Source organism: Amycolatopsis halotolerans (assembly GCF_042647905.1).
Taxonomy (GTDB): Bacteria; Actinomycetota; Actinomycetes; order Mycobacteriales; family Pseudonocardiaceae; genus Amycolatopsis; species Amycolatopsis halotolerans.
In genome coordinates, this window is record NZ_JBHRWI010000028.1 from 1 (window position 1) to 53,828 (window position 53,828).

Consider the following 53,828-nt stretch of genomic DNA (forward strand, 5'->3'; position numbering starts at 1 on the left):
CCCAGGGCCTGAAGACCTTGGCCGACAAGGCCTACCACGCCGCCGGCACCGGCATCCTGACCCCGGTCAAGAAAACCACCGGCCGACCGCCGCTCACCCTCGACCAGCAGAGCTTCAGCCTGCTCCACACCCGGCTGCGCTGCCTCGGCGAACGCGCCGCCGCAATGCTCAAAACCCGCTGGGCAGCCCTGCGACACGTCACCCTCTGCCCGAAACGCATCGGCCACATCACCCAAGCAGCCCTCGTCCTCACCCACCACGAACACCACGGACGCTACTGAGAAAACCTCATTGGGTGCATCCGACGCACTCAACGCCCCATTGGGGCGCTTGCCACCATAGGCAGCCAGGCCGGCGACCGCTCTAACCGGCGGGAACACTCACGACTCGAGATCTCCGGGCAGCAGATGGGGGACCTCGCTCCGGCGGCGCAATGCGAGGTGCATCATCGCGCGGCCGCCGAGTTCGAGGTCGTCATCGAGCGCCTTCAAAGCCGACTCGCCGCCGACGCGGAGTTGGCCGACGAGATGCCGGTGCGTCGCCGCCAGGTGCTCCGCCGAGGACTCGGCCCGGATGGTCGCGAGCATGCAGTTCAGTTCGTTCGCACAGGCCCGGTGCGCGGCGACCACACGAGGGTTTCCGCTGGCCGCCACGATTTCCGTGTGCACCGCGCTGTGCGCCTCGATCACGTGCCGCCACGGCGTTTCGGCGGTCATCGATTCGAGGCGCCGCACGGCCTCGTCGACGGCGTCGAAGTCCGCGTTCTGGAGGAGCGCCAGGCGCAGCGCGCCCAGTTCCAGGATCGACCGGTACGAGCACATCGCGTCGATGCGGTCGGCGGTCACCGCGGGCACGACGATTCCCTTGTTGCGCTGGTGTTCGAGAAGCCCCTCGGACACCAGCGTCTGCAGCCCGGACCGCACCGAATGCCGTCCGGCGCCGAACCTCGCGCTCAGCGATTCCTCGGTGAGCCGCGTCCCGGGTTCGAGGACGCCGTCCAGGAGGTCGTCGCGGAGGGCTTGCGCGATGCCGCCTGGCGTACTGCCTGCCTGATCGCGCACGTCGCCACTCGTTTCAGCAGAACTTCCCACAGCCACTGCCGATCTTAGCCGAGCCCACCGTCAAATCCGGGCGGGCAGGCGAAGGGAGGCGTGTTCCGCGTTGATCTCGTCGGTGCGCACGACGCCGAGAAGCCGCAGCGTTCGCGTGTACTCCGCGCGGAGGATCTCGATCGCGCGCTCGACGCCTTGCTCGCCCGCCGCCATCAGGCCGTACAGGTAAGCCCGGCCCACCATCGCCGCCGACGCGCCCAGTGCCCGCGCGGCGACCAGGTCGGCACCGGTCCGGACGCCGGTGTCGAGGATGATCTCGCAGTCGCCCCCGACCGCATCGACGACGCGCGGCAGCAGTTCCAGCGGGGTCGGCGCGCGGTCGAGCTGGCGGCCGCCGTGGTTCGAGAGCACGAGCGCGTCGACGCCGGAACCGGCCATCTCCTTGGCGTCCGCGACGCTCTGGATTCCCTTGACGATCAGCTTTCCCGGCCACAATTCGCGCAGCCACCGCAGGTCGTCGACGGTCAGGGACGGGTCGAACATCGTGCCGATCAGCTCTTCGACCGTGCCGTCGAAGTTGCTGAGCGCGGCGAACTGCAGCGGTTCGGTCGTCAGCAGGTTCATCCACCAGGACGGCCGCACGGCGATCCCGGCGAGCGTGCGGACGGTCAGCGTGGGCGGGATGGTCAGTCCATTGCGGACGTCGCGCATCCGCGCCCCGCCGATCGGGGTGTCGACGGTCAGGACGAGCGCTTCGTACCCGGCCCGCGCCGCGCGGTCGATCAGCGCTTCGCTCGCGGCGCGGTCTTTCCAGAGGTAGAGCTGGAACCACTGCCGCGCGGACGGCGCGCACGCCCGGACGTCTTCGAGATCGGTGGTGCCCATCGTCGAGAGCACGTACGGGATTCCGGCGCGAGCGGCCGCGCGGGCGACGGCGATCTCGCCCTCGTGGTGCATCATGCGCGTGAAACCGGTGGGCGCGAGCACGAGCGGCAGAGCCGACTGTCCACCGAGGACGGACGTCGACGCGTCTACCTCGGTGACGTCCTGCAGCACGCGCGGATGCAACTCGACGTTCTCGAACGCCCGCCGCGCCCGGCCGATGCTGATCTCCTGCTCCGCCGCGCCGTCGACGTAGTCGAAAACCGGACGGGGAGTGCGGCGGCGCGCGATCGTGCGCAGGTCGCCGATGGTGTGCGCGCTGGCGAGGCGGCGCTCGCGGACGTCGAACCTCGGCTGCCGGAACTTGAGCAGCGGGCGGATCTCCGACGGCCGGGGCAGCCGCCGCTTGATCGGCCGCCGGGGCAGGTGCTCGGGTTCGAACGTGGTCATCCGCTGCCTCCTGGCCGCCGAGAAATCGGTACACAATGCGTGAGACGCAAAAGACTTACTGCGCCGCCATTTCCGGAACTTGTGGGCACGGCGAGTCAAGCATGGTCCCGTCATGATCGCAAGGATTGTGACACAATCTGCTCAGCGGTGCGCGGCCTCCAGCGCGCCGAGAGTGTCCAGATCGTGCTCGAGCGCGTGCCGGGCCAGTGCGGTCCGGTTCGGACAGTCGAGCTTCACCAGCGACGACTCGACGTGGCTGCGCACCGTCCGGATCGCGATCCCGAGCCCCGTCGAGATCCGCTCGTTCGACCATCCGCGCGCCACCAGCCCGACCACGTCCAGCTCCCGGCCGGTCAACGGCCCGGGCTCGGGCACGCGGGAGATCCGCAGCAGCACGCCGTCCGGCCGACGCACTCGCGCCAGCACTCGCCACCAGACACCGTCCGCGTCACGGTGGCGGAATCCGGTCCGCTCGGTCAACGCACACTGCGCGGCGAGCCGGAACTCGCGCTCGCTGAGCGGCAGCTGATCCACAGCGGCAGCGCGCACTTCGATCTGAGTCCGCGAGACGAGCAGTACGACGTCGGCCGCGGACTCGCCCGGTTCGGCGCCGGGGTCGGCCAGCGCGGCGAAATCGTGCGACAACATCGTGAGCGCGAGGACGGATCCGTCGTCCAGCGGGCGGTCGTGCGTCGAACTCAGCGCTACGAAACTCCGCTCCGGACCAGTGCCCGGCGCGAGCGGCAGCGTGACGCCCTCGCGGAAACCGTAGGGCTGAATGCCTTCCCGGTACGTCCTTGTCTCGTGGACCTCCGGGATGTCAACGAAACGCAGCGGCAGACCCAACCGGGCCGCGCGCGAGTGGATCGGGCATTTCCACCGGTAGGTCGTGGTCAGGTAGCCGAGCATGTCCGCCGGGTAGCCGAGGTTGACCGTCGCGGTGCGCTGTTTGCTGCCGCTCACCAACGCGACGCAGGCGAAACCGAGTTTGTCCCGCACCGCGCGGAGCGGGGTTTCGACGGGCAGTTCGCCGCGCCCCGCCGCGCGCACTTCCCGAGCGAGCCGAGCCCACCACTGCACATCCGCGGCCATGTTCCGAACCTCCGCTGCCGGACGGAGCATGAACGCCCGCCGTCCGGAATGTCAACGGGGCGCACATCGGCGGCGCGGGCGGAACGGCTTTTAGGCCGATGCGACGACCAACGCCCGCTCGTACCGTTCCGGATCCCGGCTGAAGGAGACTCGATGAACCTCGACGAATACGCCGCCCTCGACGCGACCGCGCTCGCCGCGGCAATCGCCTCCGGCGAGGTGACTGCCGAGGAGGTCGCCGCGCTGGCGGTCGAGGCCGTCGGCAAGGTGAATCCGGAGCTGAACGCGGTCGCCGACGGCCCGTTCGAGCGTCCGCTCGACTACTCGCCGGACGGCCGGTTCGCCGGGGTTCCCTTCGCGATCAAGGACCTCGTCCTGCACGCCGCCGGAGTGCCGACCCGGATGGGCACGCGGCTGCTCGGCAAGGGCGTCGTGCCGCCGGAGGACACGCACCTGATGGAGCGGTTCCGCGCGGCGGGCCTGGCGACGCTGGCCGTCACGACCACGCCGGAGCTGGGGTTCAACGGCAATTCCGAAGCGCTGGCCTACGGTTCGACGCGCAATCCGTGGAACACCGGGCACAGCGCCGGCGGATCCAGCGGCGGTTCGGCGGCGCTCGTCGCGGCCGGGGCGCTCCCGATCGCGCACGCCAACGACGGCGGCGGGTCGATCCGCGTGCCCGCCGCCTGCAACGGCCTGGTCGGGCTGAAACCGTCGCGCGGCCGGGTGCCCGCCGGGCCGGACTTCGCCGATCCGTTGTATGGCATGGGCGTCGAACTCGCGGTCTCCCGGACCGTCCGGGACACCGCGGCGCTGCTCGACGAGGTCGCGGTGAGCTATCCGGGCGACCCGTACGTTCTGGCGCCGCCCGCGCGCCCGTGGCTGGACGAAGTCGGCGCCGATCCGGGTCGGCTCAGGATCGCGGTGCACACCGAATCCTGGGCGGGCAGCTACGTCGACCCGGAGGTGGCGAGCGCCGTCGAGGCAGCCGCTGAGGTGCTCGAAGCAGCGGGCCACCACGTCGAACGCGCGACGCCGGTCTTCGAGTGGGAGCCGTTCCTGCATGCGAATCACGTGCTGTGGTGCGGATTCCTGGCCGGTGCGGTCGCCGGGATCGAAGAAATGACCGGGGTCGCGGCCAGCCCGGAGAACCTCGAACGCACCTCGTGGGCGTGCGTCGAGTACGGCCGCTCGGTCAGCGGAATGGAACTGACGGCGGCGCTGGGCGCGATGAACGTCGTTTCCCGTGCGGCAGGACGGTTCTTCACCGGATACGACCTGCTGCTGACCCCGACGACGAACACCCCGGCGCTGCCGCTGGGCCGCCTCGACGCGAACGCCGATCTCGCTGCCGCCGATTGGACCAGGCAGCTGTTCGACGCCTGCACGTTCACGCCGTTGTTCAACCAGACCGGCGCGCCCGCGATCAGCCTTCCGCTCGGGCAGTCCTCGCGGGGGCTGCCGATCGGTGTCCAGCTGGGCGGTCCGGTCTGTTCGGAATCGCTGCTGCTGCGGGTCGCGGCGTTCCTGGAAGAGGCGATGCCGTGGGCGGACCGGCGGCCCGCGGTGCACGCCGCCGGGTGACTCACTGGGCCCGGCAGGTCCGGAGGTAGCTGAGGAACGAGGACTGCAGGCCAGTCACGTGCGTTTCGCGCAGGACCGCGGTGGTGACGTTTCCGCCGCGCGCCTTGAGGCGGTGCAGGAAGGTCGCCGTGTGCTTCGCGAGGCTTTGGTACACGGCGAGGTCTCCGAACAGCTCCTGGTCGTTGACCGTCACGTGCAGCTTGGCGGCAGGCAAACTGTCGCCGAGCTCGGCAAGCTGGGCGAAAACCTGACTGTCCTCGCCGATGACGCCAGGGCTGCCCGCTCCGATGCTCTCGAAGAGCGGGCAGCCGCTGAGCCAGGCGTAGAGGCTGAAGAGCCCGCCGTAGGAATAGCCGAAGAGGCCGTGGCCGCTCGGGGCGGCGTGGTAGGCGCGTTCGATCCGCGGGTGCAGTTCGTCGGCGAGGAAGGCCAGGAACGCGTCGGCGCGGCTGTCGCGCAGTTCGGCGAGGTAGGCGTCGGCTTCCTCTCGGGTCATCCTGCCCGTTTGGACGCCCATCTCCACAGCATCGACGAACTCCGGGGCGATGGGTTCGCCGGGAGGAACGAGATCCCGGTTGCGCAGCCGCGTCCAGTCCTGCGCTTCCTCGCCCGCGTAGCCGACGCTGACCTGGAGGTAAGGCTGGATCTGCTGCATCGGATCCGCCTGGGTGACGATGAGCGGAGCCGTCATGCCCACGGCCCAGTTGCCGTCGAGCACGTACACGACCGGCACCCGCGTCTTGGTGTGGTCGTAGCCCGGCGGCGTGGTGACCCAGATGCCGTAGGTGTGCCCGCTGCGGGACCGCATTTCGAAGTAGTCGGTGTCGGCGAGGCAGCCTTGCCACAGAGTGCTCATCGGAGGTCCTTTACGACGCGTCCGGCTTGGACGACGACAACGGCGTTCGCGGGGTCGGCGAACAGGTTCGGATTTTCGAGCGGGTTTCCGTTCCACAACACGAGATCTGCCTGCAGGCCGGGCGCGATGACCCCCGCCTCGCCGGACAGGCCCAGGATCTCGGCGTTGGTCTTCGTGGCCGCGACGAGAGCTTCCATCGGCGTCTCCAGGTCTGCGCGCAACGTCAGCTCTTCCCCTCGGCGGTCCTGAGCCGGACCGATGAGATCAGATCCGAGCCCGATCCGCACCTCGGCTTCCTTGGCCGCGGCGAGCGCCTCGGCCATCCGCTCGCGAACGCCGAGCGCCCGATCGCGGATCGACTCGCCGAGACCGGCTTCGGCGGTGTCGCGCAGCAGGTGCTCGACGACGGCGAAAGTGGGCACCAGGGCAACGTCGTGGGCGGCCATCAGGGCGGCCGTGGACTCGTCGATGTCGGTGCCGTGCTCGACACAGCGCACCCCGGCCTCGACCGCGTTCCGGATGCCTTCGTTGTTGTGGGCGTGCACCGTGACGTAAGTGCCCCGGGCCGCGGCTTCCTGGACGGCGACGGCGATTTCTTCCACGGTGAACTGGGTGTCGGTCAGCTTGTCGTGCGCGCTGACCACGCCGCCGGTCACGCAGAGCTTCAGGAAGGACGCCCCGCGACGGAAGGCCTCGCGCACGTTGCCACGCAGCTCGTTCGCGTTGCCCGACATCATCGACAGGGCGGCCAGACCGGGAATGTGATGGCCGTTCCACAGTTCGGTGGGCTCCCATTCGGCGCCGTAGTAGCCGTGCCCGCCGGTCTGGCACTGGACCGGTCCGCACGACAGCACGCGCGGACCCCGGACCTTGCCCTTGGCGATCGTCGTGACCACGCCGCCGTCGATCCCGCCCGTGTCGCGGACGGTCGTGAATCCCGCGTCAAGGGTGGCGCTGGCGGTGGCGAAGATGTCCGCCGCGATCTCGGCGGCGCTGAGCTGGAACGAGAACTGCGGCTGGATCGGGCTCGACAGGCCCAGGTGAACGTGGGCGTCGATCAGGCCGGGCGTCATGGTCAGCCCGGTGGCGTCGAAGCGTTCGCCGGAGCCGCCGGGCTCGGTGATCAGCCCGTCCTCGACGGCGACGGTGACGTCCTCGGGATCACGACCCGATCCGTCGAGGACTGTCGCGCCGACTATCTGAAAACGTCCCACGAGCCGTTCCCTCCGCCGTTGCCGCTTTCTTTTCCAATGGATAAACTGTGCGAGTGAGCCTGTCAAGCACGGAAGGCAGAGGCGACGCCCGCGAACGTCTCCTGGCCCGGCTTCTCGATGCCTTCGACGGGACACTTCCGTCGCCGGAGGTGTCGCTTCGGGAGGTCGCCGCCAGGGCCGAGACCAGCCACGCCCTGCTGCGCTACCACTTCGGGTCGCTCCCGGGCGTCTTGGCGGTCATGCTCGGGGAGCAGCGGTCCCGGGACAACGAGGAGCTTTTCAAGACTGCCCGGCAGGGCACATTCGAGGATCTCGTCGTGGCGATCTGGCGGACCTACACGCGCCCGGAGCAGCTGTCGCGGGTGCGCGGGTTCTTTCACGTCACCGGGCTGGCCGCGTACCGGCCGGAGGACTTCCGCGAGTTCATCGATTCGCTCGACGACCTGACCAAGATGCTGGCCTCGCTCGCGGAACGCGAAGGGCTCGCCGCCGAGGAGGCGCTGACCAGGGCCGCTGTCACCGTCGCCGCGATGCGCGGGCTGCTCTTGCAGGAGGTCCTGACTCCCGGGGCTTATTCGGAGGAGGCCCTTGCCCTGATCCTGCGCCTGGGCAACGGGAAGTCCTGATCAGGTTTCGGAGACGGTCCGGGACAACGCCAGCGCCACCGTCCGGACCGCGGGCGCGACCCGTTCGGTCCGCATCCGGGTCGCCCATCCGGAGATCGACACCGCGGCCACGGCGAGCCCGTTCGCGTCGACGAGCGGGCTCGCCGCGCACACCACGCCCACCCCGGATTCCTCGCGCTCGAACGCAATTCCTTCTTCCCGGATGCGCGCCAGCTGCCGCCGCAGCAGCCCGGGCGCGGTGATCGTTCGAGGGCTGACCCGGGGGAGTCCGGCATCGATCACCCGGGTCACGACGTCGTCGGGGGAGCAGGACAGAATCGCCTTCCCGACGCCAGTCGCGTGCGCGGGAAACCGTCCTCCGGTCCGCGAAGGCAGATCCGGCGCGTCCGGCCCGCGCAGCACATCGAGGTAGACCACCTCGGTGCCTTCCAGCACCGCGAGATGCACCGTGTTCCGCGTGGCCTCCCGCAGATCCGCCAGGTACGGCCGAGCCGCTTCCACCAGGCCGCGGCGGCGCACCGCGAGCTGGCCGATCTCGAACAGCCGCAGCCCGAGCCGGACTGAGGTGCCGTCGCGTTCCAGCAGGCCGGTCTCAGCCAGATGCCCGGCCAGGCGGTGCACGGTCGTCTTCGCGAGGCCGGTCCGGCGGGCCAGTTCGGAGACGCCCAGTGCGTCGTCGCCGGGGCGGAAGGCTTCCAGCACGGCGGCGACGCGCGCGGTCACGAGCCCGTCGCCGTTCCGTCCAGTGGTACGCATGGGTTGAGTGTGCCCCATCCCGGCGAGCACCGTGGCGGCATGGCGGAACGCAAGGTGACGGCCGCGATCGTCGGCCCGGGCAACATCGGTACGGATTTGCTGGCAAAACTCCAGCGCAGCGAGCACGTGGAAGTGCGTTACATGGTGGGCGTCGACCCGGCGTCGGACGGGCTCGCCCGCGCCGCGAAGCTCGGGCTCGAGACGTCCGCCGAGGGCGTCGACTGGCTGCTGTCGCGCGCGGAACTGCCGGAGCTGGTGTTCGAGTCGACGTCGGCGAAGGCCCACAAAGCGAACGCGCCGCGGTACGCCGAGGCCGGCATCCGCGCGATCGACCTGACGCCCGCCGCGATCGGCCCGCTCACGTGCCCGGCGGTGAACCCGCCCGACCAGCTGACCGACCGCAACGTCAACATGATCACCTGCGGCGGCCAGGCGACCATCCCGATCGTGCACGCGGTTTCGCGGGTGACGCCGGTGTCGTACGCGGAGATCGTCGCGTCGGTGTCCTCGCGGTCGGCGGGTCCCGGCACGCGCGCGAACATCGACGAGTTCACCGAGACCACGTCGCACGCGATCGAGAAGGTCGGCGGCGCGGACAAGGGCCGCGCGATCATCATCATCAACCCGATGGACCCGCCGATGATCATGCGCGACACGGTGTTCTGCGCGGTCGACCCGGACGCCGACTTCGACGCGATCAGCGAATCCGTGCACCGCATGGTGAAAGACGTCCAGCAGTACGTGCCGGGCTACACGCTCAAGGCCGACCCGCAGTTCGACCCGCCGCGGCCGGACTGGAGCGGCAAGGCCCGCGTGGGCGTCTTCCTTGAGGTCGCGGGCAACGGCGACTACCTGCCCAAGTACGCGGGCAACCTCGACATCATGACCGCCGCCGCCGCGCGCGTCGGCGATCTCTTCGCCGCTCAGGAGGTGGCCGCGTGAACAACACCGACGTCCGGCTGGTCGACACCACTCTGCGCGACGGCAGCCACGCCATGGCGCACCAGTTCACCGAAAAGCAGGTCCGCGATACCGTCCGCGCGCTCGACGACGCGGGCGTCTCGCTGATCGAGGTGACCCACGGCGACGGCCTCGGCGGCTCGACCTTCAACTACGGCTTTTCCTTGGTGGACGAGCGAAAGCTCATCGCCGCCGCGGTCGACGAGGCGAAGCAGGCGAAGATCGCCGTGCTCCTGCTGCCCGGTCTCGGCACGGTCACCGACCTGCGCGCGGCGGCCGACCTCGGCGCGGGCGCGGTGCGGATCGCGACCCACTGCACCGAGGCCGACGTGTCCATCCAGCACTTCGGCGCGGCCCGCGATCTCGGCCTCGAAACCGTCGGATTCCTGATGCTGTCGCACATGTCGACGCCCGACGACCTGGCGAAGCAGGCCCGGATCATGGTCGACGCGGGCTGTCAGTGCGTGTACGTCGTGGACTCCGCGGGCGCACTGATCCTGGACGACGCCTCGGAACGCGTCGCCGCTCTCGTCGCGGAACTCGGCGACGAAGCTCAGGTCGGCTACCACGGGCACCAGAACCTGAGCTTCGGCGTCGCCAACTCGGTGCTCGCTTATCGCGCGGGGGCCCGGCAGATCGACGGTTCGCTGGCCGCGCTCGGCGCCGGTGCGGGCAACTCGCCGACGGAGGTCCTCGCGGCCACCTTCGAGCGGCTCGGCATCAAAACCGGCGTGGACAAAGACGTTCTGATGGAAGCCGCGGAGAACGTCGTGAAGAAGTACCTGACCCGGCTGCCGGTGATGGACCGGTCGTCGATCATCCAGGGCTACGCCGGCGTGTACTCGAGCTTCCTGCTGCACGCCGAACGCGCGGCCGAGCGCTACGGCGTCCCGGCGCACGAAATCCTGTACAAGGTCGGCGAAGAACGCTACGTCGGCGGCCAGGAGGACATGATCATCGACATCGCGCTGCGGCTGCGCGACGAGCGGGCAGCCGCTCAGTGAGCCCCCGAGTCGAAAGCGTCCGCGCCGAGCACGAGCTTCACGCAGTGCTCGACGAGACGCTCGCGGCTCACCTTCAACGTGCCGTCGAGGTAAGCGATGAACACGTTGCTGAGCGCGCCGACGAGACCGATCGCCACGAGCTGGCGACCGGTTTCGTCGCCGCGCGACAGCTGTTCGCCGACGAGCGTGGCGAACGCCGGGAGGAGGTGCAGCCCGCGGCTGGTCAGCGCGGGATCGGTCAGCGGCGCGAGCAGCAGCACCCGGCCCTTGCGCGGGTCGTCCAGCACGAGTTCCACGAACGCCGTGACCGCGCGTCCGGCCCGGCGGCCCGGATCGGCTTCGCCGGAAACGGCGTCGGCGAGCGCTTGCCGGGCTTGGTCCCCGACGTCCTCGTAAACAGCGGCGACCAGGCTCTCCCGGTCGGCGAAGCTTTCGTAGAAGTACCGCTCGGTCAGCTTCGCGGACCGGCACACCGCGCGGACGCTCACCGCCGCGCTGCCGTGGCTGCCGAGCAGGTCGAGCCCGGCGGCCAGCAGCTGCGCGCGGCGCTGGGCCTTGCGGTCGTCCAGCGTCGTGCCCGCCCACGTGCGGCCCGGCATACCCGCTCCCGTCCCGAGTTGACCACAGATGTTGTCACATCCTAACCTGACAACAGCTGTAGTCACTTCGCCGACCCGCCGAGGAGCCGCGATGAGCAGGGAAGCACCTGAGCCGCTGGGGCCGGACTCGCTGACCTGGAAGTACTTCGGCGACTGGCGCGGGCTGCTGATCGCGCTGTGGGCGGGGTCGATGCAGAACATGCACCCGGGACTCGGCGCGGGCGTCGAGGAGCATTCGCGGTTTTTCGAGGAACGGTGGCAGCGGCTCTTCCGCTCGCTGTACCCGATCGGCGGGGTGGTCTACGACGGCCCGCTCGCGTACCGCACGGCGCTGGAAGTGCGCGGCTACCACGACCGCATCAAGGGCGTGGACAAGAAGGGCCGCCGCTACCACGCGCTCGACCCGGACACGTATTACTGGGCGCATTCGACGTTCTTCGTCAGCACCATCCTGATCGCCGACAATTTCATGGGCGGCATCGGCGAGGAGGAAAAGCGCACGCTGTTCGACGAGCACGTGCGCTGGTGGCGGATGTACGACATGACGATGCGGCCGGTGCCGGAATCGTGGGAGGACTTCCAGCGGTACTGGAAGCACATGTGCACCGAGGTACTGGAAGACAACAAGGCCACCCGCGATGTCCTCGACCTCGACGGCATCGCGAAACCGCCGTTCCTGCCTTGGCTGCCGGATCCACTGTGGACGCCGGTCTCGAAGATCATCGCCAAACAGTTCGTGTGGCTGACTGTCGGCCTGTACGACCCGGAAGTGCGCGATCTGCTCGGCTTTCGCTGGTCCGCACGGGACGCCCGGCGGCACCGCCGCGTCGGCAAGCTGATCAACGCGGCGTTCGCGCTGCTTCCGCACGATCGCCGCTACCATCCGCGGGCACGGGCGGGCTGGCGGCGCGCCCGCGGCGCACTGGCCCCGGGGACGCCGCCGGTCGAAACCCCGCGCCGCAATCTTCCCCCGCTCGCCGAGCGCGGGAAACCGGAGCACTACTCGCCGGACGTGCCGTGAGGGGAACCCTGAGGGAATCAGAGTCCCTCAGGGTTCCCCTCACGGACTTCGGAGATCAGGAGGGCTTGATGAAGCTGGGCTTTCACCTCGGGTACTGGGGGAGCGGGCCGATCCCGGGCGCGCGGGAGACCGTGCTCGAAGCGGAACGGCTCGGGTTCGACTCGGTGTGGTCGGCCGAGGCGTACGGGTCGGACGCGTTCACGCCGCTCGCCTGGATCGGCGAGGCGACCAGCCGGATCAAGCTCGGCACGAACATCGTGCAGATGTCCGCGCGCACCCCGACCGCGACGGCGATGACCGCGCTGACCATGGACCACCTCTCCGGCGGCCGGTTCGTGCTCGGGCTCGGCGCGTCCGGGCCGCAGGTGGTGGAGGGCTGGTACGGCCAGCCGTATCCGAAGCCGCTGGCGCGCACGCGCGAGTACGTCGAGGTCGTGCGCAAGGTGCTGGCCCGCGAGGAACCGGTGACCCTCGACGGGCAGTTTTTCCAGCTGCCGCTGCAGGGCGGGACCGGACTGGGCAAGCCGCTCAAGCCGACCGTGCACCCGCTGCGCGCCGACCTGCCGATCTACCTCGCCGCCGAAGGCCCGAAGAACGTCGCGCTGGCCGCGGAAATCTGCGACGGCTGGCTGCCGCTGTTCTTCTCGCCCAAGTCGGACGCGTTCTACCGGACCGCGCTGGAGGAGGGTTTCGCCCGCCCCAGCGCGCGGCGGAGCGGCCTGGACGGTTTCGAGGTGGCCGCGTCGGTGCCGGTGATCGTGCACGACGACGTCGAGGAGGCGGCGAGCTTCATCAAGCCCGCGCTGGCGCTGTACATCGGCGGAATGGGCGCGAAGAGCGTGAACTTCCACCACGACGTCTTCGCCCGGCTCGGGTACGCGGACGTGGCGGACAAGGTGCAGGAGCTTTACCTGGCCGGGCGCAAGGAAGAGGCGGTCAAGGCGATTCCGACTTCGCTCGTCGAGGACACCTCGCTGATCGGGCCCGCAGAGAAGATCCGGGAGGAACTGTCCGCTTGGGAGGCGACGGTGGTGACGACGCTGCTGCTGCGCGGGGACGCGGGATCCTTGGCGAAGGCGGCGAAAGCGCTGTCCTGACCCCTCGACCCCTCGGGGCGACCCCGCGTATTTCGTCGGCACCGCGAGCACCCGGCGTGCGTCAAAGCGGCGGTCGCGACGCTGCCGCACGTGGTCAGTGTCGAGAGCAACTACCGGACGAATGTCGGCATGGGCCGGACCGGCAATGTGGTGATCGATGCCGACACCGACGACGAGGCGGTGCGGCGGACCGTGCTCGCGGCGGCGTTCCCGGCGATCGTCAAGGCCGCCGACGGGGACCCCGAGGCCAGTCTCGGCATCCAGGTCGTCTCGGCGTCGAGCGGCACCGCGGTCACGCCGGCGGACCTCGGCTACTCCGGGACCGGAACGCTCGGCAGCTACCGGGCCTTCCTCGCCGGACACCCTGAGCTGCACCCGTGAAAGGCCTGTCCGGAAAGCAAGGCGGTAGTCGGCCCGGTACGGCCGGTGCATCACGACGGTGGCACGATTCCTCCCGACCACTACCGGGAACCGGCGAAGATCCATTAGGCATGCGTTCGTCGTTCCGCCTTCGAGGAGGACCTTTGGCGTCGCTGTCCCGCCGCACGAGATTCCGCTACTCGCTCGGCTCCTTCGTCACCGGCGGGTTCGGCACGGTGCCGGGGCTGCTCCTGCTGCCGTACCTCACCGACACGATGGCCGTGCCCGCGGCGGCGGCCGGGGTGATCGTGTTCGTGCCCAAGGCGTGGGACGTGGTCTTCAACCCGATCGCCGGACGGCTGTCCGACGCCGACCTCGCGCGCACCGGCAGCAGGCGGCGGTTCCTGCTGCGCGGCGGGATCGGCGTCGCGATCCTGTTCGCCGCGCTCTTCGCGCATCCCGGCTTCGGCACGCCGGTGTGGGACGCGGCGTACGTCGTGGCGATGTTCTTCCTGTGCGCCACCGCGTACGCGTTCTTCCAGGTGCCGTTCAACGCGCTTCCGGCCGAGCTGACCGATTCCGCCGAGGAACGCACGAAACTCACCAGCGTCCGGATCGGCGTGCTGGCGGTCGCGGTGCTGGTGTCCGGCGGCGGCGCCCCGGCGATCACCGACCTGCTGCCCGGCGTGGCGGGCTACCGGGTGATGGGCCTGGTGATGGCGGTGATCATCCTGGCCGCCACGCTCGGCGTCTACTTCGGCCTGAAGGGCGCGCCGGTCGGCTCGCTGCGGCCCAACACGGTGCGGCTCAAGGAGTTGGCGCGCACCATCGCGCAGTGGCGTTCGTTCCGGTGGCTGCTGGGCGTCTACTTCATCCAGGCGCTCGGCATCGGCACCGTGCTGGCCGCGATCCCGTACTTCGCGCAGCACGTGCTCGGCGACCCGAGCTACCGCACCTACCTGTTCGTCGGCTTCGTCGGGCCCGCGCTCGTCACCATGCCGGTGTGGCCGCGCCTCGGCGCGCGCTGGGGCAAGCTCGTCGGATTCCGGATCGCCACCACGTCGTTCTTCGTCGGCCTGGTGGCGATGTACTTCGCCGACAAGCTCCCGTTCGCCGCGACGCTGGTGTTCGTCGCGCTCGCCGGCGTCGGCTACGCGGGCATTTCGGTGTTCCCGCTGGCGATCCTGCCGGACCTGATCAGCGCCGAGGAGGAACGGACCGGCGAGACCCGGGCGGGCGTCACCGCCGGGGTGTGGACCGCGTCCGAGACGCTCGGGCTCGCGCTCGGACCGGGACTGCTCGGCATCGTGCTGCAGGCCGGGAGCTACGTGTCGAGCACCGGCTCCACTGCCGTCCCCCAGCCGCCGTCGGCGATCACCGCGATAGTGATCGGCGCTTCGGTGCTGCCCGCGGTGCTGATCGCGCTCGGCATCCCGCTGCTGCGCCGTTCGGTGCTGGAGAAGCGGCCGTGAACGACGTCCTCGCGCGGCTGCGCGAACTCCGCTCCGGCGACCTGCCGACGCACGGCGGCCGCACGCTGGCTTACGTGTACGACAGCGGACTGTCCGAAGTGGACGAAATCGCCGCCGCCGCGCACGCGCTGGCCAGTTCGGCCAACGGACTCGACCCGACCGCGTTCCCCAGCCTCCTGCGCATGGAGAACGACCTGGTCGCCCGCGCGGCCGGACTGCTCGGCGGCACCCCGGACACGGTCGGCGCGGTGACGTCCGGCGGCACTGAATCGTGCCTGCTGGCGGTCCTCGCCGCCCGCGACTCCCGGCCGGACATCGAGGCGCCTTCGATCGTGCTGCCGGAAACCGCGCACGCCGCGTTCCACAAGGCGGCGCACCTGTTCGGCGTCCGGAAGGTCGTCGTGCCGGTCGATCCGGAGACCTTCCGCGCGGACCCGGCGGCGGTGGCCGAGGCGATCGACGACTCCACCGTGCTCGTCGTGGCGAGCGCGCCTTCGTACGCACACGGCGTCGTCGACCCGATCCCGGAAATCGCCGCTGCGGCTTCGGCGCGCGGAGTGCGCATGCACGTCGACGCGTGCATCGGCGGCTGGGTGCTGCCGTACTTCGCGAAGCTCGGCGCGGACCTGCCGCCGTTCGACTTCCGCGTCCCGGGCGTCACCAGCATTTCGGTGGACCTGCACAAATACGCCTACTGCGCCAAGGGTGTCTCGGTGCTGCTGCACGCTTCCGCGGAACTCCGCCGGACGCATTTCTTCGCGAGCGCGGCGTGGCCCGGCTACACGATGCTCAACCCGACGCTGCAAAGCACCCGTTCCGGCGGTCCGCTCGCCGCCGCGTGGGCCGTCGTGCACCACCTCGGCGAGGACGGCTATCTGAAGCTGGCCTCGCGCACGCGGGAAGCGGTGGACCGGATTCGCGCGGGCGTGGCTTCGATTCCGGGTCTGCGCGTGCTGGGCGACCCGGTGTCGACGCTGGTGGCGTTCACCGGCTCGGACGGCTTCGACCTGTTCACCGTCGCCGACGAGATGAAGGCGCGCGGCTGGTACGTGCAGCCGCAGTTCGCGCACGGGACTTCTCCGTTGAACCTGCACCTCACCGTCACCGCCGCCAACCACGGCAGCGAACCGGAATTCCTCGCTGATCTAACGGCTTCCGTCGAGGCGGCGCGCGCGGACGGTCCCGTGCGGGTCGATCCGGACGTCGCCGCGTTCGTGGCCGCGCTGGACCCGGGGACGCTGACGTCCGAGCAGTTCGGCGGGCTGCTCGCCGCGGCGGGCCTGACCGGTGCGGCCGGGCTGCCGGAGCGGATGGCGCCGGTCAACGCGCTGCTGGCGGTCGCGCCGGAACCGTTGCGGGAGCGGCTGCTGGTGGAGTTTTTGGGCGCGCTGTACACGCCGTCGCGGGACTAGCACAACCGAACGGCCGCTCGCCCGTCCAGTGATCATGGGGAGTGCTGAGGAAAACCGAAGGCCGGACCTGGTGCTGGCCGCGGTCGTGTTCCTGCTCGGCTGGCTGCTGGCCGCCGCCGTGAGCTACTTCGTCGTGCCGATCAGCGGCGTGATCCCAGTGCCGGTCATCGTGCTGACGGCGGGAGCGTGGCTGACCGCGGCGACGGCGACGGGCATCAGCGCGTGGCTGGTGTGGCGAGGGCTGCGCTGGCCGGGCCTCGCCGGATACGCGGTGCTCACCGCGGCGTGCGCGGTGCTGATGGCCAGCACCAACTGGGTGCACTTCTACGCCGCTACCTGGTACTCGATGCACCGGGCGGACTATGCCGACGTGCTGCGCTCCCTGAACGGGCTCAAGAGGGGCGAAAAGCCGCCGCCGGCGATTTCGCGGATCAACAACGACCCGGACCGGCCGGTGTGGTTCGTCCGCGCCTGGGCGGGGATTCCCGACTGCGCCGCCGGGTTCGCCCACTTCAGCGGTTCCCCGGAGAAGTACCTTCCCGGCCGTCCCGTCGACTCGTACGACTACCTCGACGGCCTGGGCTGTGCCGTCCGCCCGACGGTCGACCTGGGCGACGGCTGGTGGTGGGTCGAGTAGCCGTTTCGCAACCGGGCTGGCTGCGAAACGGCCCAGACCTCAGAGGGCCCGGCTGAGGAGCGGCAGCAGCCGTTCCCAGTGGCGTCGCAGGCCATCGGCGTCGAAAGAATCGGTGTCGGCCATGGTGAATCCGTGGATGGTGCCGGGGTAGATCTCTGATGTGTAGCTGACCCCTGCCGCATCAAGAGCTTCATTGAGTTCGCCGAGCGTCTCCGGCGTCAGGTCGGAAGCGGCGTGTCCGAAGTGCGCCTGCGCGGTGAGCCGAGCGAAACTCTCCGGCCCGGCAGCGCCGACCGGCGCGTGGAAGCCAGCGACAGCCGCCACCTGATCCGGGTGGGCCGCCGCGGTGCGGACTGCGTGGAGGCCGCCGACGCAATAGCCGGTGACCCCGACCGGTCCGGCGCTGACTTCCGGCTGAGCGGTGAGGAAGTCGAGGTACGCGCTGGCGTCGCGCAGCACCAGTTCAGGGGTGTGCGCTTCGATCAACGGCATCACCTGGGCGAAGACCCCGGGGCGCTCGTCCGCCCCGATGAACTCCGGAAGTTCGAGCACGGGCGCGGGGCCCTGCCGATAGAAATAGTTGGGTACGAGCACGTAGTAGCCGTGCGAGGCCAGGTGGAGGGCCAGTTCGCGCAGTGCGGGCCGGATGCCGAAACCGTCGGCGTACATCAGGACGCCTGGGTGCCGCTCGCCGTCGTCGGGGAACGCGGCGAAGGCGTCGGCTTGGCCGTCAGGGGCGGGGATCAGCAGAGTCTTGCTGGGCATGAATGTCTCCTGTCGTCGTTGAGGTGCCTGTGGTCACGACGAAGGAGGCGGGGCCCGCGCGGCGCTCAGAAGAGTGCCGGGTAGCCGATCCGTGAGTGGCGCGAAGCCGTCCCGGTAGTCATCGCTGATCAACCTAGCCCACCGGGCGGCGCCGGTCGAGCCGGTATCCCGGCGCTTGACGTCAAGTCCGCTTGATGTCGAACACTGGCGGCGATCGACACGAACGCTGGAGGCAGGCATGAGCAAGGCGATGGGGTTCCGCGAGCTGGGCGGGCCGGAAGTGCTGCGGCTGGAGGAGGTGCCGGAGCCGCATGCCGGACCGGGGGAGGTGCGGATCCGGATGGAGGCCGCGGGGCTGCAGGCGTTCGACGTCGCGGTGCTCGCCGGGCTCATCCCGGTGCCGGAACCGGGCGCGTTCACCGTGCCGGGCAACGAGTTCGCCGGGGTGATCGACGAAATCGGGGAAGGCGTCGAAGGGTTCGCGGCCGGCGACGAGGTGCTCGGCTTCGGCAGGCTGGGCGCGTATCAGGAACTGGTCGTCGCCGGGCGGGACCAGGTGGTGCCCAAGCCGCCGGAGATGCCGTGGGAGGTCGCGGGCGCGTTCACCGCGGCGGCGCAGACTGCGGACATCGCGGTCGAGGTGATCAACGTCGGCCCCGGTGACACGGTGCTGGTGCACGGCGCGGCAGGCTCTGTCGGGGCGATGGCGGTGCAACTGTCGCGGCTGCGCGGGGCGAAGGTGCTTGGGGTCGCGCGTCCGGCGTGGCACGAGCAGGTGCGGGCACTCGGCGCGATTCCCCTTGCCTACAGCGAGGATTTCGTCGAACGGGTGGCTCCGCACGGCGTCACGGCGTCGATCGACGGGGTCGGCGGTGCCGCACTGGAATACACCTTGGAGCTGATCAAGGACCGGTCCCGGATTCTCACCCTGGTCGAGCATGACCGCGCCGACGAACTGGGCGTCCGGCTCACGGTGAACGACCGCTCGGCGGCCCGCCTCGGGCGGCTGGCGGGCTTGTACGCGAAAGGCGAGCTGACGCACCGCATCATGGCGACCTTCCCGCTCGCCGAAGCCGCCGAAGCGATGCGGACCTACCAGGCGGGCAACATCCACGGCAAGATCGCGCTCACGATGGACTGACCTGGTCCTGGTGGAAGTACCGCTTCCCCCGTGACGCCGACGCCAGCGCGGCGACCAGCGCCATCGCCGCGGCCGCGACGAACACCGTGACCAGTCCGTCGTGGAACGGCCCGGAAATGAGGGTCGGGAAGAACTCCTTGCCGGTCAGCGCGGCGGAATCGGCGGGGGAGAGCTGGCCGAGCACGCCGGGGCCGACCAAGTGCGCCACCGGGTTGCTGCCCAGGAAAGCGGCGAAGAGGGTGCTCACCGGCGGCAGTTGGGCGATGTTCGCGGCGACGTCCGCGGGGACGCCGTGCGCCTGCAGCCCGCCGGTGAGCGTCGACGGCAGCGAGCCGGCCAGTCCGGCGATCATCAGCGAGAAGAACACGCCGATGGACAGCGACGTCCCGGAATTCTGGAACGTCGAGCGCATGCCGGACGCGACACCGCGCTGGTTGTCCGGCACGCTGCTCATGATCGCGGAGGTGTTGGGCGCGGAGAACATGCCCTGTCCGATCCCGCTCAGCACGAGCAGCGCCGCGAACGCCGGGTAGCTGAAGTCCACCGGCAGCGCGAGCAGGCCGAGGAAGGATCCGGCGACCAGCAGCAGCCCGCCGGTGGAGAACAGCCGCGCGCCGAAACGGTCGGAGAGGAATCCGGAGACCGGACCGGCGATCAGGAACCCGGCGGTGAGCGGCAGCAGGTAGATCCCGGCCCACAGCGGGGTCTGCTCGTAGTCGTAGCCGTGCAAGGGAAGCCAGATCCCCTGCAGCCAGATGATGAGCATGAACTGCATCCCGCCGCGCGCGATCGCGGTGAGCAGCGCGGCGAGGTTCCCGGCGGTGAACGCGCGGATGCGGAACAGCGACAGCTGGAACATCGGCGCCGGCACCCTGGTCTCGATCACGCAGAACGCCGCGAGCAGCGCGATCCCGGCGCCGAGCCCGCCGAGCACCCACGGGTTGCCCCAGCCGGTCGCCGCGCCGCCGTAGGGCTGGATGCCGTAGGTGATCGAGGCGAGGACGACCGCGGTGCCGAGCGCGAAAGTGACGTTGCCGCCCCAGTCGATCCGCGACCGCTGCGGACGGCTGATCTCGCGGAGGCTGCGGATCGACCAGACGGTGCCGAAAACGCCGAACGGCACGCTCACCCAGAACACCGCGCGCCAGTCGAGTTCGGCCAGCAGGCCGCCCGCGACGAGACCGAGGAACTGCCCGGCCAGCGCGGTGATCTGGTTGACGCCCAACGCCATTCCCCGCTGTTCGCGCGGGAACGCGTCGGTGAGGATCGCCGCGGAGTTCGCGGTGAGCATCGCGCCGCCGACGGCCTGCACCACCCGCCAGCCGATCAGCCAGAGCGCGCCGCCGCCCGCGTGGAACGGGTCGAACGACAGCGCCACCGAGGCGGCGCTGAAGATCACGAACCCGACGTTGTACATCCGGACGCGGCCGAACATGTCGCCGAGCCGCCCGAGCGTGACCACCAGGACCGCGGACACCAGCAGGTAGCCGAGGATCATCCACAGCAGGTAGCCGATGTTGGCCGGGGCCAGCGGGTCCAGGCCGATGCCGCGGAAGATCGCGGGCAGCGAGATGATCACGATCGAGCCGTCGAGCGCCGACATCAGCACGCCGAGAGTGGTGTTGGAGAGCGCCACCCACTTGTACCGCCCGCTGTGCCGCGTCTGGGTTTCGCTCGTCCGGTCCGCCACAATCGACAGTCTAGACTGATAAACCTAGCCTGTTCAACTGGTGCGAAACGGGTATCCCGGACGAACGGGCTCGTGAGCGGCTATGCCGGTTCTCACCGGGTGGTTCTCACCGGGATTGCCACTCACGAGCCCCTAGTGGACGTGCACCGGTTCCCAAACGGGGAACGGGTCGGCAGCGGCCGCCGTGTCAGTCAGGCAGCTCTCGAGCGCGTCGAGCAGCGCGGCGTGCTGAAGCCCGACGCCGATGAACACCAGTTCCTGCCGGGGTTCGTCGGCGACGCCCTGCGGTTCGAACCGTGCGACGCTGCCTGCCTGTGACCACAGCCCGAGCGTGCCCGGCCGGGTGCTGAGGCTGAAGAATCCCTTCGACCGCAGCACCGTGCCGAACTCGCCGGAATCGAGCCGCGAGGTCACGAACTCCCACAACCGCACCGGATCGAACGCCCGCGCGGAGCGGAACACGACGCTGGAAATGCCGTACTCCTCGGTCTCCGGCACGTGGTCGCCGTTCAGCTCCGCCACCCAGCCCGGCGCCTGCTGCGCGCGTTCAGCGTCGTACCGTCCGGTGCCGAAGACCCGTGCCAGCGGCACCCGGCCGAACTCCGCGGACACGACGTCGGCCGCGGGGTTGAGCCGTCGCAGCGAGGCGAGCAGGCGGTCCCTTTCGGGCGGCGTGACCAGGTCGGTCTTGTTGAGCAGCAGCACATCCGCGAACTCGACCTGGTCCATCAGCAGGTCGCTGACCGTCCGCTCGTCGCCGTCGTACTGGTCCAGCCGGCGCTCGGCCAGGCTGTCCCCCCGGGCCAGTTCGCGAGCGAAGTTCGCCGCGTCCACCACGGTGACCATCGTGTCCAGCCGCGCCGACGACAGCACCGGAGTGCCGTCGCCGGCGGGGAAGGAGAACGTCGCGGCCACCGGCATCGGCTCGGAGATCCCGCTGGACTCGATGAGCAGATGGTCGAACCGCCCGTCGTCGCACAGCCGCGCGACCTCCTCGAGCAGATCCTCGCGCAGGGTGCAGCAAATGCACCCGTTGGTCATCTCGACCAGCCGCTCGTCGGTCCGCGACACGCTGTCCCGCACGAGCGCGGCGTCGATGTTGACCTCGCTCATGTCGTTCACGATCACCGCGACGCGCAGGCCGTCGCGGTTGGCCAGGATCCGGTTGAGCAGCGTGGTTTTCCCGGCGCCCAGGAATCCGGAAAGGACAGTGACCGGGACGCTCACCGCTCAAGCCGCTGGAAGTGCTTGATCAGCTTGCGCGGCACCAGCTTCCGCTCGCCGTCGACGACGATCGGCACCAGGTCCGGCACGGCCGCCTTCCACTGCGAGCGCCGGGACCGGGTGTTGCTGCGCGACATTTTCCGCTTCGGGACGGCCATCAGCGCGCACCCCCGCTCCGGCGCTGCCCGTAGCGGCGGTGGAACTTCTCGACCTGGCCCGCCGAGTCGAGGATCCGCTGGGTGCCGGTCCAGAACGGATGCGACCACGCGCTGATGTCGACCACCACGAGCGGGTAGGTGTTGCCGTCGGACCAGTCGATCGTGCGGTCGGAGGTGGCGGTGGAGCGGGTCAGGAACGCGTCGCCGGTCGACGAGTCCTTGAAGACCACCGGGTGGTAGTCGGGGTGGATGCCGGGTTTCACAGGGTTTCGTCCTTCTGGTTGGCGGCGTTGGCGTGCCGGTCGGGTTCTTCGGTTTCTTCACAGGGGTCTTCGTGCCAGTCCCCGAACGGGTCGGGGTACGCGCGCCAGGCCGCTTCGCCCTCGGCCAGTTCGGCGTCGGTGAGCAGGGCTGCCCGCAACGCGCTCTCGATCTCCGCCGGCGCGGCCTGGTCGGCGACGATCACCAGTTCCTGCGCGCGGTCGCCGTGCACCGGGTCCCAGCGCAGCGAGGCGAGCGTGCGGCGTTCGGGGGAGACGTCGGCCCAGTCCGGTCCGTCCGGCGAGGCGAGCCACGGCCCGGCGTGCCCGATGCCGAGTCCGCCGCCCGCCGATTCGATCCAGAACGCGACGTCCGGCTGGCTCGCGACCCAGGCCCGGCCGCGGGTGCGGACCACGCCGTCGAGCAGCACGTCGATCGCCTCGTGCAGCCGCTCCGGGTGGAATGGGCGCCGCGCGGTGAACCGCAGCAGTTCGATGCCGCAGTCCGGGTGCAGCGGGGGCGCACCGCGCAACAACGCGCCGTGCAGGTCGGTGACCTCGCCGCGCCGGGCGTCGGCGGGGATCGCGGCGAACAGTCTGGCGGCGTCGGTGCGGGCCAGCTCGACACGGGGCACGGACGGCGCGACCCGGTCCAGCACTGCCGAGGATTTGGCTGCACACCAAGCATCCGGGGCGGCTCCGGCGAGCACGACCACGTCCGCGGATTCCACTTGGGACAGTGCGACCTGGGCGACCGTCCGCTCGTCCTCGGGGCTGCCGTGCAGGCCACGCTCGGCGAGCAGGTCGTCGCCGGTGACGTCGGCGAGCCAGGTTGCGCAGTCGAGCACGGTGAAGACCGCTTCGAGCTCGACGTCGTCGCTCACCGGGCGGTCGCCGACCAGGACGTTGCGGATCGCCCAGCTCACCGGTTCCGGCTCCATCGCCTCGTCGAGCCGCACCACGATGCGGTCGACCTGAGGCATCCGGGCCAGCCGGCGCAGCAGCGGCAGCAGGTCCTCGCGCAGCGTGCAGTTGACGCAGCCGTGCGCGAGTTCGAGCGGCGTCAGCTCGTCGCGGCCGCGCAGGCGGATCCGGCGGCGGACGACGCCGGACCCGATGTCGCGCAGGTCGTGGTGGACGACGGCGGTGCCGGGCCCGGCGCGGAGCAGGAGGGCGGCGAGCGCATCGTTCGGGGCCGGGGCGATCCCGCTGCAGAGCACGAGCGGGACACGCGGACGTGGGGGCACTGGATCTCCAGACGACGGGGCGGGTACGGTGACGAGCGTAGTTGAACATGAATGTCACTATCAACTTGGGAGGGTCCGTGTCAGCCGTGTGCCAGGTCACCGGCCGCAAGCCGGGCTACGGCAAGCAGGTCTCGCATTCGCACCGCCGCACCTCGCGGCGCTGGGAGCCGAACCTGCAGACGCGCCGTTACTACGTGCCGAGCCTCGGCCGCTCGGTGCGGCTCAAGGTGTCGGCGAAGGGCATGAAGACGATCGACAAACGCGGCATCGACGCCGTCGTCGCCGATCTCGTGGCGAAGGGAGTGAAGCTCTAGATGGCGAAAAGCACCGACATCCGGCCGATCGTCAAACTGCGGTCGACCGCGGGGACCGGCTACACGTACGTGACGAAGAAGAACCGCCGCAACAATCCGGACCGGATGGTGCTGCGCAAATACGACCCGGTGGCGCGCAAGCACGTCGAATTCAAGGAAGAGCGCTGATGGCGAAGAAGTCGAAAATCGCGAAGAACGAGCAGCGGAAAGTGATCGCCGCGCGGTATGTCGAACGCCGGCGCGCGCTCAAGGCGGTGATCGCGTCGCCGTCCGCGTCGCCGGAGGAGAAGGCCGACGCAGTCGTGGCGCTGCAACGCATGCCGCGTGACGCCAGTCGCACGCGCATCCGCAACCGCGACGCCGCAGACGGCCGCCCGCGCGGCTACCTGCGGAAGTTCGGGTTGTCCCGGGTGCGCATGCGGCAGATGGCGCACAACGGGGAGTTGCCCGGCGTCTCGAAGTCGAGCTGGTGAGCGCCATGCCTAAACCAGACCGTGCGCCGCGCCGCCGCCCGAACCCCTTCCACACGGCCGGAATCACCAGGGTTGACTGGAAAGACGTCGACCTGCTGCGGAAATTCATCTCCGACCGCGGCAAGATCCGGGCCCGCCGGGTCACCGGATTGACGCCGCAGCAACAGAAACAGGTGGCGACCGCGATCAAGAACGCGCGGGAGATGGCGCTGCTGCCGTACCCGACGGCGGCGCGGAGCTGAAAAACCGGATGCGGGCAGCGGGCACGGCGCGCGACCATGGCCGGGTGGAGTGGTGCCGGTGCCGGATCGACACCGCGGCAACGGAAACAGGCGGCGATCGTGGTCAAGAAGCACCGCCGCCGGATCCGGCAGCAGTGCAGGGCTGAACCCGCGGACGCGGCTGGGCGGACGCGGGGCCCGTCCAGCCGCGGCCTGCTCCTACCCGAGTTTCCAAGCCACCGCGTGCGTCTTGTAGCCAGTGGTGTCCGCGCTCCCGACCACGTACCCGCTGTCGGTGATCCACTCGCCCTTGCTGTAACTGCCGCCCGGCAGAATCCCGAACCGCACGGTGTTCCCGTTGTCGTACCAAACAGTCGCGCGGTTCTGCGAAGCCCCCACCGCGTTCCCGTTCGAGTCGACCCCGGCGACGTCCCCGTCGATGAGATACACATTCCCGTCCGGATCCCACAGCACCGAATCGCGGTCCGGCGGATAGAGATAGCCGCTCCCGGTCACGTACCCGGCGGGGCTGACCTGATTGAGCCAGACCGGATGCGGGCTCGGCCATTGCAGGCGCCGCACGACCCCGTCGCGGTCCCAGGTCACCGGCGCGGAGTTCCCGTGCTCGACGTCGGTCAGGTGCCCGGCGATGGTCCCGTTCCGGTTCATGACGTTGTTCGCGCTGGACCACGCCGTCGGGGCCAGGTCGGTGATCGGACCGCCGTTCACCCATCGCACCGAGTGCGCCTTCGCGGGGTTGGAATCCTGGCCCGAGACGATGGCGCCGTCGGCCGAGATGCCGGTGGCGATGGCCCACGTGTCGCCGGGCAGCGTGCCGAGGTCGGTGACCTGGCCGTTCGGGTCCCAGCGGAACGGGTGCTGCAGGCCGTCCGGCGTCTGCCATTCGCCGACGACCACGCCGGTGTCGCTGATCTTCTCGCCCATCGCGTTGTGGTAGCCGGGCGGAAGCGACATCAAGGTCACCTGACCGGCGGCGTCCCAGCGCGCGGGGATGGCGATGGTCGGCGTCAGCACGTACCCGGCGGCGACGCCCTGGCTGTTGATGGCGCGTGCCTGTCCCTGAGTGGCGCCCGGCGTCGGCAGCGCGGTCGGATGCCCGGCGGTGTCCCAGCGGACCGGGTGGTCGAGGCGCGGGTCGCGGCCCGCCGACGACGTGCCGACCGCCGTCCCCGCCTCGTTGACCGCCAGCGCCAAGCTTTGGTCGTCCCCGGGCAGCGGAGCGAGGTCCGTCGGCGCGAGCGGATCGGCCTGCGCGGTCCCGGTCGTCGCGCCCGCGAACACGAGCAGGGCGGCGGCGAGCGAGCACGCGCGTCTTCGTCTGGTCGCACTGTTCCTGGTCATCATGACTCCCCATCTGATCCGGCAGTGTTTGATCCGGCACTGTGCGACGAGAAGTCGTTTCCCCAGGGACCAGTGGTACGACCCGCGCGCGGAATTACTCCCGTGACGCCGGATTTGCCTGCGGACAGCCGACGCATTTTTGCCGTCGTGTTAACCCTGGCGGCCTAGCGGCGTGGCATGACCCACGCCCGGCGTGCGAACCGGTGCCCCGCCCATAACTCCGCCTTCCTCCCCTCCTCCGCCCTCAACGGAGGCGCCGTGCGCCGCTGTTAGATTCCTGGCATGGACGACCCGCACTACCTTTCCGGACTGAACCTGACCGGCCGCCGCGTCGTGGTCTTCGGCGGCGGTTCAGTCGCTCAGCGCCGGCTGCCCCGGCTGATCAGCGCGGGCGCCCGCGTCGAACTGGTGTCGCCGCACACGACGCCGTCGGTGCAGGGGATGGCGGACGCGGGGGAGCTGGTCTGGCATCAGCGTCGCTACACCGAGGGCGACCTGCGGGACGCCTGGTACGCGCTGGCGTGCACGAACAGCCCGGAGACCAACGCCGAGATCTGCGCCGAGGCGGAGCGCGAACGCGTCTTCTGCGTCCGCGCCGACGAGGGCGAGTCCGGTTCGGCGGTGACCCCGGCGACCGGACGGCACGGCGGCCTCCTGTTCGGCGTCCTGTCCGGCGGCGAGCCGCTCCGCTCGGCCGCGGTCCGCGATTCGATGCTGGACGGCCTGCACGCGGGCACGATCGAGGACGGCCGCCAGCCGCGTCCGGAAGGCACGCTGCCCGGTGTCGCGCTGGTCGGCGGCGGGCCCGGCGACCCGGACCTGATCACCGTCCGCGCCCGGCGGCTGCTGTCGCGCGCCGACGTCGTGGTCGTCGACCGGCTCGGCCCGCGCGATCTGCTGGACGAGCTCGCGCCGGAGGTCGAGGTCGTCGACGCGGCGAAGATCCCGTACGGCCGCGCGGCGAGCCAGGACGTGATCAACCGGACGCTCGTCGAGAAAGCCAAGGAAGGCAAGTTCGTCGTCCGGCTCAAGGGCGGCGACCCGTACCTGTTCGGCCGCGGCTTCGAAGAGGTCCAGGCGTGCGCCGAAGCGGGCGTTCCGGTGACCATGGTCCCGGGCATCACCTCGGCGTTCGCGGTGCCCGCGGTGGCGGACGTCCCGGTGACCCACCGCGGCGTCGCGCACGAGGTGGTCGTCGTGTCCGGGCACGTCGCGCCGGGCGACGAGCGGTCGCTCGTGGACTGGTCGCTGCTGGCCCGGATGCGCGGCACGATCGTGCTGATGATGGGCGTCGAACGGCTGCCGAAGTTCGCCGCCGCCCTGCTCGAAGGCGGCCGTCCGGGCGACACGCCGGTCGCGGTGATCGAGGACGGGACGATGCGGACCCAGCGAGTCCTGCGGTCGACGCTCGCCTCGGTGGCGGACGAAGCGGCCGCCGCGGGCGTGCGCCCGCCCGCGGTGATCGTGTTCGGCCCGGTCGCCGGACTTGACCGGAATGAGGCCGGATAACGCCAGGCAGCGTGCCATTCGCGCGCGAAGATGTCCGGCATGACCCTGCCTGCCTTGCCTGAGGAGTCCTTCCAGCGCGTGCTCTGCGTCGTGGCGCACCCCGACGACATGGAGTACGGCACGTCCGCGGCCGTCGCCCGCTGGACGGCGCGCGGCATCGAGGTCGGGTACCTCCTGCTCACCCGCGGCGAGGCAGGCATGCCGAACCCGCCCGAGGAGACAGCCCGGCTCCGCGTCGCCGAGCAGCGCGACGCCTGCGCGGCCGTCGGCGTCGAGCGGCTGACCGTCCTCGAACATCCGGACGGCGTGCTCGTCTACGGCCTCGACCTGCGCCGCGACATCAGCCGCGAGATCCGCCGGTTCAAGCCCGACGTCGTGCTCGGCTGCGGGTTCGACGTCGAAACGCCCTACGGCTTCGACCAGGCCGACCATCGCGCAGCCGGACTCGCGACGCTCGACGCGATCCGCGACGCGGGCAACCGGTGGGTCTTTCCGGAGCAGATCGACGACGAGGGCCTGGCTCCGCATTCAGCGCGCTGGTACCTCGTGCCGGGGCTCGCCGGTTCGGGCGCGACGCACGGCGTCGACGTCACCGGCGAGCCGTTGCGGCGCGGCATCGCTTCCCTGGAAGCGCACGCCGCGTACCTGGCCGCGCTGCCGGACCACCCCGCGCCCGCGGACTTCATCCCGCAGTTCGCGGCGATGAGCGGCAAGGACCTGGGTGTCGCGCACGCGGTCCTGTTCCGCGCCCACGACCTGCAAGCGCCGCCCGCGTTCCCCGACGCCGACCAGGAGTGACCCGCGACGTTCCGTGAAGGACTCCTTGAGGGAATCAGATTCCCCCAAGGAGTCCTTCACGGAACGTCGGGCTACGGGGCTAGGCGGGGTAGCGGCGGAAGGCGAAGTCCCGGATCGCCGCGCTGAGCCGCTTCGGGTCGAATCGCAGTTCGACCGGGCTGCGGGCCCGCACGAACTCGGCGTTCGGCAGGTCCTCGGCGAGGCTGCCCGCGTCGCCGAACGGGTGGATCGGGTCGCCCTCGTGGCCGATCACCAGCGTCGGCGTCGTGATCGTGCCGCGGATCGACTTGGGCGGCGCGATCCGGCCGAACAGCACGCCGTGCAGCAGCGCGGCCATCGGCGCCGGGTCCTGGCTCAGCGTGTCCGTGATGACGTCGACCCACTGATTCCCGTGCGGCACGAGATGGGCGGCCAGCGACACCCCGCGCACCGTCGCGGGCAGGAAGCGCGCGGCGAACAGCAGCGGCGCGAAAGTCAGCAGCCCGGCGACGATCGCGTTGTCCAGCACCGGCATCTCGACCACCAGTCCGCGCGCTCGCGACGGCGCGGCGACGGCCACTTCCAGCGCCACGTTCGCGCCCAGCGAGGTCCCGCCGACCACCGCGTCCTCGATCTCCAGATGGTCGAGGAGCGCGACGGCCTGCTCGCCGAACGCGGGCATCGAATAGCGCCACGACTGCGTCGGCCGGTCGGAATCGCCGTGGCCGAGCAGGTCGAGCGTGACCACGCGGAACCCGGCGCGCGCGAGGCGCCGGGCCAGCGGCGCGTGCATCCGCCGGGTGAACATGATCCCGTGCATCAGCACCACGACGCGGTCGCCGCTGCCGTATTCGGTGTAGCACAGGCGCTGGCCGTCGTGCCGGAACGAACCGGACAGCTCGATCGGCCGGGCCTTGCGGGCCGCCGCGGGTTCCGCCGGCGGGGCGTCGGCGACGGGCACGGGTGCCGGATCCATACGGGCGCCTCCCTCTCCACCTCGGGTCTCCAGGAAAGCATCCCGCAGCCGCGTTGGCACAGTGTCAACCGGATGAGCTGGGGTCGGCCCGATGAGTCAAGATGACCGCATGACCGAACCAGTAGCCGCCCTTCCCGAACTCGCCTCGCTCCGCGTCGACCTCGACGGCCCGGTCGCCGAGGTGACCCTGCTCGGCCCGGGCAAGGGCAACGCGATGGGCCCCGACTTCTGGCGCGAGCTGCCGCAGGTGTTCGCCGCCCTCGACGCCGACCCGCGCGTGCGTGCCGTGGTCCTCGCCGGAAGCGGCAAGCACTTCTCCTACGGCCTCGACCTGCCCGCGATGATGGGCAGCTGGGCTCCGCTGCTGGCCGGCGACGCGCTGGCCGGGCCGCGCACCGAGTTCCACCGCGAGGTCCAGCGGCTGCAGCAGGCGGTCAGCTCGATCGCCGAGTGCCGCAAGCCGGTGGTCGCCGCCGTGTCCGGCTGGTGCATCGGCGGCGGCGTGGACGTCATCACCGCCGCCGACATCCGCCTGGCCAGCGAGGACGCCAAGTTCAGCGTCCGCGAGGTGAAGGTCGCGATCGTCGCGGACATCGGCAGTCTGCAGCGCCTCGCGCCGATCATCGGCGAGGGCCACGTCCGCGAACTCGCCCTGACCGGCAAGGACATCGACGCCGCCCGCGCGGAGAAGATCGGCCTGGTCAACGACGTGTACCCGGACCAGGAGACGCTGCTGGCCAAGGCTCGCGAACTGGCCGCGGAGATCGCCGCGAACCCGCCGCTGGTCGTCCAGGGCACCAAGCAGGTGCTCTCGACCAACACCGAACGCCAGGTCGCCGAAGGCCTGCGCTACGTCGCCGCGTGGAACTCGGCGTTCCTGCCGAGCAAGGACCTCCAGGAAGCCGTCCAGGCCTTTATGGAGCGACGGGCGCCGGAGTTCAAGGGCGAGTAAAACAGGCACGGGAAAGCGAGCACGAGGAGTACGACGTGAGCAACGGCGCTGAGGTCACCGGCTACCAGGCATTCCGCGCGGCGCGGGACTATCTGCAGGCCCATCGCGAGGACTACGAAACTGCCTATCGCGAGTTCGCGTGGCCGCGGCTGGACGAGTTCAACTGGGCGACGGACTGGTTCGACGCCGTCGCGGCGGATCCGGCGAACGCGCAGCGGTACGCGCTGTGGATCGTGGAAGAAGACGGCTCCGAGAACCGCTGGACGTTCCCGGAGATGTCCGCCCGGTCCAATCAGGTCGCGAACTGGCTGCGCGGCCTCGGCGTCTCGCGCGGCGACCGGGTGATCGTCATGCTCGGCAACCAGGGCGAGCTGTGGGAGACCATCCTCGCGGCGATCAAGCTGGGCGCCGTCGTGATCCCGGCGTCCACGCTGCTCGGACCGGCCGACCTGGTGGACCGCGTCGAGCGCGGCAACGCGAAGCACGTCGTCGTGCGCGACGTCGACGCGGAGAAGTTCGCCGACGTCGCGGGCGACTACACGCGGATCGCGGTCGGCGAACCGGTTTCCGGTTGGCACGCCTTCGAAACCGCGTACGCCGAGCCGGCCGAATTCACCCCGGACGGGGTCACCCGCGCCGAGGACCCGCTGCTGCTGTACTTCACCTCGGGCACCACCGCGAAGCCGAAACTCGTGCAGCACACGCACGTTTCGTACCCGGTCGGCCATCTGTCCACAATGTACTGGATCGGGCTGGAACCGGGCGACGTCCACCTCAACATCTCGTCGCCGGGCTGGGCCAAGCACGCGTGGAGCAACTTCTTCGCGCCGTGGAACGCCGAAGCGACCGTGTTCCTGTACAACTACGCGCGGTTCGACGCGGCCGCGCTGATGGCGCAGATGGACCGGTGCGCCGTCACCAGTTTCTGCGCGCCGCCGACGGTGTGGCGGATGCTGATCCAGGCCGACCTCACCGCGCTGCGGACGCCGCCGAAGAAGGTCGTCGGCGCGGGGGAGCCGCTCAACCCCGAGGTGATCGAGCAGGTCGAGAAGGCGTGGGGCGTCACCATCCGGGACGGCTTCGGGCAGACCGAAACCAGCGTCCAGGTCGCGAACACGCCGGGCCAGGACGTCGTGGCCGGTTCGATGGGCCGCCCGCTGCCCGGGTTCGCGGTCGCGCTGGTCGACCCGGTCACCGGCGAGCGCGCGACCGAGGGCGAGATCTGCCTCGACCTCGCGCACCGGCCGGTCGGCCTGATGGCGGGCTACGCGGACGACGACGAGCGCACGTCGGCCGCCTTCGCGGGCGGCTACTACCACACCGGCGACGTCGGTTCGGTCGACGAACGCGGCTACATCACCTACGTCGGCCGCACCGACGACGTCTTCAAGGCGTCGGACTACCGGATCTCGCCGTTCGAGCTGGAGAGCGTCCTGCTGGAGCACGAAGCGGTCGCCGAGGCGGCCGTGGTGCCCGCGCCGGACCCGATCCGGCTGGCCGTGCCCAAGGCGTACGTGGTGCTCACCTCCGGGAACGAGCCGGACGCCGAAACCGCGCGGGCGATCCTCGCGTACGCGCGCGAGCACCTCGCGCCGTACAAGCGGATCCGGCGGCTGGAATTCGGGGAGCTGCCGAAGACCATCTCGGGCAAGATCCGCCGGGTCGAACTGCGCGGCAGGGAAGGCGGCGAGCGGCCCGAGGGCGAGTTCCGCGAGGACGACTTCCCGGATCTCAAGTCCTGAGCCGCGGCGGTGGCACCGGTCCTATTCGGCCGGCACCACCGCCGCCAGCACGGTCTGCTCGCCCTTGCTGCACGTCGTGCCGCCCTGCGCGGCGGGCGGGCCGGAAACGCACAGCCAGCCGTCGACGGTCGCGTTGACCGGGTTGTTCGAGCCCGCGGCCTGCCGGCCGTTGATCGCCTGGTGGAACTTCTTGACCAGCGCCATCGCGTCCGCGCACGGGATGGCTTTGTTGTCGTACACGTACAACGTCATCCCGCTCGCCGCGGTGACAGTGCCGCAGGTGCCCGGATTGACCGGCGGAGCCTGTTTCGACGGCTTCGGCGCGGCCGCGGTGCTGCTGGGGGCGGCCGGCGGGCTGCTCGCGCCCCCGGTCGCCGGCAGCGGCGGGGGAGCGTGCGTGCTCGGCGCGGCCGAGGCGATCGCGGAGGGCGCCGACGGGGCGGCCGCCGGTGGCGCTTGATCCCCCGAACAGGCGGTGAGCGCGGGCAAAACCACCACAGCCGCGCACAGCGGCCCGTACACGGTTTTCGACGGGAGCACCGCGATCCTTTCGCCGGGGTCGCGCCCATTCTGGCCCCTCGCGCCTCGCTGAGCGGCACCGACACACCGGAGCGGGCGTCGTCCAGTCTACTGTGGACGGTTGTTTTCCGGTTCCGGACCGGGAAATCCGCATCGCCGGGGCGCATCGTTCGGAGGAATCCGGCCCGCGGCGGTTAACGCTCGGCGGTCCCGCGCCGACGTAGAGGGCAGGCGCCCCGCGCGTTCCAGGTCCCCGAAGCCCGACGCCAGAGAGCACGAGTCACCGAAAGCATGAGCACCGAAGCCGCCCCCGCAGCCGAGACCGACCTCCCGACCGATCCGCCGACCGAACCCTGCAGTGTGGTGTGGTGCGGCGGCCGCCCCTACGTCCTCGAGGCCGGGGCCGTGCGCCCGCGCTGGGTGGGCACCGACGGCCGCGGCCGTCCGGAAACGCTGAGCACCGCGCAATTGCGGCGCCGCGGCTGGAGCCACCGCCGCGCGGCCGGCCGCCGCCGCTCCCGCTGAGACTTCCGCCGGGGTCGCGTCCGGAACCGGGGAGGAGTCCCGGACGCGGCCCGGCGGATCCGCCGGATTCCCCGTCACCGCACCGATTCGCCCGCGCCGTGAGCGGAATCGTTCCAGCCGCGCACCGGCTCCGCCGGATCCCCGCACAGAGTCCCGCACGAGGTCTCGCGGCGGAACATGGCGTTCCGTATAGCGGAACAGTTCGCGCCGGCCTCCCCTCCGGCGGCTGTCCTCGCAGCTTCGACGGCCGCCGCGGCACAACCCCGGCCCCGCCGTTCACCCCGCCGGGACGAACGCCGCGGCTCCGCCCGCTCTAGGCTGGCCGCGTGACCACGGTCCCCGACGAGCCCAAGACCGAGCCCTCCCTGTGGCGGCAGGCGCTCACCATCCCCAACCTGCTGTCGCTGCTGCGGCTGGCGGGCGTCCCGGTGTTCCTCTGGCTGCTGCTCGGCCCGAAAGAGGACGGCTGGGCGCTCGCCCTGCTGATCTTCTCCGCGCTCACCGACTGGCTCGACGGCAAGCTCGCCCGCTGGCTGGACCAGATGTCGCGGCTCGGCCAGCTGCTCGACCCCGCCGCGGACCGGCTCTACATCCTCGCCACGCTCGTCGCCTTCCTGATCCGCGACATCATCCCGTGGTGGGTCGTCGTCCCGCTGGTGCTGCGCGAGCTGGTGCTGGGCGTCTGCGTGATGCTGCTGCGCCGCGGCGGGTTCGCGCCGCCCGAGGTCACCTACATCGGCAAGGGCGCGACCTTCGTCCTCATGTACGCCTTCCCGTTCCTGCTGCTCACGCAAGGCGGCTCGGACGTCGCCGCGGTCGCGCGGCCGATCGCGTACGCGTTCATGGTGTGGGGCGGCGTCCTGTATGTCTGGTCCGGCGCGCTCTACGTCGTGCAGGCGGCTCGCGCGCTGCGCACCCGGTGATGGAAGATTGCCGTCAGCATCGCGAGCACAGTCGGCACCAGGAAGGGGAGCGGCGTTGACCACTCCGGAAGAACTGCGCTACACCGAGGAGCACGAGTGGGTCGCGACCCGCGAGGGTTCGCTCGTGCGGGTGGGGATCACCGAATACGCGCAGGACCAGCTCGGCGACGTCGTGTTCGTCGACCTGCCCGAGGTCGGCAGGCAGGTCGGGGCGGGCGACGCCTTCGGCGAGGTCGAGTCCACGAAGAGCGTCTCCGAGCTGTTCGCGCCGGTCGGCGGCGAGATCGTCGCGGTGAACTCCGCGGTCGCCGAGTCGCCCGAGCTCGTCAACTCCGACCCCTACGGCGAGGGCTGGCTCGTGGAGATCCGGCTCGACGACCCGGCCGGTCTCGAGGCGCTGCTCGAGGCCGAGGCGTACGAGGCTCTGATCAAGGGCTGAGCCGCTCGGCCCGGCGCCGGAGCCTCAAGGGGAGCCCGAGGGTTCCGGGCCGGTCGGGCACGGTACGTTGACAGCTACACGTTCTTGGTCGATGGCAACACTTCATGCGTAGAGGAGAGCTCAGGTGAGCACGAACGACGGGCCCGGCGTTCCCCCGGAGCAGTCTCCGGAGCGGACCTCTGTCTTCCGGGCCGATTTCCTGGCCGACATGGAAGGCCAGCAGGAGTCCGCGCCGGCCGCCGAGGCACCGGTGCAGGGCGTCGACGCCCTGCCGCCGGGTTCCGCCCTCCTGGTCGTGAAGCGCGGGCCCAACGCGGGCTCCCGCTTCCTGCTCGACCGCGACACCACCAGCGCGGGACGGCACCCCGACAGCGACATCTTCCTCGACGACGTCACGGTTTCCCGCCGCCACGCGGAATTCCGGCGCGAGGGCGGGGAGTTCGTCGTGATCGACGTCGGCAGCCTCAACGGCACCTACGTCAACCGCGAGCCGGTCGACCAGGCCGTCCTCGCCGGCGGCGACGAGGTGCAGATCGGCAAGTTCCGCCTGGTCTTCCTGACCGGCCCGGGGCACGGGGGCCAGGGGGCGCAGTGACGGCGGCCGGGCAGCCCGGTCGTCAGGAGGCCCGGCGGGACGGGTTGAGCATCGGGGCGGTGCTCGCGCAGCTGCGCGGGGACTTCCCCGATGTCACGATTTCCAAGATCCGCTTCCTCGAGGCGGAGGGCCTGGTCCGCCCGGGCCGCACGCCCTCGGGGTACCGGCAGTTCGCGCCGGCGGACGTGGAACGCCTGCGGTACGTGCTGTCCGCGCAGCGCGACCACTACCTCCCGCTGAAGGTCATCAAGGAGCAGCTCGACGCGGCCGACGCGGGCGCGCAACCGCCCGCGCCGGTCCCGTCGGCTCCCCAGCTGCCGCGCCGGCTCGTGCCGCTCGGCGACGGGAGCGATCCCGCCGGACTGCCCGCGGCGGCGGACTTCGAGACCGGGCCGGAGCTCCGGCTCACCCAGGAAGACCTGCTGGAGCAAGCGGGAATCGACGACGCGACGCTGGCCGAGCTGTGCCAGTACGGCCTGCTGCGCCCCGGCGCGGCGGGTTTTTTCGGCCCGGAATCGGTGCTGATCGCCCGCACGGTCAAGGCGATGACGGAGTTCGGGCTCGAGCCGCGGCACCTGCGCGCGTTCCGCGCCGCGGCCGACCGCGAGGTCGGCCTGCTGGAGCAGATCGTGACCCCCGCGTACCGGCATCGTGACGCGGACGCGAAAGCCCGCGCGGACGAGGTGGTGCGCGAACTGGCCGCGCTGTCGGTCACCCTGCACACGCTGCTCGTCAAAGCCGGCATCCGCGGCGTCGCCGGCGACTGACCCTGTATGCCCGAGACGCGTTTTCCGTCACTTGTCAATGACTGAACCTCAGCGCCGGGATGCCGTACCGTGAGAGACGGTTCGCGAGACCACGAACCGAGAATGTCCGCTGCGAGCGAGCACAGCGCCCGGATGACGGGTAGCGTCGGAGACAACGGTCGTCAGCCGTCGCCAGCGCTGCGGCCCGTGTGCACGAGAGGGAGGCGAAGCCCGATGAGCGAGATGCGCGTCGTCGGAGTGCGGGTCGAGTTGCCCGCCAATCAGCCGATCTTGTTGCTGCGGGAGACCGAGGGCGAGCGGTACCTGCCGATCTGGATCGGCTCGGTCGAAGCCACCGCGATCGCCCTGGAACAGCAAGGCGTCCGGCCCGCCCGGCCGCTCACCCACGATCTGCTCAAAGAGGTCATCGGCGCGCTCGGCCGCGAGCTCGAGCAGGTCGTCATCACCGACCTCAAAGAAGGCACCTTCTTCGCCGAACTCGTCTTCGACGGCGACATCCGCGTTTCGGCCCGCCCGAGCGATTCGGTCGCGCTGGCGCTGCGGATCGGCGTCCCGATCCACGCGGTCGACGCGGTGCTCGAAGAAGCCGGCCTGATCATCCCGGACGAGCAGGAGGACGAGGTCGAGAAGTTCCGCGAGTTCCTCGACTCCGTCTCCCCGGAAGACTTCCGCGGCGCCGACACCTGAGGCGCCCCCGCCCGGCGGTTTCCCGCTGGGCGCGAGCTCATCGCGCGGTGGCGCGGGCGAACAGGTCGGCCAGCTCCCGGCCGTAGCGGTCCAGGTCCACCTCCGGATTCGCGGCGTAGGCGGCCGCGACCCCGTCGATGGCCTGTGCGATCGACAGCGCCACGATCTCCGGCGAAATGTCGCCGAACGCCCCTTCCTTGCGGCCCTGGTCCAGCTGCCGCTGCAGCGCGCCGGTGCGCAGCTGCCCGACCATGACGCCGGTCATCGCCCAGCCGTCTCGGTCGTCGGCGTGCGCGGCCATCTCGACCAGCACCCGCTCGCATTGCGGGTAGTCGCGCAGGAACGCGACCGAGGTTTCGATGTACGCGCGCAGGTTCGCCGGCCGGTCCGCCGGGTCGACGCCCTCGCTGCGCTGGCGCAGGTATTCCGATTTGGTCTCGGACACCGTGCTCAGCACTGCCTGCATGAGGCCGGCCTTGTTGGTGAAGTGGTACGAGATCAGCCGAGTGCTGCTGAGCCCGGCCCGCTCCTTGATGCGCGCGAAGGTGGTGCGCGCGTACCCGTGGTCGGCGATCGTCGCGATGGTCGCGCCGATGATCTGCGCCCGGGTGGTGGCCTCGGTGACGCTGAGGCCGAGTTCGGCTTGCGTGTCGATGTTTACTTGCATGAGTAACAAATTATCTGGCTGAGTAAAAAATGTCAATCCCGTACGGCGAACGGGCCAAAGCCTCGACACGGCCTTGAGGTCCGCCGCGCGTCGCGTTGACCGGCTCGCGGCGCAGCCTTACCGTCAAAGGCGGTAAATCGCCACGATGTGATTCGCCGACCCGGCGTGCTCGTGGCAGTTTTCCCCGGCCGATCCCGATCCTGGGCTCGACCGGCCTGTCGAACGCCCTGCCGCGAGGCCGGGCGAGGGGAGGCTTGCGGTGGTCGAGGCTGGTCGTCCGGAGATACCTGCCGGACCTGTCGCCGACGGCGAGCAGGGCGAGCTGTTCCCCGACGCCTCGCTGCCCGACGAGCTGGTCGGCTACCGCGGTCCCGCGGCCTGCCAGATCGCCGGGATCACCTACCGCCAGCTGGACTACTGGGCGCGCACGAAGCTGGTCGCGCCCAGCATCCGGACGGCGCACGGTTCGGGGTCGCAGCGGCTGTACTCGTTCAAGGACATCCTGGTCCTCAAGGTCGTGAAACGCCTGCTGGACACCGGGGTCTCGCTGCAGAACATCCGCGTCGCGGTGGACCACCTGCGCGTGCGCGGGGTGCGGGACCTGGCGAAGGTCACGCTGTTCTCCGACGGCACCACGGTGTACGAATGCACCTCGCCGGAGGAGATCGTGGATCTGCTCCAGGGCGGCCAGGGCGTGTTCGGCATCGCGGTCAGCGGGGCGATGCAGGAGATCAGCGGCACGATCCACGAGTTTCCGGCCGAGCGCGCCGACGGCGGTCTCGTCGAGGCGGTCGTGCCGGACGAGCTGACCCAGCGCCGCAACGCCCGCCGCACCGGCTGATCTTCCCCCGCGCTAGACTGGGCGCGCGATCGACGATCCCGCGCGGGAGAGACCGGACCGGCATCCCCGGACCGGCGCCGAAGGAGCAAGTCCTCCCCGGAACCTCTCAGGCACCCTGGACCGCGCGGACGAGACGCCTCTGGAAAGCGCATCGGCAGGAGACCACCAGCCGGTGCCGCCGACGGTGCAAGCCCGGGTATCCACGCGGGTGAAACTCTCAGGCGCCCCTCGGGGTACGGACAGAGTGGGGAGGGCCTTCTTCGCGTGCGCGCCGGTGAGGTTCAGACCTCCCGGGTGGTCTGAACCTCGTGCATGTGGTCAAGACCACATCCCGGCGTTGTCCTCGGGTCAGCCCGGAATCTTGTCCAGGAAGCCGTGCACCTTGGCGATCCGGCCGTCGGCGATCTCCACGACGTCGAACCCGATCGCGATCGGCTCGGGGTTGCCCGGGGCCGACAGGTGCCACTGGAACCGCGCGAGATCGTGGTGCGCGTCCGGCTCCGCGGGCAGGCTGAAGGCCAGTCCGGCGAACTGCGCCTGCGCGCCGCCGATGAACCCGTCGATCTCGTCCTGTCCGGCGACCGCGCCGAGCGGATCGGTGTAGGTCGCGCCCGGCGCGAAGACCTCCGAGACGAGCTGGCGCCGCCGCTGCGGGTCGGTCTCGTTCCAGACCTCGAGGTAGCGGCGGGCGATGGCGGCGGCGGTCGGGGCGGTGGTGGTCATTTCGAGGTTCTCCTTGCGTCGTACCGTTTTCGGTAGGGCCAAGCCTGTCGGAGGAACGGCGGCTGGTCGATTACGCGGGAGGTAATCGGTTCGCCGTGCTAAACCGGGGCATGGACTACGGCCGCCTGCCGATCGACCGGCAACTGGGGAAATTCCGCGAGATCGTGACGCGCAACGAGATGGTGCCGGAAGTGCTCGCCCGCGCGGCGGAGCTGGCTCTTCCCGGCTGGTACCTGACGGCGGGCTGCCTGTGCCAGACCGTGTGGAACGTGGTGACCGGACGCCCGCCCGCCGAGGGCATCAAGGACTACGACCTGTTCTACTTCGACGACTCGGATCTCAGCTGGGAAGCGGAGAACTCGGTCATCGAAGAGGGCGCCCGGAGGTTCGGGGATCTCCCGGTCACGGTGGAAATCCGGAACGAGGCGCGGGTGCATCTCTGGTACGAGGACCGCTTCGGCGTGCCTTGCCCGCCATATCCGTCTACCGAGACGGCCATCGACTCCTTTCCGTCCACGACGCCGTGTCTCGGGATTCGGCTGGACAGCGAAGGGGAGTGGCAGGTCTACGCGCCGCACGGGTTCGCCGACATGTTCAACCTCGTCGTGCGGCCCAATCCCGGGCACGCGCCGCGGAGCAGTTACGAGGCGAAAGCCCGGCGGTGGCAAGAACAATGGCCGACGTTGACCGTCCTGCCGTGGCCCGGTTGACGCGTGCCTAGGGTGCGGCGTACTTTCGATACGAAACGGTAGCGTATCGAAAGTAGGTTCGGGTGTCGGACTCGCCAGTCGTGGGCAGACCTCGCGATGCCCGTCGGGACCTCGCGATTCACGAGGCAGCTTTGGCGGTGCTGACTGAGGTCGGCTACGACCAGTTGTCCATCGAGGCGATCGCGGCGCGGGCGGGCGTGGCCAAGACGACGATTTACCGCCGGCACCGCGACAAAGCGGCGTTGGTCGCGGCGGCGGTCGAGCAGCGGCAAGGTTCTGCTCCGCCCGAACCCGTCGCCGGGGGATTGCGGGAGAACCTGCTGGCCGTCGTGGGTTGGCTGGCGCGCGAGATCGAAGAGCAGGAGATCGGATTGCTGGGCGCGCTGTTCGCGGGCATGCGCGGCGATGCCCGGCTCGCCGACGAGATGCGCCGGATCCTGCGCCGGGACCAAGCCGCGATGACGGATCGGCTGCCGGGCGAGGAGCTGGCGCCGGGCGCGGCCGAGTTGTTCGCCGAGGTCGCGCCCGCGGTGATCGTGCACCGGATCGTCTTCGCCGGAGAGCGGTGCGACGAGCGGTTCGTGCGACACCTCGTCGACGACATCCTGCTTCCCTTGCTGCGGAAAGGAATCCAGTCATGATCGTGATCACGGGGGCGACCGGTGCGCTCAACGGGGCGACCGTGGAGCATCTCCTCGAGCGCGTCCCGGCGGAGCGGATCGGCGTGTCCGTCCGGGATGTCGCGAAGGCGCAGCACTTCGCCGAGCGGGGCGTGCGGGTGCGGCAGGGTTCCTACGAGGATCCGGCGGCGCTGCGGAATTCCTTTGCGGGAGCCGAAAAGGTGCTGCTCGTTTCCTCGAATGACCCGCACGCGGACGGGGCGAGCTTGCATCGCGCGGGCATCGAGGCGGCGGTAGCGGCTGGGGCGCAACGGATTCTGTATACCAGTCACCAGAATTCCCGAATGGACACTCCTTTCCCGCCGGGGCCGGAGCATGCCGCGACCGAACGGATTCTCGCCGAGTCGGGGGTCGCGTGGACGGCGCTGCGCAACGGGTTTTATGCGCACAGCCTAGGTTGGCTGCTCGGGAACTGGCGGGAGACCGGGGTGATCTCGGCACCGGCGGACGGGCCGGTTTCCTGGACCCATCGTGCCGACGTCGCCGAAGCGGCGGCGGTCATTCTGGCCGGGGACAGGGCGTTCGACGGTCCGGTGACTTTGACCGCGCGACGGGCGGTGACGTTCGACGACGTGGCCGAGATCGCCTCGCGGGTCAGCGGACGCGAGGTGAAGCGCGTGGTCGCGGACGACGAGCAGTGGATCGCGGGCGAGTCAGAGGAGATGGCGCGCCTGAAGCTCACGATGTTCCAGGCGGCCCGCCAAGGCCACTTCGCCGAGACAAGCCCGGTGCTGGCCGAGCTTCTCGGACGCGAACCGAACGACATCACGCTGTAGACCCGAAAAACTCCCGGCAGAAGGTCCGGAACGTTTCCGCGCGCCGGGTCAACCGGGCACCCTCCGCGCGGGCCAGCACGACCGGCGTCGTCGGAACCCGCTCGCGCAACGGACGCACGGCGAATGGCGTGCCTTCGACGGAAAGCTCCAACGGCGGTCGCTGCACAGAGAGCGTGTAGCCGAGCCCTCGCGCGACCAATGCCCGCGCGAGTTCGAAGCTCGTCGTGCGGTGTGCGACCGGCATCGGAAGTCCGACGGAGGCGAACACGTCGCGGAAATAGCGCTCCGACGGCGGTACGTCCAGCAGGACGAACGGCTCGTCGGCCAAGGCGCGCAACGAAACCGTCTTGCGGCGCGCCAGGGAATGGTCCGGCGGGAGGAGCACGCTCGGCGGCTGGTCGTACAGCTGGTCCACCGCGATTCCCGGCACGAGGTCTTGCCGGTACAGCACGGCCAGGTCGCAGCGGCCCTCCAGCAGGAGATGCTGCAGGTCAGGCAGGGTGCCTTCGACGAACGTGACGTCGACTTCCGGGTGCTGGGTGCGGAAGGTCGCCAGCGCGGCGGGCACGTGCAGCGGCGCGAGAGGTGTGTAGCAGCCGAAACTCAGGCGTCCGGCGAGGTCTTGGCCGTAGTCGCGGGCCGTGGTGCCGAGTTCGGCGACGGACGTGAGCACCGCGCGGGCCTCGCCGACGACCTGGCGGCCGGCGTCGGTCAGCGCGGTCGTCCGGCCGGGGCCGCGAAGGATGAGCTGCACGCCCAAAGTCCGTTCCAGCGAAGCGATCGCCAGCGACACCGCCGACTGCGACACGTGACAGCTGTCCGCCGCCGCGGTGAGACCGCCGGTGTCCGCGACCGCGACCAGATACTCGAGCTGGCGCAACGAGGGAGACATGAGCTCACCTTATGTCCTTCACCAGAAATGTGAACTGGACCGATGACCGTCGACGCGGCAGGGTCGGAGCATGACCCGGCACCAGCACCCGTTCGTCCCGTACGCGCCGCCCCGGCTGTCCCCGGAGGAAAGCCTCGCGCGCGGGCAGGAGCTGTACCGGCTGCTCGACCAGCGCCGGTCGGTCCGCTGGTTCTCGCCGGACCCGGTGCCGCTCGAAGCGATCGAGACCGCGGTGCGGATCGCGAACACCGCGCCGAGCGGCGCGCACCACCAGCCGTGGACGTTCGTCGCGACGGCGGACCCGGACGTGAAACGCGCGGTGCGCGAGGCGGCCGAGATCGAGGAACGGAAGTTCTACCGGGAGCGCGACGCGCCGGACTGGCACGCGGCGCTCGCCCGGCTCGAAACCGACGAGCACAAGGAGTTCCTCGAGGTCGCGCCGTGGCTGGTGGTCGCGTTCGCGCAGAAGAGCACGCCGCTGCCGGACGGTTCGCTGCGGAAGAACTACTACGTCAACGAGAGCGTCGGCATCGCGTGCGGCATGTTCATCACCGCGCTGCACACGATGGGCCTCGCGACGCTCACCCACACCCCGAACCCGATGGGCTTCCTCAACGAGGTCTTCGAGCGCCCGGCCACCGAACGCCCGTACATCCTGTTCCCGGTCGGCTATCCCGCGCCGGACTGCGAGGTGCCCGACCTCGACCGCAAACCGCTCGGCGAGGCGCTGGTGGTGCACGCGCCGTTACCTCGGGGGTAATGGTCTCCCGGCCGGCGACGCCGTAGCGTCGGACGGGTGACGACTACGGTGAAGGCCCCGGTCGGCGAACTGCTCCGGGAATGGCGCGACCGCCGCCGCATCAGCCAGCTCGACCTCGCGATCTCGGCGGACATCTCGACACGCCACCTGAGCTTCGTGGAGACCGGAAGGTCCAAGCCGAGCCGGGACATGGTGCTGCGGCTGGGCGAGCACCTCGACATCCCGCTGCGGGAACGGAACCGCCTGCTGCTCGCCGCGGGCTACGCACCGGCCTACGGCGAGTCCGACATCGGAGCACCGGAGATGACCGTGGTCCGCGAAGCCGTCCGGCGCCTCCTCGCCGGCCACGACCCGTACCCGGCGGCAGTGGTCGACCGCGGCTGGAACCTGGTCGACGCCAACCTGAGTCTTGGCGTGCTCACCGAAGGCATCGCACCGGACCTGCTGACCGGGCCGGTGAACGTCCTGCGCGCGACGCTGCACCCGGACGGGATGGCCCCGCGGGTGCTCAACCTAGGGGAATGGCGGGCGCATCTGCTGGGGCGGTTGCGGCGTCAGGTCGAGCAGACCGCGGATGCCGGGCTCGCGGAGCTGCTGGAGGAGCTGCGGGGCTATCCGTGCGACGACGAGGTTCCGGAGGTCGAGGTTCCCGGGCCGGGCGACATTTTCGTGCCGCTGCGGTACCGGCAGGGGGATCTGGAGCTGACGTTCTTCAGCACGGTGGCGACTTTCGGGACTCCGTTGGACGTCACGGTCGCGGAGCTGGTGATCGAGTCGTTCTATCCGGCCGATCCGGCTACGGCGGCTTTCTTGCGCGAGCGCGTAACAGGTTGAGGCACGTCGCGGGCGGTTTGCGGACGCCGGGCTTGAGTCGCGTGGCCATCCGTGCGAGGACGAGGTTCCGGAGGCGGAAAACCGGCGACCGCTGCTGTGAGCGGATCGCGACTGCCGGGGTTGGCCGAGTTCGCGGGGTGCGGCTGTCCCCTCCGCCATCGACGTTCCGGAAGCGGTCCGCCGCCCTTCTGCGCGAGCGCGTGACCGGCTGAGCGCCGTTACGATCGGGGCATGCGGGCGTTCGTGGTGACCGGACCGGGGGAGGCTGGTCCGGCCGAGGTGCCGGAGCCGGTCGCCGGGGTCGGCGAGGTGGTCGTCGACGTGGAACGGGCCGGAGTCTGCGGCACGGACGTCGAATTCTTCACCGGCGACATGCAGTACCTCGCCGACGGCCACGCCCGGTACCCGATGCGGCTCGGCCACGAATGGTGCGGCACGGTGTCCGAGGCCGGTCCCGGCGTGCACCCGGCGTGGGTCGGCCGCCGCGTCACCGGCGACACGATGCTCGGCTGCGGGGACTGCCGACGCTGCCGGGGCGGCCACCAGCACGTCTGCGAGAACCGGCAGGAGGTCGGCATCCGCGGCGGCCGGGCCGGGGCGCTGGCCGAACGTCTCGCCGTGCCGGTGCGCTCGCTGCACGAACTGCCGGACGCGCTGGATCCCGTCGTCGGCGCGCTGGTCGAACCGGGCGGCAACGCGTGTCGCGCGGCGCGGGCGGCGGCGGGGGAGCGAGTGCTGGTTCTCGGGCCGGGGACGATCGGGTTGCTCACCGCGCTGTTCCTCCAGGCCGCGGGCAGCGAGGTGCATCTCGTGGGCGCGACGCCGTGGTCGGTGGAATTCGCGCGTGGCTTGGGTTTCTCGGCTGGCACCAGCGTTCCGGAGCCGCCCTTCGACGCGGTCGTGGACGCCACCGGCGATCCCGCGGCACCGGCGCTCGCCGCCGAGGTGGTCGAACCGGCGGGGCGGGTCGTCTACATCGGACTCGCGGGGCGGCCGAGCCTGCTCGACACGCGGGCGTTGGCGCTCAAGGACGTTACGGCGATCGGTGTGCTGAGCGGCTCGCCGGGATTGGCGCAGGCGATCGACGCCTACGCTTCCGGCGAGGTGGATCCGCGGCCGTTGGTGGCGGCGACGGTAGGGCTGGCCGAGGTCGCGGCGGTGCTGGGCGGGGAACGGCCGCCGGGCGCGCCGAAGATCCACGTCGACCCGCGCCGGTAACCAGGTTGCTTGGCGGGCGCGGAAACGAGAGGGTCGGGGCATGAGCGCCGACCTGACTTTCCGCCAGCCGACCGAAGCCGACCACGCCCGCGTGCTTGCCGCGCTGGGCCCGTGGTGGGGCGGGCTGAAGGGCGAAGCCGGTGCGCGGGAGCGGGCGTCGCTGGTGCCGCGCCTGTACTTCCAGCACTTCACCACGTTCAGCCGCCTGGCCGAGCGTCCGGACGGGACGCTCGCGGCGTTCCTGATCGGCTTCGTCTCGCAGACCGACCCGTCCGTCGCGTACATCCACTTCGTCGGCGTCGACCCGCAGTTGCACGGGCAGGGGATCGGCCGGTCGTTGTACGAATGGTTCTTCGGCCGGGTGCGGGAATCGGGAGTACTGAAGGTCAAGTGCATCACGAGCCCGCAGAACACCGGCTCCCGCGCCTACCACGCCCGGCTCGGGTTCGAGGTGTCCGAGGTGCTGCCGGACTACGACGGGCCTGGGCTGGACCGGGTCGCGTTCACTCGCAGCCTGGCCGCGGAACCAGCCTGACGGTGCTGCCGGGCTCTCACTCCGCGTTGAGTGGTTCGAGGAAGCCCGCGACGGCGGCGGAGACCTCCTCGGGCGCGAGCTCGGCCATGTGGTGCCCGGAGTCGATGCCGTGCCCGCGGACGTCCTCGGCCCAGCCCCGCCAGATGCGCAGGGGATCGCCGTAGAGGTCTTCCAGGTCGTCGCGCAGGGACCACAGGACGAGCACCGGCTGCTTGAGCATGCGGCCGGCGGCGCGGTCGGCGAGTTCATCGCGGTAGTCCGCGGTGAGACCGGCGCGGTAGTCCTCGAGCATGCCGCGGACGACTTCCGGGTCCCGCATCGCCGCGCGCCATTCGGCGTGGTTCTCGCTGCCCATCTTTTCCGGATCGCCTCGATACCACGAGTCGGGGTCGGTGTTGATCACGCGCTCCGGGGTTTCGGGCTGGGCGAAGAAGAACCAGTGCCACCACGCGGTCGCGAACCGCGGGGTGATCCGGCCGAGGTGCTCGCTGATCGGCAGGCAGTCGGCCAGCACCGCCCGGAGCACCCGGTCCGGATGGTCGAGGGCCATGCGGAGCGCGAGATAGCTGCCCCGATCGTGCCCGACCACGGCGAACTGTTCGTGGCCGAGTGTGCGCATCACCGCGAGCAGCCGACGCGCATTCGCCCGTTTGGAATGCGGCTCGTGGTCGTCGGCGGGTTCCGGCTTCCCGGACCGGCCGTATCCGGGAAGGTCGGCGCACACGACCGTGAACCCGCGCTCCGCCAACCGGGGCGCGACCCAATGCCAGGTCGCCGAGGTGCGGGGATGTCCGTGCAACAGCAACACCGGCGGGCCGCTTCCCCCGTGCCGCACGAAAACGGGGCAACCGGCGCCGTCCAGCGTCTCGGTCGTAAAACCATCGAACATGAATTCACTTTCCCCGGGTTCCCCTGCGGTGCGCCGTGACCGCGTCGGCGACCGGTCTTGTTCCGCTGTGCGGCAAACGGTTCCGGCGGTGCTCAAGAGCCCGGGGCAGCCCGTGTTCTCGGCCGCCGGATGAGGATGTCGCGCCCCGCAAGGGCAATCGCGCCGTGGTCAGCGGGCTTCGATGACGGTCCGGAACTGCTCGGCGGCCCGCTCGACCTTCTTCTGCGGGTCGGCCAGCAGCGACGCGACCGCTTCGCCCAGTTTGCCCGCCGGGGGCTCGTACTCGAGGGAGATCTCGACGCCGGTGCGTCCGTCGCCCTTGTCGTCGAACCGGACGACGCCGGAGTTGCGCACGTCCGGGTCCGCGTCGTCCACAGTGGTCCACGCGATTTTGCGCGGCGGCGAGTCCTCGGCGATCCGGGCGTCCCATTCCACTGTGGACCCCGCCGGTCCGTCGACCTTCCAGCGGGTGCGCGTCTCGTCGCCGTCCACCGGCTGGACTGACCGGACGTCGGAGAACAGTTCCGGCAGCCGCGTCAGGGGCCGCCACCAGTCGTAGCAGGCCTGGGCGGGGGCGTTGACTTCGAGGTAATGCGCTGCGGCAGCCATGGGGCCTTTCCTTGGAGATTTCGCGGAGTCTTGCCGAGCTCTCCGGCTACCCGGCCGGGCGGGGGAGCAAACGCGCCGGGCGAGTGCCCAGCGTGCCGCGCTTCCGCGGAACGCCGTGCCGGGTAGGCTTTTTCTTCGGTCGTTAAACAGGCAGCGTCCACCACCCGCTGGTCGCGGCGTGCCCTGCGCCCGGTCCAGCCCGCTCCGAGGAGTGCGTGTGGCTGCCGCCGAGTGCCGAACACGTTGTACAGACCAGTCCGACCCGGGCATCGCGGGATCCGGCTCCGCGGGAAACGCGGGCGTGCGGCAGCCGTGACCGACCTGAAGATCATCCCCCGGCAGGTCGGGGACGCCGTGGTGCTGACCTTGCCGGGCCGGCTGGCGGCGACCAGTCCCGCCCAGATCGCCGAGGCACTGCACAGCGCGGGCGGCGGCGTCGCGCCCGGAACGCGCCTCGTGATCGATCTGCGGAGCGTCGGCTCGTTGCCCGGCTGGCTGGCGCGGACGCTGGTCTCGTTCGCTCGCGATCGCGATTGCGTGCTGGTGGCGGACCCGGAGCAGGCCGAGTCCGTTGTAGACGGTCCCGGTGCCGCCGTCCGGCAGGCAGCCTCGCTGGGGGAGGCGCTCGCCGAGCCCGGCGGCGTGCGGCAGCCGTTCCCGGCGAGCGGCGCGGTGAGTTCGCTGGCGTTCGACAGCGACGATCTCGGCCGCACCGAGGCGTTCCTGAGCAGCGCGTACGCGCCGATGCGGATCGGCAGCGACACCGGGCACGCGGGCACACGCATCAGCAGGCACTCAGTGGACGGGCTGAGCGCCGACCGGCTCGATCTGTCGTTCGAGATGACCTACGACGTCGAGCCGCTGGGAACCATCTGCCTGTGCGACGTCGAATCGGGCACGATCGAGGACCATCGGGTGGACGGCTGGGCGGAAACGGAAGCGTTCGGCCCGGGGGATCTGGTGTCCTTTTCGCCGCCGGATCGGCCGTACACCGGACGGGTCGCGCGCGCCAAGTACAGCATCACGATGTTCGATCCGGCTCTGCTGAGCCAGGCGGCGGGCGTCGACCAGCCGGTGCGGTTGCTCGGCCACCGGCCGGTCGAGGCCGGTGCCGCCCAGCATCTGCGGACTGCCATCGCGCACCTGCGCGACGACGTCCTCGGAGTGCCCGGCGTCGGGGAGAATCCGCTTGTCGTGGCGGCGGTGTCGCGTTACCTCGCCGTGGCCGTGCTGAACGCGTTCCCGCACACGGCGTCCGGCGAGCGGGCCGGAGACGGGCTCGACGCCCATTCGCGGACGCTCCGCCGCGCGATCGCGTTCATCGAAGCCAACCTCGACCGGCCCGTCGACATCGCGGAGATCGCCGCAGCGGCGCGGGTCTCAGCCCGGGCGGTGCAGCTGGCCTTCCGAAGACACCTCGGCACCACTCCGATGGCCTACCTGCGCCGAGCCCGTCTCGACCGCGCCCGGGCAGAACTGCGTACCGCGGTGCCGGAGCAGGACACCGTCGCCAGGATCGCCGCCCGATGGGGCTACACCCCCAGCGTGTTCGCCGCGCACTACCGGGCTGCCTACGGCGAGCCGCCGTCAGCGACGCTGCACCGGGAAGCAGGCCCGCGAGTTCGTTCTTCCGGCAGCCCGAGTTTCGTCCGGGCGGGGAACGAGCAGAGAAGCGAAAACCGTGCGGCGAAAACGAACACGCCAGCTACCGGCCGGGAGAGCGCCGCGCCGGACGCCGGATCTGCCTCGCCGGCCAGCGAGCCGGACCTGGCTGCCCTGGGCGAGTTGGCATCACTGACGAGGATGTCCGCGAGGTCGGTGACCGACGTGGTGCAAAAGGTCGTCGACGTGGCCGCCGCGGTGGTCGAGGGCGCGGACCTGGTCAGCGTCACGGTGCTCGCGCCCGACGGCCGGTTCAGCACCGCGGCGCGGACCGGCAAGGCGGCCGCCGAACTCGACCGGATCCAGCACCGCCGCGGAGAAGGCCCCTGCGTGGAAGCGGCCCGCGCGGACGGTCCGGGCTGGGTCGTCAGCTCGGACTTGACCACCGAGACCCGGTGGCCCCGGTTCACCGCCGCCGCGACCGCGCTCGGCTGCCGCTCGGTGTTTTCCGCTCCGCTCCCGCCCGGACCAGGCCCGGACCGGCTGGCGGGAGCGTTGACCGTTTACTCCCGCAGCCCGGACAGCCTGACCGAGGCCGACCGCCGGGCCGTGCTGCTGCTGGCGACACACGCGTCGCTGGCACTGGCGAACACGCAGCTGAGGAGGACGGCCGAGGTGCGCCGCGCCCAGTTCGCGCGTGCCGTCGACACTCGGGACGTCATCGGACAGGCCAAGGGCATCCTGATGAACCGGGAGGGCCTCACCGCCGACGAAGCGTTCGACCTGTTGCGCCGGATGTCCCAGGAGCTGAACGTGAAGCTGGTCGATTTGGCGCGCACTCTCACCGGGCGGCACGGGGAACTCGACGAGAGGTGACCGGCGCCCGCCGCGGCAAGGCGAACGTGGTCAGGAATCTCGGTGCTGCTGGGCGTTCTCGGCCGCCGACCCGGTGAAATGGGCGAGGAGATTCGTGCGCCTGAGCAGCCGGTCGAGTTCCGGCGACCGGTTGTCCAGCTGCAGCGCGGCACCGGCTGAGCGGACCAGCCGGTCGACCATCAGCAGGGCGGCCAGACCTGACGAGTCGCAAAAGGACAGTCCGCCGCAGTCGAGGCGGACGGAGCGGCAATCCGGTTGCGCGGCCAGCATTTCCCGGGCGGTGCGGACGAGTGCGGGCTGGCTGTCGTAGTCGAGTTCGCCGGTCACGGTCAAGCGCGCGACCCCCGGGTACGGCATGCTCCACGTGCAGGCGAGCGGGTGCGGCGGCATCACGCCCGGCTTTCGGGATCGAGGCCGTCGGCCGCGCGGACGAGGGTGGCGCGGGCCCGGGGGAAGTCCCGCAGCTCCTCGCCGAGGACGTCCAGCGCGGGCGTCAGGTATCCGGCCGGGACGCCGCGGGCGGCGAGGATGCCGGCGGTCCAGCGCAGGAAACCCGTGAACAGCCCGGGATCGTCGACGTAGACCGACGTCTTGAGGTAGTCGACGATGCTCGCCAGGTCCTCGACGGTGTGCTGCAGCTGGAGTTCGTCGTAGCGGGCCACCGCGGGGACCCGTTCGCGCAGTCCGGCGAGCGCGGCCTTCACGAGCTGGGGCGAGGTCCGCGAGATCATGGTGTATTCCTGGTCGAGCAGGTGCGGCAGATCGTCCACGGCCTGGTGTGCGCCGCGGGGCGCGCCTAGCGGGTTCCCGGCGAGCAGGTCGGCGGCGGCGCGAGCGTCGGGCGCCCAGGCGTCGGCGCCGAACAGGCGGGCGTAGCGGCCGTCCGTTCCGAACGCGGCGCCGCCCGCGATGACCGGGACACCGGCGGCTTGGCACGCGGTGATCGTCGCGTGCGCCGCGGGCAGCCGCGTCGGGATCGAGCCGGACAGCGCGACAGCGTCCGGGCCGGTGCGGTGCACGTCGGCGATCAGGTGCGCCGCCGGGACCTGCGCCCCGAGGTAGTCGACCTGGAACCCGCGCGATCGCAGCACCTCGGCCAGCAGCCGGGCGGGCAGCGCGTGCCATTCCCCGTCCACGCAGGCGACGGTCACCCGGGCGAGCGGGGGACGGGACGCCGGGCCGGAGGCGAGGCTCACGGCAGCGACCACCCGGTCGTTGATCGCGGTGACGGCATGTTCCCTGGTCACGGTCAGCCGGTTGGCCGCCCATTCCTCGCCGACTTTCCGCTGCACCGCGCCGATCACGTCGAGCAGGACGGTTTCGGTGTCCATCCCGGACTCGAGGGCCCGGAGCGCGATGCCGCCCGCCGCGTGCTCGTCGCCGTCGGCAGCCGCGGTCCAGAGCTGGTCGGCGACGTCCGCGACGGACAGCGACGGGTCGGTGCGCGGCTTGCTCGAGGCGGTCATGCGGCGGTGTACCTGCCGCGGCCCGAGCCGCCGACCGCCGACAGGTGCTGACCGCGAGGCGCGGCGATCACGACGACAGCCATGTCGTCGTGCTCGCGTTCGCGAGCCCATTCGGCCGCGAGCATGTGGACGTGCTCGGCGATCGCCTCCGCGGGCATGCCCGCGCAGCGGGTCAGCGCCTCGTGCAGGCGCTCCTCGCCGAACATCTGATCGCCCAGCGGACCTCCGCGCGCCTCGGTGATGCCGTCGGTGTAGAGCAGGCAAGCCTCGCCGGGCTCCAGCATGACTTCGACCGTGGTCGTGTCGATCTCGGGCAGGACGCCGACCACGGTGCCGACCGTCTCCACGATCTCGACCGCCCCGCTCGCGCGGACGATCAGCGGCGGCAGGTGACCCGCGCAGGTCAGCCGCAACCGCAGGCCAGCGGCCAGCTGCGACACCGACGCGAGAGCGAGGGTGACGAAACGGGTGTGGTGGGAACTGAGCAGCGCGTCGTTGAGCATGCTGAGCACGCGATGGTGGTCCGAGGCCAGCGGCAGCAAGGCGTGCAGCGTGTTGCGGACCTTCCCGGTGAGCACCGCGGCCTCGACGCCTTTGCCGCACACATCGCCCAGCACCACGAGCGATTCCGGGCTGTCGCCCGCCGCCGGGTAGACGTCGTAGAAGTCGCCGCCGACCCGTTCCGAATCGAGCGCGGCGCGATACCGTCCCGCGAGCTCCGCGCCCGCGACCTCGTGCAGCACGGGCGGAAGCAGTTCGCGCATCAGCGTTTCGGTGATCGACGACTGCTGGGCGAACATCCGCGCGGCGGACATCGCCACCCCGGACCGGGCCGCGAACAACCGGGCGAAGATCTCCTCGTCCTCGCTGAACGCCGCGCGCTCGGCCTTCCGCAGGAGAACGAGCGCCCCGGCCGGGACGCCGTGGCCGGGCAAGGGCGTCACCACGATCGAGCCCACGTCGCCGAATCCCGGGGGGATCAGCCACGCCGGCGCGGACGCCGGGTCGATCCAGCGCGACGGGACCGGCGGAAACCCTTGCAGCGCCTCGGCGAGCCCGGGCACCTCGGCCAGGTCGGCGGCCAGTTCGATCTGCTCGGGTTCGCGGCCGCGCACGCAGAGCACCGCCGGAACGCTGCGTTGTGCGGCCGGGGTGATCAGGAGCGCGGCGTCGGCGAGGTGCTGCACGGCCAGCTTTCCGGCGACCTGCATGCACCGCTGCAGGTTCAGCGACCCCAGCAACGCGGTCGACGCCTCGGCCAGGAATTGCGCCCGCCGCCGCTCGGTGCGCAAAGCAGTCTCGGCGAGGCGCGCTTCGGTGTTTTCCGTCAACCACCAAGTGATCGTTCCGTCATCGTGCGTCACCGGGTGCACGGCGTAGCTGCGCTCCCAGCTGTCAGCGGCACCGCGTACGCCTTCGATGACGCCGTCGTGGAGGCCGACCGGCCACCCGGTTATCGCCCCAGCGAGCACCACGCCCGGCGCAGCTTCCGGAAGCAGTTGCTCGGCCGCGGCATTGCGCGCGACGACCCTGCCGCCGGCGTCAGTGACCAGCACGGGGCAGGGCGCTGAACTCCACCGCGATACGACGTCCGCGGAAAGGTCCGCCCGTTTCAGATCCGCCACGAGCGGTCCTTCACCCCGTTTTCGTCCAAGGGGGCGGTCAGCGTCGCCAACCGCCCCGAGAGCCGAGGCCCCGGATACCCGCCCGCGGCGGTCTCAAACCTCGTTTTCCGGGCAGCGGCCCAGGCGGCTCCGCCGGCTTCGGGTCTTGACCGGCGGAGCCTGGAGCCGGGTCTCCTGCGCGCCGAAGACCCACTCTGCCCACGGGCTACCCGTTCGTCGGGAATTCACGCGACCCGTCCGGGTTCAGACGTCGAGCTCCCGGTGCCGCTCGGCCACGGTGTGGGCGAGGTCGACGAGTTTGACGTTGAGGTCCTGGGACGTGCGGCGCAGGATGTCGAACGCCGCGTCGGCCGAGATCCCGCGGCGGTTCATCAGGATGCCCTTGGCCTGGCCGATCAGGTCCCGGCTGTCGACGGCGCGCTTGAGATGGATTTCCTTGAGCGCGGCGGCGGTGTGCGCGGCCGATCCGGCGAGGGCGAGCGACGCGTGGGAAGCCAGCACGAGCGCGTTGTCGACGGCGTCCTCGTCGAAAGCCCCGGCCCGGCGGCTGTAGAGGTTGATCGCGCCGGGCGGCAGGTCGGACGCGAGATCCGGCAGCAGGGTCGAGGCCAGCAGGGAGCCGAACCCGAACACCCCGGCGCGCCTGCCGAATTCGGGGAACGCCTCCGAGTCCGGGAGGTTGTTGGCCAGCGCGTACCCGGGCCGGCCCTGCAGCGCGGCCTCCAGGCACGGTCCTTCCCCGGTCTGGTACTGGACGCGGTCCAGTTCCTCGGCGGTCGCGTCCGTGCAGACCGGGGTGTGGAACCCGCCGTCGGCCGAGCGCAGGGTGATGCTGGCCAGGTCGGCCTCCGGGACGATCCGCAGCGCGGCGGACACCACGCGCTCCATCGCTTCGTGCAGGGAGCCCGCGCCGAGCAGGTGCACCGCGAGCGCGCCGAACCGCTGCGCCAGCGGCCCTTCGGCGGCGACCCCGGACCGGGCCCAGCCCGCGACGGCCGGTTCCGCGCAGAACGCGATCCGGTCCGCCTCCCAGTCTTCGGCGTCTCTTATGCCGACGTCAGTCACTGCGGCCTCCTCTTTCCCTGCCCAGCAGCACCGCCGTACTTTACCGGCCCGCGGGAACGGACCGGCGGACCGACGACCGGCGCTTCCTCGCGGCGAGGCGGGAGGCCGCGACAGAGCGGCGGCCGGAACCGAAGTCCCGGCCGCCGCTCGGTCCGCAGGCGTCAGTCTTTCACGCCCTTGACGGCGTCCTTGACTTTTTCTCCCGCCTGCTTGAGGGCGCCCTTGGCCTGTTCCGCTTTCCCCTCGGCCTGCCACTGCTCGTTCCCGGTGGCGTTGCCGAGTGCTTCCTTGGCCTTTCCCTTGATCTCCTCGGCCTTGTTTCCGGCGGTGTCGCTCATCTCGATTTCCTCTTTCTTTTCAAGGGTTCGGGAAAAAGCGTTCCCGGCGATGCGATAAACGGGGGGTACCCGCGTCGAGTGCCGGTCAAACCGGCTGTCCCGGCCGGTGCTCGGCCTTCGCCGCGGCGATGTACTGACTGGCCTGGGGGAGAAAGGACAGGACGACGCCGACCAGCGCGAAGACGGCGCTGACGGAGCCGACCACCGTGGCCTGGCCCGCCAGCAGGGAGACGACCTGGAGCGCGGTGAGCACCGTGAGCACGATCCTCGCCCAGTTGCGGCCCGCGCGGAGTTTGAACGCGAACAGCAAGTGCAGCAAGGCGAACGCGATCGCGAGCACCGCTCCGACGACGATGCCGATCGTCACCGCCTGGTCGATCTG

63 protein-coding genes and 1 riboswitch (1 of these 64 running past the window's edge) are annotated in these 53,828 nt (G+C 70.6%); of the genes, 36 read left to right on the forward strand and 27 right to left on the reverse strand.

The features are described from left to right. The coding region (locus ACFORO_RS23815; protein ID WP_377896630.1) for a transposase family protein at window positions 1–281 on the forward strand (281 nt) is incomplete at its 5' end. Window positions 282–380: 99 nt separating this feature from the next. Here ACFORO_RS23815 and ACFORO_RS23820 read toward each other — a convergent pair. From ACFORO_RS23820 to ACFORO_RS23830, 3 genes are all read right to left on the reverse strand, one after another. Next, the gene (locus tag ACFORO_RS23820; protein ID WP_377875181.1) at window positions 381–1,061 is read right to left on the reverse strand and encodes a GntR family transcriptional regulator; all 681 of its coding nucleotides are present in this window, start codon (window positions 1,059–1,061) and stop codon (window positions 381–383) included. Window positions 1,062–1,121: 60 nt separating this feature from the next. After that, window positions 1,122–2,384, reverse strand: coding sequence for an alpha-hydroxy acid oxidase (locus ACFORO_RS23825; protein ID WP_377875184.1), 1,263 nt, complete (start codon window positions 2,382–2,384; stop codon window positions 1,122–1,124). A 141-nt stretch (window positions 2,385–2,525) separates the two neighbouring features. After that, window positions 2,526–3,476 carry a response regulator transcription factor gene (locus ACFORO_RS23830; RefSeq protein WP_377875186.1) on the reverse strand — a complete coding sequence of 317 codons (951 nt, stop codon included), beginning with the start codon at window positions 3,474–3,476 and terminating at the stop codon, window positions 2,526–2,528. A gap of 153 nt (window positions 3,477–3,629) precedes the next feature. Here ACFORO_RS23830 and ACFORO_RS23835 point away from each other — a divergent pair, with 153 nt between their 5' ends. After that, entirely contained in the window at window positions 3,630–5,060 is a 1,431-nt protein-coding gene (locus ACFORO_RS23835; RefSeq protein WP_377875188.1) for an amidase, read from the forward strand. 1 nt (window position 5,061) lies between these two features. On the opposite strand, the gene ACFORO_RS23840 is transcribed toward ACFORO_RS23835, so the two are convergent. Both ACFORO_RS23840 and ACFORO_RS23845 read right to left on the reverse strand, forming a co-directional pair. Further along, a complete protein-coding gene (locus ACFORO_RS23840; RefSeq protein ID WP_377875190.1) occupies window positions 5,062–5,916 on the reverse strand; it encodes an alpha/beta hydrolase in 855 nt (284 codons plus the stop codon). Next, window positions 5,913–7,130 carry a metal-dependent hydrolase family protein gene (locus ACFORO_RS23845; protein ID WP_377875193.1) on the reverse strand — a complete coding sequence of 406 codons (1,218 nt, stop codon included), beginning with the start codon at window positions 7,128–7,130 and terminating at the stop codon, window positions 5,913–5,915. Before ACFORO_RS23845 ends, ACFORO_RS23840 begins: the two co-directional genes overlap by 4 nt. Window positions 7,131–7,183: 53 nt before the next feature. On the opposite strand from ACFORO_RS23845, the gene ACFORO_RS23850 reads away from it, so the two are divergent. Beyond that, the gene (locus ACFORO_RS23850; protein WP_377875195.1) at window positions 7,184–7,756 is read left to right on the forward strand and encodes a TetR/AcrR family transcriptional regulator; all 573 of its coding nucleotides are present in this window, start codon (window positions 7,184–7,186) and stop codon (window positions 7,754–7,756) included. On the opposite strand, the gene ACFORO_RS23855 is transcribed toward ACFORO_RS23850, so the two are convergent. After that, window positions 7,757–8,512 carry an IclR family transcriptional regulator gene (locus tag ACFORO_RS23855; protein WP_377875197.1) on the reverse strand — a complete coding sequence of 252 codons (756 nt, stop codon included), beginning with the start codon at window positions 8,510–8,512 and terminating at the stop codon, window positions 7,757–7,759. Between the two features lie 39 nt (window positions 8,513–8,551). Between ACFORO_RS23855 and ACFORO_RS23860 the strand changes: the two genes are divergently transcribed. Then, window positions 8,552–9,454 carry an acetaldehyde dehydrogenase (acetylating) gene (locus ACFORO_RS23860; protein ID WP_377875199.1) on the forward strand — a complete coding sequence of 301 codons (903 nt, stop codon included), beginning with the start codon at window positions 8,552–8,554 and terminating at the stop codon, window positions 9,452–9,454. After that, on the forward strand, window positions 9,451–10,476 hold the full coding sequence (gene dmpG, locus ACFORO_RS23865; RefSeq protein ID WP_377875202.1) for a 4-hydroxy-2-oxovalerate aldolase: 1,026 nt from the start codon (window positions 9,451–9,453) through the stop codon (window positions 10,474–10,476). The genes ACFORO_RS23860 and dmpG overlap by 4 nt, the downstream gene beginning before the upstream one ends. Here the strand turns inward: dmpG and ACFORO_RS23870 are convergent. Continuing rightward, complete coding sequence (locus ACFORO_RS23870) at window positions 10,470–11,075, reverse strand: TetR/AcrR family transcriptional regulator (RefSeq protein WP_377875204.1); 606 nt, start codon at window positions 11,073–11,075, stop codon at window positions 10,470–10,472. The two genes, dmpG and ACFORO_RS23870, sit on opposite strands and share 7 nt — an antisense overlap. Before the next feature lie 91 nt (window positions 11,076–11,166). Here ACFORO_RS23870 and ACFORO_RS23875 point away from each other — a divergent pair, with 91 nt between their 5' ends. The 6 genes from ACFORO_RS23875 to ACFORO_RS23900 all read left to right on the forward strand — a co-directional run bounded on the left by ACFORO_RS23875 (window position 11,167) and on the right by ACFORO_RS23900 (window position 17,074). Further along, the gene (locus ACFORO_RS23875) at window positions 11,167–12,096 is read left to right on the forward strand and encodes an oxygenase MpaB family protein (RefSeq protein WP_377875206.1); all 930 of its coding nucleotides are present in this window, start codon (window positions 11,167–11,169) and stop codon (window positions 12,094–12,096) included. A gap of 68 nt (window positions 12,097–12,164) precedes the next feature. Continuing rightward, the gene (locus ACFORO_RS23880; RefSeq protein ID WP_377875208.1) at window positions 12,165–13,193 is read left to right on the forward strand and encodes an LLM class F420-dependent oxidoreductase; all 1,029 of its coding nucleotides are present in this window, start codon (window positions 12,165–12,167) and stop codon (window positions 13,191–13,193) included. Between the two features lie 90 nt (window positions 13,194–13,283). After that, window positions 13,284–13,574, forward strand: a complete 291-nt coding sequence (locus ACFORO_RS23885) for a hypothetical protein (RefSeq protein WP_377875210.1) — start codon at window positions 13,284–13,286, stop codon at window positions 13,572–13,574. A 143-nt stretch (window positions 13,575–13,717) separates the two neighbouring features. Beyond that, window positions 13,718–15,025: an MFS transporter gene (locus tag ACFORO_RS23890; protein ID WP_377875212.1), complete on the forward strand. Its 1,308-nt coding sequence runs from the start codon at window positions 13,718–13,720 to the stop codon at window positions 15,023–15,025. Beyond that, window positions 15,022–16,437 (forward strand): pyridoxal phosphate-dependent decarboxylase family protein, encoded by a 1,416-nt coding sequence (locus ACFORO_RS23895; RefSeq protein ID WP_377875214.1) that lies wholly within the window; start codon window positions 15,022–15,024, stop codon window positions 16,435–16,437. The genes ACFORO_RS23890 and ACFORO_RS23895 overlap by 4 nt, the downstream gene beginning before the upstream one ends. Window positions 16,438–16,471: 34 nt before the next feature. Next, complete coding sequence (locus ACFORO_RS23900) at window positions 16,472–17,074, forward strand: hypothetical protein (protein ID WP_354734872.1); 603 nt, start codon at window positions 16,472–16,474, stop codon at window positions 17,072–17,074. A 39-nt stretch (window positions 17,075–17,113) separates the two neighbouring features. On the opposite strand, the gene ACFORO_RS23905 is transcribed toward ACFORO_RS23900, so the two are convergent. Next, window positions 17,114–17,839, reverse strand: coding sequence for a dienelactone hydrolase family protein (locus tag ACFORO_RS23905; RefSeq protein ID WP_377875217.1), 726 nt, complete (start codon window positions 17,837–17,839; stop codon window positions 17,114–17,116). 238 nt (window positions 17,840–18,077) lie between these two features. Here ACFORO_RS23905 and ACFORO_RS23910 point away from each other — a divergent pair, with 238 nt between their 5' ends. Then, complete coding sequence (locus ACFORO_RS23910) at window positions 18,078–18,980, forward strand: NADP-dependent oxidoreductase (RefSeq protein ID WP_377875219.1); 903 nt, start codon at window positions 18,078–18,080, stop codon at window positions 18,978–18,980. Here the strand turns inward: ACFORO_RS23910 and ACFORO_RS23915 are convergent. From ACFORO_RS23915 to mrf, 5 genes are all read right to left on the reverse strand, one after another. Next, window positions 18,967–20,670: an MFS transporter gene (locus tag ACFORO_RS23915; protein ID WP_377875221.1), complete on the reverse strand. Its 1,704-nt coding sequence runs from the start codon at window positions 20,668–20,670 to the stop codon at window positions 18,967–18,969. The genes ACFORO_RS23910 and ACFORO_RS23915 overlap by 14 nt on opposite strands. A 132-nt stretch (window positions 20,671–20,802) precedes the next feature. Next, on the reverse strand, window positions 20,803–21,897 hold the full coding sequence (locus tag ACFORO_RS23920) for a GTP-binding protein (protein WP_377875223.1): 1,095 nt from the start codon (window positions 21,895–21,897) through the stop codon (window positions 20,803–20,805). Further along, window positions 21,894–22,052 carry a 50S ribosomal protein L32 gene (gene rpmF / locus ACFORO_RS23925; RefSeq protein WP_009078889.1) on the reverse strand — a complete coding sequence of 53 codons (159 nt, stop codon included), beginning with the start codon at window positions 22,050–22,052 and terminating at the stop codon, window positions 21,894–21,896. The genes ACFORO_RS23920 and rpmF overlap by 4 nt, the downstream gene beginning before the upstream one ends. After that, a complete protein-coding gene (locus ACFORO_RS23930) occupies window positions 22,052–22,315 on the reverse strand; it encodes a type B 50S ribosomal protein L31 (protein WP_182889052.1) in 264 nt (87 codons plus the stop codon). The genes rpmF and ACFORO_RS23930 overlap by 1 nt, the downstream gene beginning before the upstream one ends. Further along, complete coding sequence (gene mrf, locus ACFORO_RS23935; protein ID WP_377875227.1) at window positions 22,312–23,559, reverse strand: ribosome hibernation factor-recruiting GTPase MRF; 1,248 nt, start codon at window positions 23,557–23,559, stop codon at window positions 22,312–22,314. Before mrf ends, ACFORO_RS23930 begins: the two co-directional genes overlap by 4 nt. A gap of 77 nt (window positions 23,560–23,636) precedes the next feature. On the opposite strand from mrf, the gene rpmB reads away from it, so the two are divergent. The 4 genes from rpmB to rpsR are packed head-to-tail and all read left to right on the forward strand — an operon-like array spanning window position 23,637 to window position 24,588. Continuing rightward, window positions 23,637–23,873, forward strand: a complete 237-nt coding sequence (gene rpmB / locus ACFORO_RS23940; protein ID WP_354734864.1) for a 50S ribosomal protein L28 — start codon at window positions 23,637–23,639, stop codon at window positions 23,871–23,873. Further along, entirely contained in the window at window positions 23,874–24,041 is a 168-nt protein-coding gene (gene rpmG, locus ACFORO_RS23945) for a 50S ribosomal protein L33 (RefSeq protein ID WP_037805699.1), read from the forward strand. It begins immediately after the preceding gene. Then, the gene (gene rpsN / locus ACFORO_RS23950) at window positions 24,041–24,346 is read left to right on the forward strand and encodes a 30S ribosomal protein S14 (protein ID WP_009078881.1); all 306 of its coding nucleotides are present in this window, start codon (window positions 24,041–24,043) and stop codon (window positions 24,344–24,346) included. The genes rpmG and rpsN overlap by 1 nt, the downstream gene beginning before the upstream one ends. Then, a complete protein-coding gene (gene rpsR / locus ACFORO_RS23955; protein ID WP_377875230.1) occupies window positions 24,343–24,588 on the forward strand; it encodes a 30S ribosomal protein S18 in 246 nt (81 codons plus the stop codon). The genes rpsN and rpsR overlap by 4 nt, the downstream gene beginning before the upstream one ends. A gap of 198 nt (window positions 24,589–24,786) precedes the next feature. On the opposite strand, the gene ACFORO_RS23960 is transcribed toward rpsR, so the two are convergent. Then, window positions 24,787–25,929: an HAF repeat-containing protein gene (locus ACFORO_RS23960; RefSeq protein WP_377875232.1), complete on the reverse strand. Its 1,143-nt coding sequence runs from the start codon at window positions 25,927–25,929 to the stop codon at window positions 24,787–24,789. A 282-nt stretch (window positions 25,930–26,211) separates the two neighbouring features. On the opposite strand from ACFORO_RS23960, the gene cobA reads away from it, so the two are divergent. Both cobA and ACFORO_RS23970 read left to right on the forward strand, forming a co-directional pair. Continuing rightward, window positions 26,212–27,438, forward strand: coding sequence for a uroporphyrinogen-III C-methyltransferase (gene cobA, locus ACFORO_RS23965; protein ID WP_354734856.1), 1,227 nt, complete (start codon window positions 26,212–26,214; stop codon window positions 27,436–27,438). 30 nt (window positions 27,439–27,468) lie between these two features. Beyond that, window positions 27,469–28,236, forward strand: coding sequence for a PIG-L deacetylase family protein (locus ACFORO_RS23970; RefSeq protein WP_377875235.1), 768 nt, complete (start codon window positions 27,469–27,471; stop codon window positions 28,234–28,236). Between the two features lie 79 nt (window positions 28,237–28,315). Here ACFORO_RS23970 and ACFORO_RS23975 read toward each other — a convergent pair whose 3' ends face one another. Next, window positions 28,316–29,191: an alpha/beta fold hydrolase gene (locus ACFORO_RS23975; protein ID WP_354734854.1), complete on the reverse strand. Its 876-nt coding sequence runs from the start codon at window positions 29,189–29,191 to the stop codon at window positions 28,316–28,318. 109 nt (window positions 29,192–29,300) lie between these two features. Between ACFORO_RS23975 and ACFORO_RS23980 the strand changes: the two genes are divergently transcribed. Both ACFORO_RS23980 and ACFORO_RS23985 read left to right on the forward strand, forming a co-directional pair. Further along, on the forward strand, window positions 29,301–30,143 hold the full coding sequence (locus ACFORO_RS23980) for a crotonase/enoyl-CoA hydratase family protein (protein WP_377875237.1): 843 nt from the start codon (window positions 29,301–29,303) through the stop codon (window positions 30,141–30,143). Between the two features lie 35 nt (window positions 30,144–30,178). Next, window positions 30,179–31,885 carry an AMP-binding protein gene (locus ACFORO_RS23985; RefSeq protein ID WP_377875240.1) on the forward strand — a complete coding sequence of 569 codons (1,707 nt, stop codon included), beginning with the start codon at window positions 30,179–30,181 and terminating at the stop codon, window positions 31,883–31,885. Between the two features lie 21 nt (window positions 31,886–31,906). Here the strand turns inward: ACFORO_RS23985 and ACFORO_RS23990 are convergent, their stop codons facing one another. After that, complete coding sequence (locus tag ACFORO_RS23990) at window positions 31,907–32,137, reverse strand: hypothetical protein (RefSeq protein WP_037714276.1); 231 nt, start codon at window positions 32,135–32,137, stop codon at window positions 31,907–31,909. On the opposite strand from ACFORO_RS23990, the gene ACFORO_RS23995 reads away from it, so the two are divergent. The 7 genes from ACFORO_RS23995 (at window position 32,115) to ACFORO_RS24025 (ending at window position 36,340) form a co-directional block, all read left to right on the forward strand. Next, window positions 32,115–32,345 carry a hypothetical protein gene (locus ACFORO_RS23995; protein WP_354734851.1) on the forward strand — a complete coding sequence of 77 codons (231 nt, stop codon included), beginning with the start codon at window positions 32,115–32,117 and terminating at the stop codon, window positions 32,343–32,345. The genes ACFORO_RS23990 and ACFORO_RS23995 overlap by 23 nt on opposite strands. Before the next feature lie 350 nt (window positions 32,346–32,695). Further along, window positions 32,696–32,929 (forward strand): hypothetical protein, encoded by a 234-nt coding sequence (locus ACFORO_RS24000; protein ID WP_354734850.1) that lies wholly within the window; start codon window positions 32,696–32,698, stop codon window positions 32,927–32,929. Between the two features lie 326 nt (window positions 32,930–33,255). Then, window positions 33,256–33,852: a CDP-alcohol phosphatidyltransferase family protein gene (locus tag ACFORO_RS24005; RefSeq protein WP_354734849.1), complete on the forward strand. Its 597-nt coding sequence runs from the start codon at window positions 33,256–33,258 to the stop codon at window positions 33,850–33,852. A 55-nt stretch (window positions 33,853–33,907) separates the two neighbouring features. After that, on the forward strand, window positions 33,908–34,291 hold the full coding sequence (gene gcvH, locus ACFORO_RS24010; protein ID WP_354734848.1) for a glycine cleavage system protein GcvH: 384 nt from the start codon (window positions 33,908–33,910) through the stop codon (window positions 34,289–34,291). A 124-nt stretch (window positions 34,292–34,415) separates the two neighbouring features. After that, window positions 34,416–34,886, forward strand: coding sequence for a glycogen accumulation regulator GarA (gene garA / locus ACFORO_RS24015; RefSeq protein WP_009078859.1), 471 nt, complete (start codon window positions 34,416–34,418; stop codon window positions 34,884–34,886). Beyond that, window positions 34,883–35,653, forward strand: coding sequence for a transcriptional regulator FtsR (gene ftsR / locus ACFORO_RS24020; RefSeq protein WP_354734847.1), 771 nt, complete (start codon window positions 34,883–34,885; stop codon window positions 35,651–35,653). The genes garA and ftsR overlap by 4 nt, the downstream gene beginning before the upstream one ends. Before the next feature lie 213 nt (window positions 35,654–35,866). Beyond that, complete coding sequence (locus tag ACFORO_RS24025; protein WP_009078856.1) at window positions 35,867–36,340, forward strand: bifunctional nuclease family protein; 474 nt, start codon at window positions 35,867–35,869, stop codon at window positions 36,338–36,340. A 37-nt stretch (window positions 36,341–36,377) separates the two neighbouring features. Here ACFORO_RS24025 and ACFORO_RS24030 read toward each other — a convergent pair whose 3' ends face one another. After that, a complete protein-coding gene (locus ACFORO_RS24030; RefSeq protein WP_354734846.1) occupies window positions 36,378–37,007 on the reverse strand; it encodes a TetR/AcrR family transcriptional regulator in 630 nt (209 codons plus the stop codon). Window positions 37,008–37,266: 259 nt separating this feature from the next. Here ACFORO_RS24030 and ACFORO_RS24035 point away from each other — a divergent pair, with 259 nt between their 5' ends. Then, a complete protein-coding gene (locus ACFORO_RS24035) occupies window positions 37,267–37,848 on the forward strand; it encodes a MerR family transcriptional regulator (RefSeq protein ID WP_009078853.1) in 582 nt (193 codons plus the stop codon). A 33-nt stretch (window positions 37,849–37,881) separates the two neighbouring features. Next, a riboswitch (glycine riboswitch) is annotated at window positions 37,882–37,981 on the forward strand. Window positions 37,982–38,196: 215 nt separating this feature from the next. Here ACFORO_RS24035 and ACFORO_RS24040 read toward each other — a convergent pair. Continuing rightward, complete coding sequence (locus tag ACFORO_RS24040) at window positions 38,197–38,571, reverse strand: nuclear transport factor 2 family protein (RefSeq protein ID WP_377875248.1); 375 nt, start codon at window positions 38,569–38,571, stop codon at window positions 38,197–38,199. Window positions 38,572–38,681: 110 nt separating this feature from the next. On the opposite strand from ACFORO_RS24040, the gene ACFORO_RS24045 reads away from it, so the two are divergent. The 3 genes from ACFORO_RS24045 to ACFORO_RS24055 all read left to right on the forward strand — a co-directional run bounded on the left by ACFORO_RS24045 (window position 38,682) and on the right by ACFORO_RS24055 (window position 40,737). Further along, the gene (locus ACFORO_RS24045; RefSeq protein WP_377875250.1) at window positions 38,682–39,281 is read left to right on the forward strand and encodes a nucleotidyltransferase family protein; all 600 of its coding nucleotides are present in this window, start codon (window positions 38,682–38,684) and stop codon (window positions 39,279–39,281) included. An 80-nt stretch (window positions 39,282–39,361) separates the two neighbouring features. Beyond that, window positions 39,362–39,922 (forward strand): TetR/AcrR family transcriptional regulator, encoded by a 561-nt coding sequence (locus ACFORO_RS24050; RefSeq protein WP_377875424.1) that lies wholly within the window; start codon window positions 39,362–39,364, stop codon window positions 39,920–39,922. After that, window positions 39,919–40,737 (forward strand): SDR family oxidoreductase, encoded by an 819-nt coding sequence (locus ACFORO_RS24055; protein WP_377875252.1) that lies wholly within the window; start codon window positions 39,919–39,921, stop codon window positions 40,735–40,737. The genes ACFORO_RS24050 and ACFORO_RS24055 overlap by 4 nt, the downstream gene beginning before the upstream one ends. On the opposite strand, the gene ACFORO_RS24060 is transcribed toward ACFORO_RS24055, so the two are convergent. Continuing rightward, window positions 40,727–41,629 (reverse strand): LysR family transcriptional regulator, encoded by a 903-nt coding sequence (locus tag ACFORO_RS24060; RefSeq protein ID WP_377875254.1) that lies wholly within the window; start codon window positions 41,627–41,629, stop codon window positions 40,727–40,729. The two genes, ACFORO_RS24055 and ACFORO_RS24060, sit on opposite strands and share 11 nt — an antisense overlap. Window positions 41,630–41,699: 70 nt before the next feature. Here ACFORO_RS24060 and ACFORO_RS24065 point away from each other — a divergent pair, with 70 nt between their 5' ends. From ACFORO_RS24065 to ACFORO_RS24080, 4 genes are all read left to right on the forward strand, one after another. Further along, on the forward strand, window positions 41,700–42,389 hold the full coding sequence (locus ACFORO_RS24065) for a nitroreductase family protein (protein ID WP_377875256.1): 690 nt from the start codon (window positions 41,700–41,702) through the stop codon (window positions 42,387–42,389). Between the two features lie 36 nt (window positions 42,390–42,425). Further along, entirely contained in the window at window positions 42,426–43,223 is a 798-nt protein-coding gene (locus ACFORO_RS24070; protein WP_377875258.1) for a helix-turn-helix domain-containing protein, read from the forward strand. 231 nt (window positions 43,224–43,454) lie between these two features. Continuing rightward, window positions 43,455–44,441, forward strand: a complete 987-nt coding sequence (locus ACFORO_RS24075) for a zinc-dependent alcohol dehydrogenase (protein ID WP_377875260.1) — start codon at window positions 43,455–43,457, stop codon at window positions 44,439–44,441. 40 nt (window positions 44,442–44,481) lie between these two features. After that, window positions 44,482–44,976: a GNAT family N-acetyltransferase gene (locus ACFORO_RS24080; RefSeq protein WP_377875262.1), complete on the forward strand. Its 495-nt coding sequence runs from the start codon at window positions 44,482–44,484 to the stop codon at window positions 44,974–44,976. A gap of 16 nt (window positions 44,977–44,992) precedes the next feature. Here the strand turns inward: ACFORO_RS24080 and ACFORO_RS24085 are convergent, their stop codons facing one another. Next, entirely contained in the window at window positions 44,993–45,865 is an 873-nt protein-coding gene (locus ACFORO_RS24085; protein ID WP_377875264.1) for an alpha/beta fold hydrolase, read from the reverse strand. A 168-nt stretch (window positions 45,866–46,033) separates the two neighbouring features. Beyond that, complete coding sequence (locus tag ACFORO_RS24090; RefSeq protein ID WP_377875266.1) at window positions 46,034–46,474, reverse strand: SRPBCC family protein; 441 nt, start codon at window positions 46,472–46,474, stop codon at window positions 46,034–46,036. A 312-nt stretch (window positions 46,475–46,786) separates the two neighbouring features. Here ACFORO_RS24090 and ACFORO_RS24095 point away from each other — a divergent pair, with 312 nt between their 5' ends. After that, the gene (locus tag ACFORO_RS24095) at window positions 46,787–48,952 is read left to right on the forward strand and encodes an ANTAR domain-containing protein (protein ID WP_377875268.1); all 2,166 of its coding nucleotides are present in this window, start codon (window positions 46,787–46,789) and stop codon (window positions 48,950–48,952) included. A 30-nt stretch (window positions 48,953–48,982) separates the two neighbouring features. Here the strand turns inward: ACFORO_RS24095 and ACFORO_RS24100 are convergent, their stop codons facing one another. The 6 genes from ACFORO_RS24100 to ACFORO_RS24125 form a co-directional block, all read right to left on the reverse strand. Then, window positions 48,983–49,342 carry an STAS domain-containing protein gene (locus ACFORO_RS24100; RefSeq protein ID WP_377875271.1) on the reverse strand — a complete coding sequence of 120 codons (360 nt, stop codon included), beginning with the start codon at window positions 49,340–49,342 and terminating at the stop codon, window positions 48,983–48,985. After that, window positions 49,342–50,418 (reverse strand): cobalamin B12-binding domain-containing protein, encoded by a 1,077-nt coding sequence (locus ACFORO_RS24105; protein WP_377875274.1) that lies wholly within the window; start codon window positions 50,416–50,418, stop codon window positions 49,342–49,344. Before ACFORO_RS24105 ends, ACFORO_RS24100 begins: the two co-directional genes overlap by 1 nt. Continuing rightward, window positions 50,415–52,043, reverse strand: coding sequence for a SpoIIE family protein phosphatase (locus ACFORO_RS24110; protein WP_377875276.1), 1,629 nt, complete (start codon window positions 52,041–52,043; stop codon window positions 50,415–50,417). The genes ACFORO_RS24105 and ACFORO_RS24110 overlap by 4 nt, the downstream gene beginning before the upstream one ends. Window positions 52,044–52,286: 243 nt before the next feature. Continuing rightward, window positions 52,287–53,108 (reverse strand): GAF and ANTAR domain-containing protein, encoded by an 822-nt coding sequence (locus ACFORO_RS24115; RefSeq protein WP_354734830.1) that lies wholly within the window; start codon window positions 53,106–53,108, stop codon window positions 52,287–52,289. 161 nt (window positions 53,109–53,269) lie between these two features. Continuing rightward, on the reverse strand, window positions 53,270–53,446 hold the full coding sequence (locus ACFORO_RS24120; RefSeq protein WP_354734829.1) for a CsbD family protein: 177 nt from the start codon (window positions 53,444–53,446) through the stop codon (window positions 53,270–53,272). An 85-nt stretch (window positions 53,447–53,531) separates the two neighbouring features. Beyond that, window positions 53,532–53,828 carry the 3' portion of a hypothetical protein gene (locus ACFORO_RS24125; RefSeq protein ID WP_377875279.1) on the reverse strand. 222 nt of this gene lie beyond the right edge of the window, so 297 of the gene's 519 nt are visible here — the last part of the coding sequence; the start codon falls outside the window, past its right edge; it ends in the stop codon at window positions 53,532–53,534.

Coding starts and splice junctions, on each gene's coding strand:
- ACFORO_RS23875 (WP_377875206.1), top strand. CDS start 11,167: ATGAGCAGGGAAGCACCTGAGCCGCTGGGGCCGGACTCGCTGACCTGG.
- ACFORO_RS24075 (WP_377875260.1), top strand. CDS start 43,455: ATGCGGGCGTTCGTGGTGACCGGACCGGGGGAGGCTGGTCCGGCCGAG.
- ACFORO_RS24000 (WP_354734850.1), top strand. CDS start 32,696: ATGAGCACCGAAGCCGCCCCCGCAGCCGAGACCGACCTCCCGACCGAT.
- ACFORO_RS24100 (WP_377875271.1), bottom strand. CDS start 49,342: ATGCCGCCGCACCCGCTCGCCTGCACGTGGAGCATGCCGTACCCGGGG.
- ACFORO_RS23835 (WP_377875188.1), top strand. CDS start 3,630: ATGAACCTCGACGAATACGCCGCCCTCGACGCGACCGCGCTCGCCGCG.
- ACFORO_RS24090 (WP_377875266.1), bottom strand. CDS start 46,474: ATGGCTGCCGCAGCGCATTACCTCGAAGTCAACGCCCCCGCCCAGGCC.
- ACFORO_RS24045 (WP_377875250.1), top strand. CDS start 38,682: ATGGACTACGGCCGCCTGCCGATCGACCGGCAACTGGGGAAATTCCGC.
- ACFORO_RS23900 (WP_354734872.1), top strand. CDS start 16,472: ATGGGGAGTGCTGAGGAAAACCGAAGGCCGGACCTGGTGCTGGCCGCG.
- ACFORO_RS24060 (WP_377875254.1), bottom strand. CDS start 41,629: ATGTCTCCCTCGTTGCGCCAGCTCGAGTATCTGGTCGCGGTCGCGGAC.
- rpmG (WP_037805699.1), top strand. CDS start 23,874: ATGGCGAAAAGCACCGACATCCGGCCGATCGTCAAACTGCGGTCGACC.
- ACFORO_RS24105 (WP_377875274.1), bottom strand. CDS start 50,418: ATGACCGCCTCGAGCAAGCCGCGCACCGACCCGTCGCTGTCCGTCGCG.
- ACFORO_RS23960 (WP_377875232.1), bottom strand. CDS start 25,929: ATGACCAGGAACAGTGCGACCAGACGAAGACGCGCGTGCTCGCTCGCC.
- ACFORO_RS23825 (WP_377875184.1), bottom strand. CDS start 2,384: ATGACCACGTTCGAACCCGAGCACCTGCCCCGGCGGCCGATCAAGCGG.
- ACFORO_RS23980 (WP_377875237.1), top strand. CDS start 29,301: ATGACCGAACCAGTAGCCGCCCTTCCCGAACTCGCCTCGCTCCGCGTC.
- ACFORO_RS24120 (WP_354734829.1), bottom strand. CDS start 53,446: ATGAGCGACACCGCCGGAAACAAGGCCGAGGAGATCAAGGGAAAGGCC.
- ACFORO_RS23880 (WP_377875208.1), top strand. CDS start 12,165: ATGAAGCTGGGCTTTCACCTCGGGTACTGGGGGAGCGGGCCGATCCCG.
- ACFORO_RS23905 (WP_377875217.1), bottom strand. CDS start 17,839: ATGCCCAGCAAGACTCTGCTGATCCCCGCCCCTGACGGCCAAGCCGAC.
- ACFORO_RS23855 (WP_377875197.1), bottom strand. CDS start 8,512: ATGCGTACCACTGGACGGAACGGCGACGGGCTCGTGACCGCGCGCGTC.
- rpmF (WP_009078889.1), bottom strand. CDS start 22,052: ATGGCCGTCCCGAAGCGGAAAATGTCGCGCAGCAACACCCGGTCCCGG.
- ACFORO_RS24080 (WP_377875262.1), top strand. CDS start 44,482: ATGAGCGCCGACCTGACTTTCCGCCAGCCGACCGAAGCCGACCACGCC.
- ACFORO_RS23860 (WP_377875199.1), top strand. CDS start 8,552: ATGGCGGAACGCAAGGTGACGGCCGCGATCGTCGGCCCGGGCAACATC.
- ACFORO_RS23990 (WP_037714276.1), bottom strand. CDS start 32,137: ATGACGTTGTACGTGTACGACAACAAAGCCATCCCGTGCGCGGACGCG.
- ACFORO_RS23870 (WP_377875204.1), bottom strand. CDS start 11,075: ATGCCGGGCCGCACGTGGGCGGGCACGACGCTGGACGACCGCAAGGCC.
- ACFORO_RS24085 (WP_377875264.1), bottom strand. CDS start 45,865: ATGTTCGATGGTTTTACGACCGAGACGCTGGACGGCGCCGGTTGCCCC.
- ACFORO_RS24055 (WP_377875252.1), top strand. CDS start 39,919: ATGATCGTGATCACGGGGGCGACCGGTGCGCTCAACGGGGCGACCGTG.
- ACFORO_RS24065 (WP_377875256.1), top strand. CDS start 41,700: ATGACCCGGCACCAGCACCCGTTCGTCCCGTACGCGCCGCCCCGGCTG.
- cobA (WP_354734856.1), top strand. CDS start 26,212: ATGGACGACCCGCACTACCTTTCCGGACTGAACCTGACCGGCCGCCGC.
- ACFORO_RS24025 (WP_009078856.1), top strand. CDS start 35,867: ATGAGCGAGATGCGCGTCGTCGGAGTGCGGGTCGAGTTGCCCGCCAAT.
- ACFORO_RS23840 (WP_377875190.1), bottom strand. CDS start 5,916: ATGAGCACTCTGTGGCAAGGCTGCCTCGCCGACACCGACTACTTCGAA.
- ACFORO_RS23975 (WP_354734854.1), bottom strand. CDS start 29,191: ATGGATCCGGCACCCGTGCCCGTCGCCGACGCCCCGCCGGCGGAACCC.
- ACFORO_RS24030 (WP_354734846.1), bottom strand. CDS start 37,007: ATGCAAGTAAACATCGACACGCAAGCCGAACTCGGCCTCAGCGTCACC.
- ACFORO_RS23970 (WP_377875235.1), top strand. CDS start 27,469: ATGTCCGGCATGACCCTGCCTGCCTTGCCTGAGGAGTCCTTCCAGCGC.
- ACFORO_RS23910 (WP_377875219.1), top strand. CDS start 18,078: ATGAGCAAGGCGATGGGGTTCCGCGAGCTGGGCGGGCCGGAAGTGCTG.
- ACFORO_RS24040 (WP_377875248.1), bottom strand. CDS start 38,571: ATGACCACCACCGCCCCGACCGCCGCCGCCATCGCCCGCCGCTACCTC.
- rpsN (WP_009078881.1), top strand. CDS start 24,041: ATGGCGAAGAAGTCGAAAATCGCGAAGAACGAGCAGCGGAAAGTGATC.
- ACFORO_RS23830 (WP_377875186.1), bottom strand. CDS start 3,476: ATGGCCGCGGATGTGCAGTGGTGGGCTCGGCTCGCTCGGGAAGTGCGC.